Origin of the sequence: Micrococcus endophyticus (assembly GCF_014205115.1) — a bacterium.
Classification (GTDB): Bacteria; Actinomycetota; Actinomycetes; order Actinomycetales; family Micrococcaceae; genus Micrococcus; species Micrococcus endophyticus.
Window position 1 is genome coordinate 1,022,075 of record NZ_JACHMW010000001.1, and the last position, 57,530, is coordinate 1,079,604.

48 protein-coding genes and 1 tRNA gene (1 of these 49 cut by a window edge) are annotated in these 57,530 nt (G+C 75.7%); 12 read left to right on the plus strand and 37 right to left on the minus strand.

The window, feature by feature from the left end; genetic code table 11:
* Positions 1-587: 587 nt before the first annotated feature.
* From HDA33_RS04655 to HDA33_RS04680, 6 genes are all read right to left on the minus strand, one after another.
* A complete protein-coding gene (locus HDA33_RS04655) occupies positions 588-932 on the minus strand; it encodes an AzlD domain-containing protein (protein ID WP_184171423.1) in 345 nt (114 codons plus the stop codon).
* Entirely contained in the window at positions 929-1,750 is an 822-nt protein-coding gene (locus tag HDA33_RS04660; protein ID WP_184171424.1) for an AzlC family ABC transporter permease, read from the minus strand. Before HDA33_RS04660 ends, HDA33_RS04655 begins: the two co-directional genes overlap by 4 nt.
* 15 nt (positions 1,751-1,765) lie before the next feature.
* A complete protein-coding gene (locus tag HDA33_RS04665; RefSeq protein WP_184171425.1) occupies positions 1,766-2,401 on the minus strand; it encodes a class I SAM-dependent methyltransferase in 636 nt (211 codons plus the stop codon).
* A gap of 330 nt (positions 2,402-2,731) precedes the next feature.
* Positions 2,732-2,805: transfer RNA gene (locus HDA33_RS04670), tRNA-Val, on the minus strand.
* 15 nt (positions 2,806-2,820) lie between these two features.
* Entirely contained in the window at positions 2,821-3,333 is a 513-nt protein-coding gene (locus tag HDA33_RS04675; protein ID WP_338104251.1) for a redoxin domain-containing protein, read from the minus strand.
* A gap of 100 nt (positions 3,334-3,433) precedes the next feature.
* A complete protein-coding gene (locus HDA33_RS04680; RefSeq protein WP_184171427.1) occupies positions 3,434-3,865 on the minus strand; it encodes a DUF3052 domain-containing protein in 432 nt (143 codons plus the stop codon).
* 254 nt (positions 3,866-4,119) lie between these two features.
* Here HDA33_RS04680 and aceE point away from each other — a divergent pair, with 254 nt between their 5' ends.
* From aceE to fabF, 6 genes are all read left to right on the plus strand, one after another.
* Positions 4,120-6,870: a pyruvate dehydrogenase (acetyl-transferring), homodimeric type gene (aceE, locus tag HDA33_RS04685; RefSeq protein ID WP_184171429.1), complete on the plus strand. Its 2,751-nt coding sequence runs from the start codon at positions 4,120-4,122 to the stop codon at positions 6,868-6,870.
* A 182-nt stretch (positions 6,871-7,052) separates the two neighbouring features.
* Positions 7,053-8,255 (plus strand): PucR family transcriptional regulator, encoded by a 1,203-nt coding sequence (locus HDA33_RS12875; RefSeq protein ID WP_184171431.1) that lies wholly within the window; start codon positions 7,053-7,055, stop codon positions 8,253-8,255.
* A gap of 108 nt (positions 8,256-8,363) precedes the next feature.
* Positions 8,364-9,287 carry an ACP S-malonyltransferase gene (locus HDA33_RS04695; RefSeq protein WP_158494785.1) on the plus strand — a complete coding sequence of 308 codons (924 nt, stop codon included), beginning with the start codon at positions 8,364-8,366 and terminating at the stop codon, positions 9,285-9,287.
* Between the two features lie 32 nt (positions 9,288-9,319).
* Complete coding sequence (locus HDA33_RS04700) at positions 9,320-10,372, plus strand: beta-ketoacyl-ACP synthase III (protein WP_184171433.1); 1,053 nt, start codon at positions 9,320-9,322, stop codon at positions 10,370-10,372.
* A gap of 65 nt (positions 10,373-10,437) precedes the next feature.
* On the plus strand, positions 10,438-10,683 hold the full coding sequence (locus HDA33_RS04705; RefSeq protein WP_184171435.1) for an acyl carrier protein: 246 nt from the start codon (positions 10,438-10,440) through the stop codon (positions 10,681-10,683).
* A gap of 192 nt (positions 10,684-10,875) precedes the next feature.
* Positions 10,876-12,120 (plus strand): beta-ketoacyl-ACP synthase II, encoded by a 1,245-nt coding sequence (gene fabF, locus HDA33_RS04710; protein ID WP_184171437.1) that lies wholly within the window; start codon positions 10,876-10,878, stop codon positions 12,118-12,120.
* A gap of 120 nt (positions 12,121-12,240) precedes the next feature.
* Here the strand turns inward: fabF and HDA33_RS04715 are convergent, their stop codons facing one another.
* The 17 genes from HDA33_RS04715 to ftsY form a co-directional block, all read right to left on the minus strand.
* On the minus strand, positions 12,241-12,744 hold the full coding sequence (locus tag HDA33_RS04715) for a DUF3145 domain-containing protein (protein WP_184171440.1): 504 nt from the start codon (positions 12,742-12,744) through the stop codon (positions 12,241-12,243).
* A gap of 243 nt (positions 12,745-12,987) precedes the next feature.
* Positions 12,988-14,034, minus strand: coding sequence for a tyrosine recombinase XerC (locus HDA33_RS04720; RefSeq protein ID WP_184171443.1), 1,047 nt, complete (start codon positions 14,032-14,034; stop codon positions 12,988-12,990).
* An 85-nt stretch (positions 14,035-14,119) separates the two neighbouring features.
* Positions 14,120-15,463, minus strand: a complete 1,344-nt coding sequence (locus tag HDA33_RS04725; RefSeq protein WP_184171446.1) for a DNA-processing protein DprA — start codon at positions 15,461-15,463, stop codon at positions 14,120-14,122.
* Entirely contained in the window at positions 15,460-17,076 is a 1,617-nt protein-coding gene (locus HDA33_RS04730; RefSeq protein WP_184171449.1) for a YifB family Mg chelatase-like AAA ATPase, read from the minus strand. Before HDA33_RS04730 ends, HDA33_RS04725 begins: the two co-directional genes overlap by 4 nt.
* Positions 17,073-17,492: a YraN family protein gene (locus HDA33_RS04735; RefSeq protein ID WP_158492572.1), complete on the minus strand. Its 420-nt coding sequence runs from the start codon at positions 17,490-17,492 to the stop codon at positions 17,073-17,075. The genes HDA33_RS04730 and HDA33_RS04735 overlap by 4 nt, the downstream gene beginning before the upstream one ends.
* Before the next feature lie 172 nt (positions 17,493-17,664).
* Complete coding sequence (locus tag HDA33_RS04740; protein ID WP_184171453.1) at positions 17,665-17,988, minus strand: DUF2469 domain-containing protein; 324 nt, start codon at positions 17,986-17,988, stop codon at positions 17,665-17,667.
* Between the two features lie 139 nt (positions 17,989-18,127).
* Entirely contained in the window at positions 18,128-18,892 is a 765-nt protein-coding gene (locus tag HDA33_RS04745; protein ID WP_338104252.1) for a ribonuclease HII, read from the minus strand.
* Positions 18,889-19,650: a signal peptidase I gene (lepB, locus tag HDA33_RS04750; protein ID WP_338104253.1), complete on the minus strand. Its 762-nt coding sequence runs from the start codon at positions 19,648-19,650 to the stop codon at positions 18,889-18,891. The genes HDA33_RS04745 and lepB (HDA33_RS04750) overlap by 4 nt, the downstream gene beginning before the upstream one ends.
* A complete protein-coding gene (gene lepB / locus HDA33_RS04755; RefSeq protein ID WP_338104254.1) occupies positions 19,647-20,366 on the minus strand; it encodes a signal peptidase I in 720 nt (239 codons plus the stop codon). Before lepB (HDA33_RS04755) ends, lepB (HDA33_RS04750) begins: the two co-directional genes overlap by 4 nt.
* An 85-nt stretch (positions 20,367-20,451) precedes the next feature.
* Positions 20,452-20,805, minus strand: a complete 354-nt coding sequence (rplS, locus tag HDA33_RS04760; RefSeq protein WP_026107053.1) for a 50S ribosomal protein L19 — start codon at positions 20,803-20,805, stop codon at positions 20,452-20,454.
* Between the two features lie 289 nt (positions 20,806-21,094).
* A complete protein-coding gene (gene trmD / locus HDA33_RS04765; RefSeq protein ID WP_184171459.1) occupies positions 21,095-21,811 on the minus strand; it encodes a tRNA (guanosine(37)-N1)-methyltransferase TrmD in 717 nt (238 codons plus the stop codon).
* A 5-nt stretch (positions 21,812-21,816) separates the two neighbouring features.
* The gene (rimM, locus tag HDA33_RS04770; RefSeq protein WP_184171462.1) at positions 21,817-22,425 is read right to left on the minus strand and encodes a ribosome maturation factor RimM; all 609 of its coding nucleotides are present in this window, start codon (positions 22,423-22,425) and stop codon (positions 21,817-21,819) included.
* 114 nt (positions 22,426-22,539) lie between these two features.
* Positions 22,540-22,779 carry an RNA-binding protein gene (locus tag HDA33_RS04775; RefSeq protein WP_026106897.1) on the minus strand — a complete coding sequence of 80 codons (240 nt, stop codon included), beginning with the start codon at positions 22,777-22,779 and terminating at the stop codon, positions 22,540-22,542.
* Between the two features lie 2 nt (positions 22,780-22,781).
* A complete protein-coding gene (gene rpsP, locus HDA33_RS04780) occupies positions 22,782-23,228 on the minus strand; it encodes a 30S ribosomal protein S16 (RefSeq protein ID WP_184171464.1) in 447 nt (148 codons plus the stop codon).
* 211 nt (positions 23,229-23,439) lie between these two features.
* Positions 23,440-25,023, minus strand: a complete 1,584-nt coding sequence (ffh, locus tag HDA33_RS04785; protein ID WP_017488695.1) for a signal recognition particle protein — start codon at positions 25,021-25,023, stop codon at positions 23,440-23,442.
* 109 nt (positions 25,024-25,132) lie between these two features.
* Positions 25,133-26,422 (minus strand): ammonium transporter, encoded by a 1,290-nt coding sequence (locus HDA33_RS04790; RefSeq protein WP_184171467.1) that lies wholly within the window; start codon positions 26,420-26,422, stop codon positions 25,133-25,135.
* 234 nt (positions 26,423-26,656) lie between these two features.
* Positions 26,657-27,859, minus strand: coding sequence for a signal recognition particle-docking protein FtsY (ftsY, locus tag HDA33_RS04795; RefSeq protein WP_017488693.1), 1,203 nt, complete (start codon positions 27,857-27,859; stop codon positions 26,657-26,659).
* A gap of 99 nt (positions 27,860-27,958) precedes the next feature.
* On the opposite strand from ftsY, the gene HDA33_RS04800 reads away from it, so the two are divergent.
* Positions 27,959-29,263: an MFS transporter gene (locus tag HDA33_RS04800; protein WP_184171470.1), complete on the plus strand. Its 1,305-nt coding sequence runs from the start codon at positions 27,959-27,961 to the stop codon at positions 29,261-29,263.
* A 74-nt stretch (positions 29,264-29,337) separates the two neighbouring features.
* On the opposite strand, the gene wecB is transcribed toward HDA33_RS04800, so the two are convergent.
* Positions 29,338-30,492, minus strand: coding sequence for a non-hydrolyzing UDP-N-acetylglucosamine 2-epimerase (gene wecB / locus HDA33_RS04805; RefSeq protein WP_184171473.1), 1,155 nt, complete (start codon positions 30,490-30,492; stop codon positions 29,338-29,340).
* 195 nt (positions 30,493-30,687) lie between these two features.
* Here wecB and HDA33_RS04810 point away from each other — a divergent pair, with 195 nt between their 5' ends.
* Genes HDA33_RS04810 through HDA33_RS04825 form a run of 4 tightly spaced genes read left to right on the plus strand, consistent with a single transcriptional unit; the run spans position 30,688 to position 36,867 of the window.
* Positions 30,688-31,572 (plus strand): ABC transporter permease, encoded by an 885-nt coding sequence (locus HDA33_RS04810; RefSeq protein WP_184171476.1) that lies wholly within the window; start codon positions 30,688-30,690, stop codon positions 31,570-31,572.
* Positions 31,569-32,465: an ABC transporter ATP-binding protein gene (locus tag HDA33_RS04815; RefSeq protein WP_184171480.1), complete on the plus strand. Its 897-nt coding sequence runs from the start codon at positions 31,569-31,571 to the stop codon at positions 32,463-32,465. Before HDA33_RS04810 ends, HDA33_RS04815 begins: the two co-directional genes overlap by 4 nt.
* A complete protein-coding gene (locus HDA33_RS04820) occupies positions 32,462-34,273 on the plus strand; it encodes a glycosyltransferase family 4 protein (protein ID WP_184171483.1) in 1,812 nt (603 codons plus the stop codon). Before HDA33_RS04815 ends, HDA33_RS04820 begins: the two co-directional genes overlap by 4 nt.
* A 23-nt stretch (positions 34,274-34,296) precedes the next feature.
* The gene (locus tag HDA33_RS04825) at positions 34,297-36,867 is read left to right on the plus strand and encodes a glycosyltransferase family 4 protein (RefSeq protein WP_184171485.1); all 2,571 of its coding nucleotides are present in this window, start codon (positions 34,297-34,299) and stop codon (positions 36,865-36,867) included.
* 98 nt (positions 36,868-36,965) lie between these two features.
* On the opposite strand, the gene HDA33_RS04830 is transcribed toward HDA33_RS04825, so the two are convergent.
* From HDA33_RS04830 to HDA33_RS04870, 9 genes are all read right to left on the minus strand, one after another.
* Complete coding sequence (locus HDA33_RS04830; RefSeq protein ID WP_184171488.1) at positions 36,966-39,089, minus strand: glycosyltransferase family protein; 2,124 nt, start codon at positions 39,087-39,089, stop codon at positions 36,966-36,968.
* Positions 39,086-40,696 carry a glycosyltransferase family 4 protein gene (locus tag HDA33_RS04835; RefSeq protein WP_338104257.1) on the minus strand — a complete coding sequence of 537 codons (1,611 nt, stop codon included), beginning with the start codon at positions 40,694-40,696 and terminating at the stop codon, positions 39,086-39,088. The genes HDA33_RS04830 and HDA33_RS04835 overlap by 4 nt, the downstream gene beginning before the upstream one ends.
* Complete coding sequence (locus HDA33_RS04840; RefSeq protein WP_184171490.1) at positions 40,693-41,676, minus strand: Gfo/Idh/MocA family protein; 984 nt, start codon at positions 41,674-41,676, stop codon at positions 40,693-40,695. Before HDA33_RS04840 ends, HDA33_RS04835 begins: the two co-directional genes overlap by 4 nt.
* Complete coding sequence (locus HDA33_RS04845; RefSeq protein ID WP_184171493.1) at positions 41,673-42,776, minus strand: DegT/DnrJ/EryC1/StrS family aminotransferase; 1,104 nt, start codon at positions 42,774-42,776, stop codon at positions 41,673-41,675. The genes HDA33_RS04840 and HDA33_RS04845 overlap by 4 nt, the downstream gene beginning before the upstream one ends.
* The gene (locus HDA33_RS04850; RefSeq protein WP_184171496.1) at positions 42,769-43,392 is read right to left on the minus strand and encodes an acyltransferase; all 624 of its coding nucleotides are present in this window, start codon (positions 43,390-43,392) and stop codon (positions 42,769-42,771) included. Before HDA33_RS04850 ends, HDA33_RS04845 begins: the two co-directional genes overlap by 8 nt.
* An 11-nt stretch (positions 43,393-43,403) precedes the next feature.
* The gene (locus HDA33_RS04855; protein ID WP_184171498.1) at positions 43,404-44,711 is read right to left on the minus strand and encodes a nucleotide sugar dehydrogenase; all 1,308 of its coding nucleotides are present in this window, start codon (positions 44,709-44,711) and stop codon (positions 43,404-43,406) included.
* A gap of 118 nt (positions 44,712-44,829) precedes the next feature.
* Positions 44,830-46,590 (minus strand): glycosyltransferase family 4 protein, encoded by a 1,761-nt coding sequence (locus HDA33_RS04860; protein ID WP_184171500.1) that lies wholly within the window; start codon positions 46,588-46,590, stop codon positions 44,830-44,832.
* Positions 46,583-49,237 carry a glycosyltransferase family protein gene (locus tag HDA33_RS04865; protein ID WP_184171502.1) on the minus strand — a complete coding sequence of 885 codons (2,655 nt, stop codon included), beginning with the start codon at positions 49,235-49,237 and terminating at the stop codon, positions 46,583-46,585. The genes HDA33_RS04860 and HDA33_RS04865 overlap by 8 nt, the downstream gene beginning before the upstream one ends.
* Positions 49,234-50,031 carry a hypothetical protein gene (locus HDA33_RS04870; protein WP_184171504.1) on the minus strand — a complete coding sequence of 266 codons (798 nt, stop codon included), beginning with the start codon at positions 50,029-50,031 and terminating at the stop codon, positions 49,234-49,236. The genes HDA33_RS04865 and HDA33_RS04870 overlap by 4 nt, the downstream gene beginning before the upstream one ends.
* 166 nt (positions 50,032-50,197) lie before the next feature.
* Between HDA33_RS04870 and HDA33_RS04875 the strand changes: the two genes are divergently transcribed.
* Positions 50,198-52,234 carry a polysaccharide pyruvyl transferase family protein gene (locus HDA33_RS04875; RefSeq protein WP_184171506.1) on the plus strand — a complete coding sequence of 679 codons (2,037 nt, stop codon included), beginning with the start codon at positions 50,198-50,200 and terminating at the stop codon, positions 52,232-52,234.
* 71 nt (positions 52,235-52,305) lie between these two features.
* On the opposite strand, the gene wecC is transcribed toward HDA33_RS04875, so the two are convergent.
* From wecC to HDA33_RS04895, 4 genes are all read right to left on the minus strand, one after another.
* Positions 52,306-53,568, minus strand: a complete 1,263-nt coding sequence (gene wecC, locus HDA33_RS04880) for a UDP-N-acetyl-D-mannosamine dehydrogenase (protein ID WP_184171508.1) — start codon at positions 53,566-53,568, stop codon at positions 52,306-52,308.
* A 99-nt stretch (positions 53,569-53,667) separates the two neighbouring features.
* Positions 53,668-55,887, minus strand: coding sequence for a glycosyltransferase (locus HDA33_RS04885; RefSeq protein WP_184171510.1), 2,220 nt, complete (start codon positions 55,885-55,887; stop codon positions 53,668-53,670).
* Positions 55,884-56,657, minus strand: coding sequence for a hypothetical protein (locus HDA33_RS04890; RefSeq protein ID WP_184171512.1), 774 nt, complete (start codon positions 56,655-56,657; stop codon positions 55,884-55,886). Before HDA33_RS04890 ends, HDA33_RS04885 begins: the two co-directional genes overlap by 4 nt.
* Before the next feature lie 89 nt (positions 56,658-56,746).
* Positions 56,747-57,530, minus strand: partial view of a glycosyltransferase gene (locus HDA33_RS04895; protein WP_184171514.1) — the 3' portion only. Its footprint extends 389 nt past the window's final position; only the last 784 of its 1,173 coding nucleotides appear in the window; the start codon falls outside the window, past its right edge; its stop codon occupies positions 56,747-56,749.

A 57,530-nucleotide genomic window follows, 5' to 3' on the forward strand; every position in this document is an offset into this window, starting at 1 on the left:
GCATCCCCACGGTTAGGCCGGATTATCTTGACGTGATGCACAGTTACCTCTCGATGGGTGCACCCGATGCCCAGGAAAAGCGCCAGGTCGTTTTGTGCAACTCGCTCCGAGCTTGGCTCCCCGGGCTCCACCCAAACAGAGGGGCGCACCCACTCGTCCACCCATGATCTACTGAGCACAAGTGCTCCGGCGGCGAACTCTATATCAACGTTCGCTATCTCAAGGCGCAACGCTTCGTTCGTAGCTTCTACAGAATGCCGAGACAATCTTGCGGACTCCACCGCCGACTCGGCCATCGACTTGCTGACTCCCACAGACTTCCACGTAATCACGAGAAGAACAAGGGTCGCGGCCAATGAAGCAACAGACGTCAGCGCACTCCAGTCCATAGGGCCAAGAAACTCGAATACTCCCCGGCCTCTCAGCAAGTCGCCCCAACCTTCATGCGCGACATCCCATCTAAGCGCTGCGGCACAGCACATTGTGGCAATCGTGAGCCAAAGCGCTAAAATAAGCGGGCATGAAATGGGACTGCAAACACAAATACCCATAACCACTCCATTCAAATACAATCATTAGATTCTACATTAAGGGGTATTAATCAGGAGGACGTAGGCCAACGTGCCGGCGGCGATCGAGAGCAGCGTGCGGCGCCCGGCCAGCAGGTGGACCGCCACGGTCACCGCGGCGGCGACGAGCGCGTGCAGCACACGGGTGCCGTCCACGGGCGCGCCGGGGGCGAGGGCGGCGGCGTCGAGCAGCATCACGAGCGCGAGGATCGTGAGCACGCCGGCGGGCATCCACACGGCCAGGCGCGCCACGAGGGCCGACTCACGCAGCGGCCGCAGCAGGGCGAAGGGCAGGGCACGCAGGGCGAAGGTGACCAGGCCCGCGACCACGGCCGCGGCCACGAGGTAGGCGGCGCCGCTCATCGGGCCTCCTCCCCCGCGGCCGGCACGGGCTCGCCGCGGCCGGGGACCACGGGCACGGGGCCGGTGACGGGCGTCGGCTCCGGCAGGGGCAGGGACGCGCCGCGCGCGGCGAGCAGGTGGAGGGCGACGAGCGCCGCGGCGTCGAGGGCGAACGCCACCACGAGCAGACGCCCCGGGGCGATCAGCAGCGCCACCCCGACGGCGAGCGTGGCCACCAGCACCAGCGGCACCTGGCGGCGGGTGCGGGCCGCGTCCAGGGCCAGGACGATGAACAGGGCGACGAGCGCGAACTCGAGCCCCTCCACCGGGCCCGGCAGCAGCCAGGCCACCGCGACGCCCGCGAGCCCGCCGAGCACCCAGTAGGCGTGCAGCGCGACCTGCAGGGCGATCAGCCGCGGCGCGGTCCAGCCGCGCGGGTGGGAGGCGGCGATCGCGTAGGCCTCGTCGATCAGCGCGCCCATCGAGTACAGCCGGGCCAGCGGATGCCGGACCACGCGCAGCGGGAAGCTGAACGCGTAGAACACGTGCCGGAAGTTCACGAGGAACACCGTCACCGCGATCGTGAGCAGGGGCGTGGCGGCCACCGCGAGGGAGACGAGCAGCAGCTCCACGGAGCCGGCGAACACCACCACGGAGAACAGCGGCGCCACCCACGCGGGCAGGCCGGCCTGGACCACGAGCATCCCGAAGGCCACACCCAGCGGGAACAGGCCGAGCCCGGCGGCCAGGGACAGGCGGACGCCGGTGCGGACCTCCGCCCCGCGCGACGGCGGCGGGGCGGGGTGCGGCGAGGAGCGGGGCGCAGAGGGTGCGTTCATGACGGGGTCAGGGTCTCACACGGGCGAGTGGTCGGACGGTCGTCGCGGGGCGCGGGCGAGGACGGTGAACACGTGCCAGTGCTTCGGTCCGGAGAACGCGGGGCCGCGCTCGGACCGCTCGGTCAGCTCCACGACCTCCAGGCCTCGCAGGAGGTCCTCCACCTCGGGGCGGGTCAGGTAGGTCCCGGCGTCCGAGGACCAGTCGTCCTCCGCCCCGAAGAGGTCGACGGCGAGGACGCCGCCCGGCACCAGGGCGGCACGGATGCGGGACCACACGGCGTCGAAGGCGTGCCGCGGGACGAAGGGCAGGGCGGCGTTGGCGAGCACCAGGTCCGCGGCGGGCAGGGGGTCCCAGTCCTCGATGCGCCCCGTGCGATGGTCCAGGGCTCCCCCGGCGGCGAGGGCCGCCATGGCGGGGGCGATGCTCGGGTCTGCGTCGATGGTGCTCACGGTCAGGCCCAGGGCCAGCAGGTGGCGCGCCTCGACGCCGGCCCCGCACCCGAGCTCGACGGCGTGGCGGGCGCGGAGGTCGGCATCGGCGGCGAGGGCGTCGACGGCCCGGGCCGTGAGCGGCCGGATCCGGCCCCGGCCGGCCTGCGCGGCGTTGTACGCGGCCCAGTCGCTGCGGCTCGTCGGCGCGGGGGTCGTCATGTGCTGAGTCTGCCATCCGGGCTGGCCGGGAAGCCCCGCCCGTGACGAGCCGGCGACGCCGCCGCAGGGATGGGCGCTCGAGGGCCCGGGGACCGGTGCGGCTGCGCCGCTGTTTCCGGCGGATCGACGGAAACGGCCCGGATCGACGGCCGTTCCGTCGGTCTCGACCGATTCCGTCGATCCCACGGGTTCGAGGAGGGGGATCCGGCCGGGGTGGGGCCGGGGACGGACCGGCGGCAGGAATGACAGCGGCGGGGGCGGAACGAGCCCACAGGAAGGCCGTGAGCCGGACCGCCGCTTTCTCAGCGACGGCCCGGCTCAGGGCGGGGGTGGACCCAGACGGACTCGAACCGCCGACACCCGCGGTGTAAACGCGGTGCTCTGACCAACTGAGCTATGGGTCCCGGTGAGGGTCCAGGCTACCGGTCGCCGAGCAGGGCGCGCGTCGCCGCCTCGTGCTCCGTCCGCGAGCGCGGCCAGCCCGGGGCGGCCGTCACCCGAGCGGCCTCGACGCCGTCCGCGTCCAGCAGCACGGACACGCGGCGGGCGCGGCCGGACGCCGCGTCGAACGCGTCCAGCGCCGCGCAGGCCGCGCCGTGCGGCCAGAAGTCGGAGAGCAGGACCAGATCCTCGGGCAGTCCCAGCTCCTCGCGGACCCGACGCAGCACGGGGCCCGCGTCGCAGGCGAGGACCCGCACCGCCACGCCGTCGGCGGCGAGGTCCGTGGCCAGCTCCCCCAGCCAGCCCAGCTCGCCGGTGCACACCGGGGTGAACGCGCCGGGCAGGAGGACGAGCCACGTGGCCCACGGCGCGGCCGCGTCCTCGGGCCCGCGGGTCGGCGGCCAGGGCCAGTCCTGGCCACGGTCGTCCCGCAGGGCGGGGACGGCACCGGGCTCCTCGGCCACCGCGCTTCTGCGCGGGTCCTCAGCCACCGCGCTTCTGCGCGGGTCGTCAGCCACCGCGCTTCTGCGCGGGTCGTCAGCCACCGCGCTTCTGCGCGGGTCGTCAGCCACCGCGCTTCTGCACGGGTCGTCAGCCACCGCGCTTCTGCACGAGCCGCTGGGCCGCCCAGTCCTCGGAGACGCCCGCGCCGGTCGTGGCATGCAGGCCCGCGGTGCCGGCGGCCTCCTGCACGTCCGCCGGGTTCACGTGCCCGGCCCGGCCCTTGCGCGGGGTCATCAACCACACGGGGCCGGAGTCCAGGGAGCGCTGGGCGTCCACGAGCGCGTCCGCGAGGTCCGTGACGTCGCCGTCCTCGGCGCGCCACCAGTACAGGACGGCGTCCGCCGGCTCCTGGTCCTCCTCGGTCAGCAGCTCCTCGCCGAGGGCGTCCTCCAGGCCGTCGCGGAAGCTGAAGTCGACGTCGTCGTCGTACCCCCACTCCTGCACGAGGTCGCCCTGCGCGAGGGCGAGCTCCGCCAGGAGCGCGCTGTCCGTCGAGGTCGGCGTCGACCCTGCCTCCATAGTGTCCGGTCCTCCTTGATGGTGGGCGGGCACTGCGGCCCGCGCCGTCGAGCGGGTGATGGCCCCACCATACGCCGTGGGCGCCCGCGACCCGGGACGTCGTCTCGCGCGCGAGAGGCCCGCCCCGACTACTGTGGTCCCGAACAGACGCACTCCCCGGGCCACCGCCCGGCCCGGCGTCGCGGGGTCGGACCGGACCGTCTGCCCCGCAGCACACCGCGGAGCACCCCTCCGCACGACAGCCAGGAGGCACCGTGAGCGCAGCCGAAGAGAGTTCCCAGATCCTCAGCGGCCTGACCCATCAGTTCCCGGACAAGGATCCGCAGGAGACCGCCGAGTGGATCGAGTCGCTCGACGGGCTCATCGAAGAGCGGGGCACCGAGCGCGCGCAGTTCATCATGCGCTCGCTGCTCCAGCGCGCGGGGGCGAAGTCCGTGGGCGTGCCGATGGTCACCACCACGGACTACGTCAACACGATCCCCGCCGACCAGGAGCCCGAGTACCCCGGCGACGAGGAGCTCGAGCGCCGCTACCGCAACTACCTGCGCTGGAACGCCGCGGCCATCGTGCAGCGCGCCCAGAAGGAGGGCATCGGCGTCGGCGGCCACATCTCCTCGTACGCCGGCCAGGCGACCCTCTACGAGGTGGGCCTGAACCACTTCTTCCGCGGCCAGGACCACCCCGGCGGCGGCGACCACATCTTCTTCCAGGGCCACTCCTCCCCGGGCAACTACGCCCGCGCGTTCCTCGAGGGCCGCCTCACCGAGGAGGACCTGGACGGCTTCCGCCAGGAGAAGTCCCGCCAGGGCCACGCCCTGTCCTCCTACCCGCACCCGCGGATGATGCCGGACTTCTGGCAGTTCCCCACCGTGTCCATGGGCCTGGGCCCGATGAACGCGATCTTCCAGGCGCAGACCAACCGGTACCTGCACAACCACGGGATCAAGGACACCTCCGACCAGCACGTCTGGGCGTTCCTCGGCGACGGCGAGATGGACGAGCCCGAGTCGCGCGGCCAGCTGCACGTGGCGGCCAACGACAAGCTCGACAACCTGACCTTCGTCATCAACTGCAACCTGCAGCGCCTCGACGGCCCGGTGCGTGGCAACGGCAAGATCGTCCAGGAGCTGGAGTCCTACTTCCGCGGCGCCGGCTGGAACGTCATCAAGGTCCTGTGGGGCCGCGAGTGGGATCCGCTGCTCGAGGCCGACGACGAGGGCGAGCTCGTGCGCATCATGAACGAGACGCTCGACGGCGACTACCAGACCTACAAGGCCGAGTCCGGCGGCTTCGTCCGCGACCACTTCTTCGGCCGCTCCTCCGCCACCAAGGAGATGGTGGCGGACATGAGCGACGACGAGATCTGGGGCCTGAAGCGCGGCGGCCACGACTACCGCAAGGTCTACGCCGCCTACAAGTCCGCCATGGAGCACAAGGGCCAGCCCACCGTGATCCTCGCGCACACCATCAAGGGCTACGGCCTGGGCAAGTCCTTCGAGGGCCGCAACGCGACCCACCAGATGAAGAAGATGACGGTCGAGGACATCAAGGTGTTCCGCGACCGCCACCGCATCCCCGTCACGGACGAGCAGATCGAGCGCGACCCCTACGACATCCCGTACTACCACCCGGGCCAGGACGCCCCGGAGATCAAGTACCTGATGGAGCGGCGCAAGGAGCTCGGCGGCTTCGTCCCCGAGCGTCGGGCGAAGCACCACAGCATCCCGGTACCCCCGGAGGCCGCCTACAAGCAGGCGCGCAAGGGCTCGGGCAAGCAGCAGGCGGCCACCACCATGGCGTTCGTCCGGCTGCTCAAGGACCTGATGCGGGACAAGAACATGGGCTCGCGCATCGTGCCGATCATCCCGGACGAGGCCCGCACCTTCGGCATGGACTCGTTCTTCCCGACGGCGAAGATCTACAACCCCAAGGGCCAGAACTACCTGTCCGTGGACCGCGACCTCTTCCTGTCCTACAAGGAGTCGCCGCAGGGGAAGATCTACCACGTCGGCATCAACGAGGACGGCGCCACCGCCGCCTTCAACGCGGTGGGCACGGCGTACTCCACCCACGGCGAGCCGATGATCCCCGTCTACATCTTCTACTCGATGTTCGGGTTCCAGCGGACGGCCGACAACGTCTGGGCCGCCGGCGACCAGCTCGCGCGCGGCTTCATGATCGGCGCGACGGCGGGCCGCACCACGCTCGCGGGCGAGGGCACCCAGCACATGGACGGCCACTCCCCCGTGATCGCGGGCACCAACCCGGCCGTGAAGCACTACGACCCGGCGTACTCCTACGAGATCGCGCACATCGTGCGTCAGGGCTTCGAGGACATGTACGGCGAGCACGACCGCGGCGAGGACGTCCGCAACGTCATCTACTACCTCACGGTCTACAACGAGCCGATCCACCACATCGACGAGCCCGAGGACCTGGACGTGGAGGGCCTGCTCAAGGGCATCTACCGCCTCTCCGAGGGGCAGGGCGACGGCCCGAAGGTCCAGCTGATGGGCTCCGGCGTCTCGCTGCCGTGGGCCGTGGAGGCGCAGGGCATCCTCGCCGAGGAGTGGGGCGTGAACGCGTCCGTGTGGTCGGTGACCTCGTACAACGAGCTGTACCGCGACGCCGTCGCGGCGGAGAAGGACGCCCTCAAGGACCCGTCGGCCGCCCCGCGCGTGCCGTACGTGACCCAGAAGCTCGAGGGCGCCGAGGGCCCCGTGGTGGCCACCTCGGACTTCGCCACCTCGTGGACGAACCAGATCCGCCCGTTCATCCCGAACCGGTTCGCGGCCCTGGGCGCCGACGAGTTCGGCTTCGCCGACACCCGTTCGGCGGCGCGCCGGTACTTCCTCATCGACTCCCACTCGATGGTGGTCCGCGCCCTGCAGCTCCTCGAGGAGGAGGGCTCCGTGGAGAAGGGCACCGCCGCGAAGGCCCACGAGAAGTACCGCCTGGACGACGTGAACGCCGGCACCACCGGCAACGCGGGCGGCGACGCCTGACCCGTCCGTCCCGGGGGCGCTGAGTCGCTCCCCGGCCCGGCATCGGCCGGCCGCCTCCCCTGCGGAGGCGGCCGGCCGTCGTCGTCCCCGGGCCCCTCGCGGCCCCGCGGCAGGGCGCGCCGGGGGCCGGGCCCGACGGCGCCGCTGTAGGAACCCCACAACGCGGCCCTAGGATGGAGCGCATGCCCGAGCCCCGATCCGCCGCCCCGCGCCCCGTGAGCACCGAGGGGCGCGCCCGCCTGCGCAGCCACCTGGGCGCCCTCAACACGGCCGTGCTGCAGCGGCTCGACGCCACGCTGCCCTGGTACCGAGGGCTGACCCCGGACGAGCGCAGCGCCCTCGGTCTCGTGGCCCAGCGCGCCCTGCAGGGCTTCATCTCCTGGTTCGATCGCCCGACGACGGCAGGCCACGTCCTCCAGGACGTCTTCGGCCCGGCGCCGACCGACCTCACGCGCGCCATCTCCCTGAAGCGCGCGCTGCAGCTGATCCGCACGATGGTGGACGTCGTGGAGACCCGCGTGCCCGAGCTGCTGGCCGAGCGGGACCAGGCGCCCATCCGCGAGCACGTCCTGCACTACTCCCGGGAGGTCGCCTTCGCCCTGGCAGACGTCTACGCGCGCGCCGCGGAGATGCGCGGGGCGATGGACTCCCGGCTCGAGGCGGTGCTCCTGGACGCCGTACTGCGCGGCCAGGACCCGGACGAGATCCGCCACCGCGCCACGGCGCTGGGCTGGCGCGGGGACCACCGCGTCATGGTGATGGCGGGCCTGGCGCCGGGCCAGGACCAGCCGGCCTTCATCCCGGGGCTGCGCCGGGCGGCCGCGAAGCTGGACTGCGACCTGCTCGTGGGCGTGCAGGCGGAGCGGCTCGTGCTCGTGATCGGCTCGGTCACGGACGCGCAGGTGGTGGGCGAGGCCCTCACGCCCTGGTTCGCCCCGGGCCCGGTGATCCTCGGCCCCGTGGTGGACTCCCTCGTGGAGGCGCACGTCTCGGCCCGGCACACGCTCGCCGGGCTCGGCGCCGCCCCCGCGCACCCGCGCGCCGTGCGGCCCACGCCGGCCGAGGACCTGCTGCCGGAGCGGGCGCTGCTGGGCGACCCCACGGCCTGCGAGGCCCTCGTGGACGGCGTGTACGCGCCGCTGACGGACGCCGGCACCGCGCTGCTGGAGACGGTGGACGCGTACGGCGCGCTCGGCCACTCCCTCGAGGGCACGGCGCGGGAGCTCTTCGTCCACGCGAACACGGTGCGGTACCGCCTCAAGCGGGTGGCCGAGGTGACGGGCTGGGACCCCCTGGTCCCCCGGGACGCGTACGTGCTGCAGACGGCAGTGACCCTCGGGCGGCTCGCCGGGTCCCGGCCGGGCGTCGCCGAGGCCTCCGCCTGAGGCGGCCTCGCCGAGCGCCCGAAATTGTAGGAACCCTCCAAAACGGCTCGCCGGGGTTCGTGGCCCCGTCTCCCCGACTCCGGGCGTGAACCCTGACACCATGGAGGAATGCTTGCCATCGTGTGCCCCGGACAGGGCTCCCAGACGCCCGGCTTCCTCTCCCCCTGGCTGGAGCTGGACGGCACCCGCGCCCTGCTCGAGTCGCTCTCGGACGCCGCGGGCGTGGACCTCGTCCGCCACGGCACCGAGTCGGACGAGGAGACCATCAAGGACACGGCGGTCGCCCAGCCGCTGATCGTGGCCGCCGGCCTGGTGGCCGCCGCCGCCCTCGAGGCCGACGCCGCCGCCCCGGCGTCAACGCTCGTCGCCGGCCACTCCGTCGGCGAGATCACCGCCGCCGCCGTCACCGGCGTGCTCTCCCCCGCCGACGCGCTCGCCCTCGTGCGGGTGCGCGCCACCGGGATGGCCCGGGCCGCCGCCGCCACGCCCACCGGCATGGCCGCCGTCGTGGGCGGGGACCAGGACGAGGTCCTGGCCGCGATCGAGGCCGCAGACCTCGCCCCCGCGAACGTCAACGGCGCCGGCCAGATCGTGGCCGCCGGCACCGCGGAGGCCCTCGCCGCCCTCGGCGAGTCCGCCCCCGCCCGTGCCCGCGTCATCCCCCTCAAGGTGGCCGGAGCGTTCCACACGGAGCACATGCGCCCCGCCGTCGAGGAGCTCGCCGCCCACGTGGCCGGGCTCTCCCCCGCGGACCCCCGCCTCACCCTGCTCTCCAACCGCGACGGCCAGGCGGTGGACGCGGGCGCCGAGGTGCTCTCCCGGATCGTGGACCAGGTGACCCGCCCCGTGCGCTGGGACCTCTGCATGGAGGCCATGGCCGAGCGGGAGGTCACGGGGGTCCTCGAGCTCCTGCCCGGTGGCACACTGACCGGACTGGCCAAGCGCGGGCTCAAGGGCACCGCTCAGCTCGCCGTGAAGACCCCCGAGGACCTGGACGCCGCGCGGGCGTTCCTGGCCGAGCACACGGCCTGAACCCCGCGCTCCGTCCCCCAGAGAGAAGCAGCATGACCGTCACCCTGAAGCAGCACGAGCGCCCCGCGGCGAGCCGCATCGCCTCCGTCGGCGCCTACCGTCCGAAGAACCTCGTCCCCAACGAGGACCTCGTCGGCCCGATCGACTCCTCGGACGAGTGGATCCGCCAGCGCACCGGCATCGTCACCCGCCAGCGCGCGACCGCGGAGGAGACCGTCCCGGCCATGGCCGTCGCCGCCGGACGCGAGGCCCTCGAGCGGGCCGGCCTGACCGGCGCGGACCTCGACGCAGTGATCGTCTCCACCGTGACGTTCCCGCACGCCACCCCCTCCGCGGCCACCCTCGTGGCCCACGAGCTCGGCGCCACCCCCGCCCCCGCCTTCGACGTCTCGGCCGCCTGCGCCGGCTACTGCTACGGCGTGGCCCAGGCCGACGCCCTGGTGCGCGCCGGCGCCGCCAAGCACGTGCTCGTCGTCGGCGTGGAGCGCCTGTCCGACCACGTGGACCCCACCGACCGCTCCATCTCCTTCCTGCTGGGCGACGGCGCGGGCGCCGTGATCGTCTCCGCCGCGGACGAGCCGGGCATCTCCCCCTCCGTGTGGGGCTCGGACGGCGAGCGCTGGGAGGCCATCTCCATGACGCACTCCCAGCTCGAGCTGCGCGACGTCGTCGAGCAGGCCCGCACCAGCGGCGACGCCTCGGCGATCACCGGCTCCGAGGAGATGGTCTGGCCCACGCTGCGCCAGGACGGCCCCTCCGTGTTCCGCTGGGCCGTGTGGTCCATGGCAAAGGTGGCCCGCGAGGCCCTCGACGCCGCCGGCGTGGAGCCCGAGGACCTCGTGGCGTTCATCCCCCACCAGGCGAACATGCGGATCATCGACGAGTTCGCCAAGCAGCTGAAGCTGCCGGAGTCCGTGACCGTGGCCCGAGACATCGCGGACGCCGGCAATACCTCCGCGGCCTCCATCCCGCTGGCCATGCACCGCCTCCTGGAGGAGGACCCGTCGCTCTCCGGCGGCCTGGCCCTGCAGATCGGCTTCGGCGCCGGGCTCGTGTACGGCGCCCAGGTGGTGCGCCTCCCCTGAGGCCGCGCCGTCTGATTCACTGACCACGTACACCCGTACGACCCCCAACAAGAAGGAGACGCCCCATGGCTTCCAAGGAAGAGATCCTCGCCGGCCTCGCCGAGATCGTGAACGAGGAGACCGGCCTCGACGCCGCCGACGTCCAGCCGGAGAAGTCCTTCACGGACGACCTGGACATCGACTCGATCTCGATGATGACCATCGTGGTCAACGCCGAGGACAAGTTCGGGGTGAAGATCCCGGACGAGGAGGTCAAGAACCTCAAGACCGTCCAGGACGCCGTCGACTTCATCGACAACGCCCAGGCCTAATCGGCCCCCGACGGCGGCGGGCCCGGCCCGCCCCGTCCGCCCGTGCGGCGCCGGGGGCGCTCCAGCGCCCCCGGCCCCCGCGGCCCCACGACTTCCCGGCACGCGCCGCCGCGCACCCTCCACCGAGGCCCTGCGCCCCGTGCCGATGACCCCTCCGCCCGCCCCACCCGAGACCCCAGAGGCAACAGACCCATGACCCGCACCGCAGTGATCACCGGCCTCGGCGCCACCACGCCCATCGGCGGCGACGTGCCCACCTTCTGGTCCAACGCCCTCAAGGGCGTCTCCGGGGCGCGCACCATGGAGCACGAGTGGGTGGAGGAGCTGGGCCTGCCCGTCACCTTCGCCGCCGAGCTCGCGGTGCCCACCGCGGACGTGCTCTCCAAGGTGGAGCAGAAGCGCCAGGACCCCGGCACCCAGATGGCCACCGTGGCCGCCCGCGAGGCGTGGCGGGACGCGGGCCTCGAGGGCATGGAGCTCGACGGCGACCGCCTCGCCGTGGCCTTCGGCACCGGCATCGGCGGCGTGTGGACCCTCCTGGACGGCTGGGACACCCTGCGCGAGCGCGGCCCCCGCCGCGTCCTGCCGATGACCGTGCCCATGCTCATGCCCAACGGCGCCGCCGGCGCCCTCTCCCTCGAGTTCGGCGCCCGTGCCGGCGCCCGCACCGTGGTGTCCGCGTGCGCCGCGGGCACCGAGGCCCTCGAGACCGCGCTGCTGCTGATCCGTTCCGGCCAGGCCGACGTCGTGATCTGCGGCGCCTCCGAGGCCGCCGTGCACCCGTTGCCGATGGCCGCGTTCGCCGCCATGCAGGCGCTGTCCAAGCGCAACGACGACCCGCAGGCCGCCTCCCGCCCCTACGACGTGGACCGGGACGGCTTCGTGCTCGGCGAGGGCGCCGGGGTCATGGTGGTGGAGTCCGAGGAGCACGCCCGCGCCCGCGGCGCCCGCGTGTACGCCGAGCTCGCCGGCACCGGCGTCACCTCCGACTCGCACCACATCACCGCCCCGGAACCCGAGGGCCTGGGCGCCACCCGCGCGATGCGCGCCGCCCTCAAGGCCGCCGACCTCACCCCCGAGGACGTGTGCCACGTGAACGCGCACGCCACCTCCACCCCCAAGGGCGACGCCCCCGAGTACCTGGCCATGAAGGCCGTGTTCGGGGACCACCTGGACCAGGTGCAGGTCTCCGCCACCAAGTCCCAGACCGGCCATCTGCTGGGCGCCTCGGGCGCGATCGAGTCGATCCTCTCCGTGCTCGCCGTGCACCACGGCCAGGCGCCCGTGACGATCAACCTGGACAACCAGGACCCGGAGATCCCGCTCAACGTGGTCACCGGGTCCCCCGCGCAGCTGCCCGAGGGCCCGCGCGTCGCCGTGAAGAACTCCTTCGGCTTCGGCGGGCACAACGCCGTGGCGGTCTTCCGCAGCGTCTGAGGTCGCCCGCTCGGCGCCGACGCGCCGGGAGACGACAGGAGGCCGGTCCCGTGCGGGGCCGGCCTCCTGCGTCGTCGGCGGGGCCGGCGGGATGCCGGCCGCCGACGAGGGCGTCGTCGGTCAGCCGACCCGGTGCAGCCAGCGCACGTTGGCGTCCGCGGCCGCGAGGCGGAACGGCTCGAGCTCCTCGTCCCAGGCCTCGCCCAGGGCGAGGGAGAGCTCGTGGAGCAGGACGGCGGGGTCCCCCGCGCCGGCCTCGTAGGCGTAGCGGATCCGGTCCTCGGAGACCATGGTGTTCCCGGAGACGTCCGTGGTGGCGTGGAAGATGCCCAGGTCCGGGGTGTGGGACCAGCGCGAGCCGTCGACGCCGGCCGAGGGCTCCTCGGTGATCTCGAAGCGCAGGTGCGGCCAGCCGCGCAGCGCGGAGGCGAGCCGGGCGCCGGTGCCGGCGGGCGCGGTCCAGCGCAGCTCGGTGCGGTGCTGGCCGGGCGCGACCGGCTGGCCCTGCCACTCGACGGGGGTCTCGGGGCCGAGCACGGAGCTCAGCGCCCATTCCACGTGCGGGCACAGGGCGGTCGGCGCGGAGAGGATGTGGACCACGCCGCGGGTGGTGGTGCTGGTCATGGATTCCTCCGTCGGGGTGCGAGGCGGTGCGTCTTCCCCTACGACCACATGACGCCGGCGGCGGAACCTCTCGTCATTGTGCATCAGGGTCCCGGGCCCGGCAACGATGCCGGGCGAGGCGTCGGCGTGTCGCGCCCGTGACGCCGGCGGGAGCACGGGGGACGACGACGGCGCGGGGGACGACGACGGCGCCGGGTCTGTACCCCGACGTGGGCCGAGGGTCCTCGGGGGGGCGTGGGCCGCTCAGGCGCGGGGGTGGGCCTGCCGGTAGCCCTCGCGGAGCCGGTCGATGGACACGTGCGTGTAGACCTGGGTGGTGCGCAGGGATGAGTGCCCGAGCACCTCCTGGACGCTGCGCAGGTCCGCGCCGCCGTCGAGCAGGTGGGTGGCGGCGGTGTGCCGCAGGGCGTGCGGGCCGCGGGCGGCGGTGTCCCCCAGCCCCTCGAGGGCCCGGTCGACGACGGCGCGCACCTGCCGGACGCCGAGGCGGCCGCCGCGCACGCCGAGGAACAGGGCGGGCCCGGAGCCGTCCCGGGCCAGACGCGGCCGGCCGAGGCGCAGCCACGCCTCGAGGGCGCGGGCCGCGGGCGCGCCGTACGGGACGGTGCGCTGGCGGTCGCCCTTGCCCGTGAGCCGGGCGACGGCCCGGCCGGGCTCGAGGTCGTCCACGTCCAGGGCGGACAGCTCGGCCACGCGGGCGCCGGTGGCGTAGAGCAGCTCGAGCAGGGCGGCGTCCCGCAGGGCCAGCGCGTGGGCGGCGGGGTCGTCGCCGACCGCCGCCTCCTCGACGCGGGCCTGGGCGCCGCCGAGAAGCCGCTCGGCCTGCTGCTCCTGGAGCACGTGGGGCAGGGTGGCGGCGGGCCGCGGCGAGCGCAGCCGCAGCGCCGGGTCGTCCTCGCGCAGCCCCTCGCGGCGCAGCCAGCCGGTGAACGTGCGGACGGCGGCCACGCGGCGGGCGAGCGTGGTGCGGGCCAGGCCGGCGTCCGTCATCGCGGCCAGCCAGCCGCGCAGGTCCTCGACGTCGACCTCGGCGAAGACGTCGGGCGCCACGGCATCGGCCTCGACGGCGGCATCCGAGGCCGCGGTTCCGGGGTGGCCGCCCCTCGTCCCCGACGCCACGTGGGCGACGAGGTCGCGCAGGTCCGTGGCGTAGGCCCGCACGGTCTGGGGGCTGCGGTTGCGCTCGTGCCGCAGGTGCTCCTCGAAGGCCTCGAGCCACGCGGCGTCCCGGGGCGAGGGCGCGAACGCCCGCGCGGCGGCGGGACGGGCGGAGGAGGACGACGAGGCCATCCCCCCACTCTGCCACCCCGCGACCTCCGCCCTCGGCGCCGCTCCCCGGTAGACCCCGCTCCCCCGCACGCCCGACGTCGGCCGCTCAGGCCCGGCGCCACCGGTCCTCCACGCGCCGGGCCAGGCCCGCCCGCTGCAGACGGGACAGGGACGCCAGGACGGTCGGCAGGGCGAGGCCCGCGCTCACGGTGATCCGGTCCACGGGCACGGCCTGCCGCAGCGGCAGCGCCTCGTGGACGAGCGCCTCCTCCACGCTCAGCCCGTCCGTGACCCGCACGGGCGAGGCGGCGGAGGCGGGCGAGGAGGACGCCGTGTTCCCGGCCCCGCCCCCGGTGCCGCCCGGCCGCGGGGCGGGCGCGCCGCCGTCGAGCAGGGCCAGGGCCTCGGCCTCCGAGGTCACGAGACGCGCCGGGGTCTCCTGGAGCAGGCGGTGGCAGCCGGCCGAGCTCGGCGAGGTGACGGGTCCGGGCACCGCGCCGACCTCCCGGCCCAGGCCGAACGCGTGCCCGGCGGTGTTCTGCGCGCCCGAGCGCCAGCGGGCCTCCACGACCAGCACGGCACCCGCCAGCGCCGCGATCACACGGTTGCGCTGGAGGAACCGGTACCGCGTGGGGCTGGCCCCCGGCGGCATCTCCGAGACGAGGAGCCCGGCGGCCATGACCTCCCGGAGCAGGTCCTCGTGGCCCGCCGGATAGAACCGGTCCAGGCCGCCGGCCAGCACGGCCACCGTCGGCGGCACGCGGCCCGACGCCCCGTCGTGGGCGTCCGCGGCGTCCGGCCCGACGGGCGCCGCCAGGGCAGCCCGGTGCGCGACGCCGTCGATCCCGTAGGCCCCGCCGGAGACCACGCACACGCCCTGCTGGACGGCGTGCGCGGCCAGGCGCGTGGTGACGGCGCGCCCGTAGGCGGTGGCCTCCCGGCTCCCGACCACGGCGAGCGCCCGTGACGCCGGCGGCAGCGTCCCCGGTCCGCGGAACCAGAGGCCGAGCGGGGCGGCCTCCCCGAGGTCGTCCAGGGCGGCGGGCCAGGCCTCGTCCTCGGGGACGAGCAGGCCGCCGCCGAGGCGGTGCAGCGCGACGAGGTCCCGCACCGGGTCCAGGCGGGCGGCGCGGGGCGCCCAGCGGTCCAGCCCGGCGGACCAGCGGCGTGCCAAGGTGTCCGGCGCGCCGGCGTGCTCGGCGAGCAGGTCCCGCTCGGCGGGCTGGATGGCCTCCCGGCCGGTGAGCAGGACGAGGGCCCGCTCGGGGCCGAGCGCGGCCACCGCGTGGACCGCGAGCGCGTCCCCGGGCTCGACGAGGCGGGTGAGCGCGGCGCGGGCGATCCGGGCGGCGTCGGGCCGCTGCGTGTCAGGTCGGTGCGCGTCCGGCCGCTGTGTGTCCGGCCGCTGCGCGGCGGCCGCGGGATGGTCGTGGGCGGCGGTGGCGGTCATGTCTCGTCCTCCTCCTGGTGGCGCAGGGTCAGCGCGACGTCGGTGTCCTCGGGGGCGGGCGTCTCGGCGCCGCGCAGGTCGGCCAGGGTCCAGGCGAGCCGGAGCACGCGGGCGTGGCCGCGGGCGCTGAGCAGGCCATGGTCCACGGCCTCGTCCGCGGCCCGCCGGGCCGCCCGGGGCACGGCGTAGGGGCCGTGGCGCAGCACGCCGGCCGGGGCGTGGGCGTTGCGGCGCAGCCCGGGCGCCACGAGCCCCTCCTCGGCGGCGCGCGCCCACCGCTCGGCCTGGCGGCGGGCGGCCTCGGCCACCCGGGCGGCGACCTGCGCGGAGGTCTCCGCGGCGGGGGCGCCGGCGAGCTGGCGGGCCTGCACGGGGCGCACGGTCACCTGCAGGTCCACCCGGTCCAGCAGGGGGCCGGAGAGGCGCTGGCCGTAGCGGCGGCGCTCGGTCACGCTGCACCGGCACTCCACGCCGTTGCCGCCGCCCTTGCCGCACGGGCAGGGGTTGGCGGCGAGCACGAGCTGGAACCGGGCCGGGTAGGCCACGGTGCCGCGCGCCCGGTGCAGCAAGACCTCCCCGGACTCCAGGGGCTGGCGCAGGGACTCCAGTGCGCGCCGTTCGAACTCGGGGGCCTCGTCCAGGAAGAGGACGCCGCCGTGGGCGAGGGAGACGGCACCGGGGCGGGCCAGGTTGGCGCCGCCGCCCACCAGCGCGGCCATGGACGCCGAATGGTGGGGCGCCTCGAACGGCGGCGTGCGGTCCAGGTCGCCCGCCGCGCGGGTGCCCGCCGAGCCCTGCCCGACGCCGCGCCGGGCGAGGGCGTCCGCGCCGCGCAGGGAGCGCAGGGCCGCGCACTCGAGCGCGGTGCGCCGGTCCAGCGGCGGGAGGATCCCGGGCAGGCGCTCCGCGAGCATGGTCTTGCCCGCCCCGGGCGCCCCGCGCAGCAGCAGGTGGTGGGCGCCGGCGGCGGCCACCTCGAGGGCGAACCGGGCCTCGGCCTGGCCCGCGACCTCCGCCAGGTCCGGCGCGCCCGGCCCCGCACCGGGGGCGCCGTCGTCGTCGGCGGGACGGACGGGGCGCCGCTGCGGCGCCTCCCCCTCCGGCTCCCCGCCGAAGGCGAGGATGACGTCGTGCAGGTGGGCGAAGCCGCGGACCTCCGCCCCCGGCACCAGCCGGGCCTCGGCCTCCGCGTCCTCGGCGACCACCACCTCGGAGCACCCGGCGTCCACGGCCGCCATCACCATGGCCACGGTCTCGGGCGATCGGTGCAGGGCCCCGTCCAGGCCGAGCTCGGCCAGGAACACCGGCCCCTCGACGCCGCGGACGCGCCCGTCCGCGGCGTACGCCGCGAGGACGATCGCCAGATCATGCCCGGCGCCCCGCTTGTGCACCCCTGCCGGGAGCAGGTTGACGGTGAGGTGCCGCCGGGTCAGCGGCAGCCCGGCGTTGCGGGCGGCGGAGCGGATGCGGTCCCGGCTCTCCTGCAGCGCCTGGTCCGGCAGGCCCAGCAGGGTGAAGCCGGGCAGGGACTGGGCGATGTCCGCCTCCACGTGGACGACCTCGCCGCGCAGCCCAGAGAGGCTGATGGAGCGCGTGCGGCCGATCCCGCTCATGGCCGCACGTCCTGGAGCAGGTCGAAGCGGATCCCGCCCGTGCGCGGCACCAGGACGGCGACGGCGTCCACCCGCCATCGCTCCGCCCGGCGGCCCTCGCCGTGGGCCCGCACCCAGGCGGCGGTGAGGCGGTGCAGGCGCAGCAGCTTGCGCCGGTCGATCGACTCCAGCGGGTCCCCGAACGCCAGGCCGGAGCGGGTCTTCACCTCGACCCCCACCCACCAGCCGGCGTGGTGGGCCACCAGGTCCAGCTCGCCGGCCTCGCCCCGCCAGTTGCGGTCCGCGATCACGTAGCCGCGGTCGGCGAGCCAGCGCGCCGCCGCGTCCTCCCCAAACCGGCCCAGCGCCGTGTGCGCGCGGCTGCCCCGCCCTCCTCCGGGCGAGTCCGCCCCGACCTTCTCCGCGGTCCCCGTCATCTCGACCACCTCCTGGGCTCCAGGGTGGCCGGAGGGCTCCCGGCGGCGGGGCGGACGGGCCCGGATGTGAGGAGGCGGGCGCCTGTGCAGGAGTCGTCGTCGCACGGGCGGCGGCCCCCGCTTCAGGCGCCCGCATCAGGCCCCCGCCTCAGGCCCCCGCCTCAGGCGGCGCTCAGCCCGGCAGCTGCCCGTCCGGCGGGACCTGCAGCTCGTCCCGGGGCAGCTCCTCGATGTTCACGTCCTTGAAGGTGAGCACCTTGACGCGCTTGATGAAGCGCTGCGTGCGGTAGACGTCCCATACCCAGGCGTCCTCGAGGAGGATCTCGAAGAACACGTCCCCGTCCGACTGGCGGGGCGTCAGGCGCACGTCGTTGGCCAGGTAGAAGCGCCGCTCGGTCTCCACCACGTAGCGGAACAGGCCCACCACGTCCCGGTACTCCCGGTACAGCAGCAGCTCGGCCTCGGCCTCGAAGTCCTCGACGTCGTCCGCGCTCATGGCTTGCCTCCTCGGTGCTCGGGGCGCGCCGGCGAGGGGCCGGCACGCGCGCCCTCCATCCTCTCCCGTCCGGGGCCCGCGCGTCGAACGCGCGCCCCGCGCGTCCTCTCCCGGGCCACCCGGCGAGGCCCCGCCGGCCTCAGTCGAACAGCGTCGGCGGCTCGTCCGCGGGCGCGGCGGGCAGGCCCAGGCTCCAGCTGCGGCGGTGGTGCTCCCCCGCCCCGTGGTCGAGGATCGCGGCCCGGTGGGCGGCAGCCCCGTACCCCTTGTTCCCGGCCCAGCCGTAGGCCGGGTGGTCCGCGTGGAGGGCGATCATGGTGTCGTCCCGGGCCACCTTCGCGGCGATCGACGCCGCGGCCACGGTGGCGCACCGGTCCTCGGCCTTCACCAGCATGGTGGGCACGGGCGGCACCGGTCGTGGGGTCGGCGCCGGTCCGGCGTCCGGGTCGGAGCGGGTCAGCCAGTCGTCCCTGCCGTCCAGCACGAGGGCCACCGGCTCCTGGCCGGCCGCGGCGCACACCGCGGCCCACGCGCGTCGCCCGGCCAGTCCCAGGGCGGCCGAGATGCCCAGCGCGTCGATCTCGGCGGGGCTCGCCTCGCCCAGGGCCACGGCGGCCGCCCACGCCCGGATCTCGGGCACGAGCGCCCGGCGGCGGCGGTCCGTGAGCGCCTTGGAGTCGCGCACGGCGGGGATCTCGCCCTCGGCGGGCAGCCAGGCCGCGCAGACGCCGACGACGACGGGCCCGGCCAGCGCGCCGCGGCCCACCTCGTCCATGCCGGCCACCAGGACGCGGTCCGTCCCGCCCGCGGCCAGGAACGGCGCGGCGAGCCCGGCCTCGACGTCGAGGCCGGCGCGCACGGCGGTCTGCGCCCCGGCCCGGGGCGCGCGTTCCGCCCCGGTCACGAGCCCGCCCCCCGCGCGTCGGGCACGGCCTCGAACGCCTCCGGGGCGGCGCCGGCGCCGCCGATCCGGTCCAGCGGCCACACCACGAACCGGGCGCGGCCGACGACGTCGTCGAGGGACACGAAGCCGCCGCCGGGGCCGTCGCGGTGGGCCCGGGAGTCGGCGGAGGCGGAGCGGTGGTCGCCCAGCACCCACAGCCGTCCGGCGGGCACGGTCGCCTCGAAGGCGTCCTGCGCGGGCGCGTCCCCGGGGGCCAGGTAGGGCTCGGCGACGGGGACGCCGTTCACGCGCAGCGCCGCCTCGCCCGGCGTGAAGGAGACGGTGTCCCCCGGCAGCCCGACGACGCGCTTGATCACGTGCCCGCCGTCGGCGAGCCACCCCTTGGTGTCGTCGAAGACGACGACGTCCCCGCGGCGCACCGGGTACGGCTCCGGGGTCAGCAGCGTGGCCACCACGCGGTCCCCCGCGCGCAGGCCCGGCTCCATGGAGGACGACGGGATGGCGTACATGCGCGCCAGGAAGGCCCACGCCAGCACGCACGCCAGCACCGTCAGCACGACGACGGCCAGCACCGCCCGCAGCGGGCCGCGGCCGGGCTTGGCGGGCAGGGCGTGCGAGCCGGCTCCCGAGGGGACCGCGTGGCCGAGCAGGGCGCCGGTCGGCCCGGCCCGGCGAGCGGCGTCGTCGGCGGGAGCGGCGCCGGAGTCGTGGGCATGGCCCGCGGCGGGCGGCACCAGGCGGTGGTCCGGGCGGCTCACGGGGCGGCTCCGGGCGCCGCCTCCGGGGCGGAGGCGTCCACCGGGCCGCGCCGGTCCAGGGGCCACACGACCTCCGCGGCCCGGCCCTCGACGCGCTCGAGCGGGATGAGACCGCCGCCGGCGCCGCCGAGCAGGGCGCGCGAGTCCCGCGAGGCGGACCGGTTGTCCCCGAGGACCACCATGCGCCCCTCGGGCACCTCGAAGGTCCAGGAGCCGTCCGCGGCCGGGTCCTGCGCGGTCACGGGGCGGCCCAGGTAGGGCTCGTCCACCGGCGCGCCGTCGCGCAGCAGCCGCCCGTCGGGCGCGCAGCACTCCAGGCGGTCGCCGGGCAGGGCGAGCACCCGCTTGACGAACGCGTCCCCGGAGGCGCCGAGGCCCCACGACCGGGCCACGTCCTCGAGGCCGCGCTCGAGGGAGCCGGCTGAGCGGTACGGGGCCAGGCTGCCGGCGCCGTCGAACACCACCACGTCGCCGCGCCGCACCCCCTCCCCGCCGGCCGCCGACGCGTCCACGCGCACGCGATCCCCGGGGTGCAGGGTGGGCTCCATCGAGCCGGAGGGGATGAGGTACACGGGCCCGGTCAGGGCCCGCAACACCGCGGCCGCCACCACGGCGGCCGCGACGGTCAGGCCGATCCACGCCCACCAGGCCGTCCCGCCGGACCCGCGGGCCGGCGTCGCGCCCCGCCCGGTCCCGGATCCGCCGGATCCGGGCACGACGGAGCCCCGCGACCGACGGGGGTCACGGGGCTCCGGGTGCGACATGGCGATGCTCAGGCGGTGGGGACACCGCCCGTGCGGATCACTTGGCGTCGACGCGCTTCTCGCGGATGCGGGCGGCCTTGCCGTGGCGGTCGCGCATGTAGTAGAGCTTCGCGCGGCGCACGTCGCCCTTGGTGACGACCTCGATCTTGTCGATGACCGGGGAGTGCACCGGGAACACGCGCTCCACGCCCACGCCGAAGGACACCTTGCGGACGCGGAAGGTCTCGCGCACGCCGTAGCCGTTGCGGCCCATGACGTAGCCCTGGAAGACCTGCACGCGGGCGGTCTTGCCCTCGATGATGTTGACGTGCACCTTGACGGTGTCGCCGGGGGCGAACTCCGGGATGTCGGAGCGCAGCGTCTTGCTGTCGAGGGAGTCGAGAATGTGCATGTTCATCTCTCCTGACGGACGCCACAGGTCATCCGCGTGGTAGGCGGGCGCACGGTCCGCCCTCGTGGGGACGAGAGGTCGGGGCCGTGTCCCGAGCGTGGGGCCGGGCCGGCACGTGGGGTGCGGTCCCGGGGGTCCGATCCGTTGACGCGCGCCCCCTGTGGCAGGTCGGGCGTCCGGCGGACACGAGAGTCCATTATGCCACACCCGACGCCGGGCCTCGGCATCGGCGGCGGCCCGCGGCGGGGACTCCTTCGGCTGCCGCGAGGGCCCCGGTCCCGGCCGCGACTCAGCCGTCCCGGCCGAGCGCCTCCCACAGGTCCGGGCGCCGCGCCCGCGTGCGCTCCTCCTGCTGGGCCCGACGCCACGCCGCCACCTTGCCGTGGTCACCGGAGAGGAGCACGGGGGGCACCTCGCGGCCGCGCCAGTCCGCGGGCTTGGTGTAGACGGGGTACTCGAGGAGCCCGTCCTCGTGGGACTCCTCCACGAGGGAGGCGGGGTTGCCCACCACGCCGGGCACGAGGCGCCCCACGGCCTCGATCATGGCCAGCGCGGCCACCTCGCCGCCGTTGAGGACGTAGTCGCCGAGCGAGACGAGGCGCACCTCGAAGAGCTCCTCGGCCCAGCCGAACACGCGCTCGTCGATGCCCTCGTAGCGGCCGCACGCGATGGCCACGTGCTCGCGCTGCGCCAGCTCGCGGGCCAGCCCCTGGCTGAACCGCTCGCCGGAGGGCGTGGGCACGAGCAGCACCGGCCGCTCCCCCGCGTCCGCCGGCGCCTGCGCGAACACGTGCTCCAGGGCCAGGGCCCACGGCTCGGGCTTCATCACCATGCCGGCGCCGCCGCCGTACGGGGTGTCGTCCACGGTGCGGTGGCGGTCAAAGGTGAAGTCGCGCAGGTCGTGGACGTGCACGTCCACGAGGCCCTCGCGCCGGGCCCGGCCCAGCAAGGACACGTCGAGCACCGCGAGGTACTCGGGGAAGATCGTGACGACGTCGAAGCGCACGGCCCTCAGCCCTCCCGGCGCGCGTCGGCGTCCGCCTCGGCGTCGGAGGCCGCGGCGTCGTCGTCCTGGTCCGCCTCGCCGGAGGCTAGCTCGAGCAGGCCGGGCGGCGGGGTCAGCACGAGCACGCCGGCCTCGGGGTCGATCTCCGGGACGATCTCCTCGACGAAGGGCACGAGCGCCTCCTCGTCCACGCCGTCCAGGGCCACGTGCAGCAGATCCTGGACCGCGCCGGTCGTCAGGGCGGTCACGACGCCCACGCGGCGGCCGTCGACGCGCACCTCGAGGTCCACGAGGTCGTCCTCGTACCACTCGTCGGACTCCTCCGGCGCGGCCGGGGCGGCGAACAGCTGGGCGCCGCGCAGGGTCTCGGCGGTGTTGCGGTCCGGGGACTGCTCGAAGCCGACCACTAGGATCTGCTTGTTCCAGCGGGCCCGGGTCACCGTGAGCTCGGCGGGCAGCGACGGGCCGCCGTCCCGGACGGTCAGGGTCGCGCCGGGGGCGAAGCGGGCGTCGGGGTCGTCGGTGAAGACCTGCACGGTCACCTCGCCGCGGATGCCGTGCGGCTTGCCGATGCGGGCGACGCGGACGAGGCCGTCCTGGGGTGCGGGGCTCATGGGCTCTCCTGGGGTGGGGCGGGCGGGGGCGGGCGGCGCAGGCGGCGCAGCCGCAGACGACGACGGCCCGCCCGGTCCCGGTGAGGGGGCGGGCGGGCCGTGCGTCACGGTCCGTCAGCGACGGCGGTCGGTCTCCACCACGTCCACGCGGACGGGGTGGCCGGCCAGGCCGTCCAGCACGGTGCGCAGCGCGGTCGCGGTGCGACCCTGGCGGCCGATCACGCGACCCAGGTCCTCGGGGGCCACGCGGACCTCCAGCATGTCGCCGCGCCGCTGGGAGCGGGCGTCCACGCGGACCGCCTCGGGCGTGTCCACGATGCCGCGCACCAGGTGCTCGAGGGCCTCGGTGAGCATGGTCACTCGGACTTCTCGGCGGCCTCGGCCGGGGCCTCGGCGGCCTCCTCGGCCGGGGTCTCGGCCTCGGCGGACTCCTCAGCCTTGGGCTCCTCGGCCTTGGGCTCCTCCGGCAGGATGACCGAGCCCTTGTCGGGGGCCACGAAGGCCTCCTTCTCGGACTTGGACTTCAGGGTGCCCTCGGCGCCGGACTCGCCCTTGAACTTCTGCCAGTCGCCGGTGATCTTCAGCAGCGCGGCGACCTGCTCGGTGGGCTGGGCGCCCACGGAGAGCCAGTACTGCGCGCGCTCGGAGTCGACCTCGATGTACGAGGGCTCCTCGGTCGGGTGGTACTTGCCGATCTCCTCGATCGCACGGCCGTCACGGCGGGTGCGGGAGTCGGCGACGACGATGCGGTAGTACGGGGCGCGGATCTTGCCGAACCGCTTCAGGCGAATCTTGACAGCCACGGGTGTGGTCACTCCTCAGTAGAGATCAGGGGGGCCGGGGCACCGCCGCGTGGGGGCAGCTGGCGATGGGTCTCGGCCGAAACGGAACGGAGCGCGCGGAGGATAGAGGGTCGTCCGGGCTCACGCTCAGTACCGGGCCATTCTGCCAGATACCGGGCGCGGGCGCACACCCGGCGCGCCGGGCGGCGGCTCGGCCGCCGCCCGGGCCGGCTCAGCGGTCCTTGAGGTACTTCTCGAAGCCGGCCGGCAGGTTGAGGCTGGAGGGGTCGAAGCCGTCCATGCCCGCGCCGCCGTCGCGGCCGAACACGGCCCCGGCCTGCGCCTGGGCGGCCCGCGCCTGGCGCTCCTCGAGGGCCTTGCGCTCGGCGGCCGCCTTGGCGGGGTTGCCGGACTTCACCTTGTTGCGCTTGGCGTTCTTGCCCTTGGCCTTGCGGGAGACGCCGCCGGGGGCGCCGGGCATGCCGGGCATGCCGCCGCCGGCGGCCATGCGCTTCATCATCTTCTGGGCCTCCGCGAAGCGCTCCAGCAGGCCGTTGACCTCGGAGACGCTCACGCCGGAGCCCTTGGCGATGCGGGCGCGCCGCGAGCCGTTGATGATCTTGGGGGCCACGCGCTCGTGCGGGGTCATCGAGTGGATGACGGCCTCCACGCGGCCGATCGAGGACTCGTCGAACTGCTCCAGCTGCTGCCTCATGCCCTGGGCGCCCGGCATCATCATGAGCATCTTCTTCAGCGAGCCCATCTTCTTGAGCTGCTGCATCTGGTTCAGGAAGTCGTCGAGGGTGAAGTCCTCCTGGTCCGCGAACTTCTTGGCCATCTTCTCGGCCTCGGAGCGGTCCCAGTTCTGCTCGGCCTGCTCGATCAGGGAGAGCACGTCGCCCATGTCGAGGATGCGCGAGGCCATGCGGTCCGGGTGGAAGACCTCGAAGTCCTTCAGGCCCTCGCCCGTCGAGGCGAACATGATCGGCTTGCCCGTGACGTGGCGGACGGACAGCGCGGCGCCGCCGCGCGCGTCGCCGTCGAGCTTGGTGAGCACGACGCCCGTGAAGCCGACGCCCTCGTTGAACGCCTGGGCGGTGGCCACGGCGTCCTGGCCGATCATGGCGTCGATGACGAAGAGCACCTCGTCCGGCTCGACGGCGGCGCGCACGTCGGCGGCCTGCTGCATCAGCTCGGCGTCCACGCCGAGGCGGCCGGCGGTGTCGATGATGACCACGTCGTGGTACTTCGCGTTGGCCTCGGCGACGCCGTCGCGGGCCACCTGCACCGGGTCGCCCGTGGCGGCCTCGAACTCCGAGGAGACGCCGGGGTGCGGGGCGAACACCGGCACGCCGGCGCGTTCGCCGCCGACCTGGAGCTGCTTGACGGCGTTGGGGCGCTGCAGGTCGCAGGCCACGAGCAGCGGGGTGTGGCCCTGGGACTTGAGCAGGTGCGCGAGCTTGCCGGCGAGGGTCGTCTTGCCTGCGCCCTGCAGGCCCACGAGCATGATCACCGTGGTGCCGGTCTTGGCGTGGCGGATGCGCCGGGTCTCGCCGCCGAGGATCCCCACGAGCTCCTCGTTGACGATCTTCACGACCTGCTGGCCCGGGTTCAGGGCCTGGGCGACCTCCTCGCCGAGGGCGCGCTCCTTGATCTGGGCGATGAACTGACGGACCACGGGCACGGCCACGTCGGCGTCCAGGAGGGCGCGGCGGATCTCGCGTGCGGTGGCGTCGATGTCCGCCTCGGTCAGCCGTCCCTTGCCCTTGAGGCTGCGGAACGTGGCTGTGAGGCGGTCGGACAGGGAGTTGAACACGGCGGGTGTGATCCTTCGAAGCGGGGTCGACTGATCCGGACGCGGACGGTCGCGGGCGCCGCGGCTTCCACCGCGGCGCCCGCCAAGCCTAGCAACCCGGCTGGAGGGGTCAGTCGGCGGCGACGCCCCGATGGGCCTGCGCGTCGGCCGGGACCGGGACGCCGCCGAAGCCGACGTCGTAGTGGTAGGCCGACTCGTCGTGCAGGGTGAGGTCCACGCCGCGCTCCTCGTCCTCCTCGCTCACGCGCAGGCCCAGGGTGGCCTTGAGCACGAGCGCGATGAGGAAGGTGAGCACCGCGGTGAACACCACGGCCACGACGACGGCCACCGTCTGGGCCAGCAGCAGACGGCCGTCCCCGCCGTAGAACAGGCCCGCGGGGCCCTCGGAGGGCAGGGCGAAGAAGCCGATGAGCACGGTGCCCAGGATGCCGGCGGTCAGGTGCACGCCCACCACGTCGAGGGAGTCGTCGAAGCCGAGGCGGTACTTGAGGTTCACGGCCAGGGCGCTGGCCGCGCCGGAGACCACGCCGATCACCAGGGCGCCGAGCGGGCTGACGAAGGCGCACGCCGGGGTGATGCCGACGAGGCCGGCCACGATGCCGGAGGCGGTGCCGATCGAGGTCGGGCGGCCGCGGCGCACCCACTCCACCACGACCCAGCCGAGCATGCCGGCCGCGGCGGCGGCCAGGGTGTTGATCCAGATCAGGCCGAGCTGGCCCGTGTCGCCGGCGGCGCCGCCGTTGAAGCCGAACCAGCCGAACCACAGCAGGGCGGCGCCCAGCATGGTGAAGGGCACGTTGTGCGGCTTGTGGCCGGGGTCCACGCCGAAGCCCTTGCGCTTGCCCATCATCAGGGCCAGGACGAGCGCCGCCACGCCGGCGCTGATGTGCACCACGAGGCCGCCGGCGAAGTCCAGGGCCTCGCCGAGGCGCGAGCCGATGGCGCCCTCCTCGGCGAGCAGGCCGCCGCCCCACACCATGTAGGCCAGCGGCGCGTAGACCAGGGTCACCCACACCGGCACGAACACGCACCAGGTGAGGAAGCGGGCGCGGTCCGCGACCGCGCCCGAGATCAGGGCCACCGTGATGATGGCGAAGGTGGCGCCGAAGCCGGCGGCGATCAGACCGCCCTCCTCCATCGCGGTGGTGAGGCCGGGGTCGGCCAGCGGGCTGCCGACGAGGCCGAGCCAGCCCTCGCCGCCGGTCATCCCGGAGACCCAGAGGATCCACACGACGCCGACCAGGCCCATCGAGACGAAGGACATCATCATCATGTTCAGCGCGGACTTCGAGCGGGTCATCCCGCCGTAGAACAGGGCGAGCCCCGGTGTCATCAAAAGGACGAGGCCTGCGCTCACCACCATCCACACGGTTCCGGCGTCCAGGGTCATCTCGTTCATGGGCGTCTCCTCGGTCTGAGCCGGACGCCCGCCGCGTCGACGCCGTTCGTCCGGCGTCGTCGCCCGGTCCAGGATCGGACCGTTGCTCAAGGAGCGTAGCGGAGCGTGAGGCGCGGCACGGGGGCGCGCACGGAATCGGACGCAATGTGACGCGCGGCGCCGCCGGGGATGACCGGGGACGCAGCGGGCCCCTCCCGACGACGGCGGAAGGGGCCCGGTGCGCGGCGCGGCGGGTCAGTCGGCCAGCAGCGCGTCCACGAAGCCCTCGGCGGTGAAGGGGGCGAGGTCGTCCGCGCCCTCGCCGAGGCCGATCAGCTTGACCGGCACGCCCAGCTGGCGCTGGATGGCGACGACGATGCCGCCCTTGGCGGTGCCGTCCAGCTTGGTGAGCACGATGCCGGTGACGTCCACGACCTCGGCGAACACCTTGGCCTGGGTCAGGCCGTTCTGGCCCGTGGTGGCGTCGAGGACGAGCAGGACCTCGTCCACCTCCGCCTGCTTCTCGATGACGCGCTTGATCTTGCCGAGCTCGTCCATGAGGTTCGACTTGTTCTGCAGGCGGCCGGCGGTGTCCACGAGCACGACGTCGGCCTCGAGGCGGATGCCCTCGGCCACGGCCTCGTAGGCGACGGAGGCGGGGTCCGCGCCCTCCTTCTCGGAGCGGACGGTGGGCACGCCCACGCGGGCGCCCCAGGTGGCCAGCTGCTCGGCGGCGGCGGCGCGGAAGGTGTCCGCGGCGCCCAGGACCACGTCGCGGTCCTCGGCCACAAGCACGCGGGCGAGCTTGCCCACGGTGGTGGTCTTGCCGACGCCGTTGACGCCCACGACCAGGGTCACGGCCGGGCGGCCGTCCCGGCGGGAGGCGGCGAGGCGGCGGTCCATGGACGGGTCCACCATGGCCACGAGCTCCTCGCGCAGCAGCTCGCGGACCTGCTCCGGCTCGCGGGTGCCCTCCACGGTGACGCGGGACTTGAGGCGGTCGACCAGCTCCATGGTGGGCTCGGTGCCGAGGTCCGCCATGAGGAGCGTCTCCTCGATCTCGTCCCACGTGTCCTCGTCGATCCGGTCGCGCGAGAGCAGGGCCAGCAGGCCCTTGCCGAACACGTTGTTGGACTTGAGCAGGCGGGCGCGCAGGCGGGCCAGCCGGGAGCCGGCGGCCTCCGGGCGCTCGAGCTCGGGCGCGGCGGGCTCGGCCTCGACCTCCTCGACGACCTCCGGCTCGACGAGGTCGACCGGCGCCTCCTCGGCCTCGGGGCGCTCGAGGACGGCGGTGGAGCCGCCGGGGGCGGCGTGCCGGGGCGCGGGACGGGGGTCGTCCGCGTCGCGCACCCCCTGGTAGGAGCCCTTCGGCGGGGCGGGTCGGCGGTCGAGCAGGCCGACGATGAGACCGCCCACCAGCAGGGCGAGGACGACTGAGATGATGAGCACGATTTCCACGTGCCCAGTCTGGCACACGGGTCCCGGCCGGGCCCGGGGCGGGGAGCGGCCGGCGGGAGGCCCGCCCCGGGGCGGGTCCGACGTGGGAGGATGGCGGCCATGCCGTCGTCCTCGTCCCGCACCGCGCGGGCCCCCCTGCCCCGTGAGATCAAGGTCCTCGTGGCCGCCGCGTTCATCATCGCGATCGGCTTCGGCATCATCGCGCCGCTGCTGCCCCAGTACGCGGCCTCGTTCAACGCCTCGGCGACCGCGGTGGCCGCCGTCGTCTCCGTCTTCGGCCTCACCCGCCTGCTCTTCGCGCCCCTCTCCGGCCGGCTGACCAACCGCCTCGGCGAGACGCCCGTGTACATGACGGGCGTGCTGATCGTGGCGGCGTCCATGTTCCTCATCGCTTTCGCGCAGACGTTCGCGCAGCTCCTGGCGTTCCGGGCGATCGGCGGCGTCGGCTCGACCCTGTTCACCGTCTCGGCGATGGCGTTCCTGGCCCGCAAGGCCCCGCCGTCCATGCGCGGCCGGGTCTCGGGCGCCTACGCGTCCGCCTTCCTCATCGGCAACATCGTGGGGCCCATCGTCGGCTCCGCCCTCGCCGTGTTCGGCTACCGCGCCCCGTTCCTCATCTACGGCACCTCGCTGGTCATCGCCGCGGCACTCGTGTTCTTCATGCTCAAGGACACCCGCCTGGCGGACCGCGCGGCCCGGGACGCCCGCCCCGCCATGCCCGTGAAGGAGGCGCTCGAGAACCCGTCCTACCGCGCGGCGCTCGTGTCCTTCTTCGCCAACGGCTGGGCCACGTTCGGCGTGCGCAACTCCGTGATGCCGCTCTTCGCCGCGAGCGCGTTCGCCGGAAGCGGCCTGCTGGGCTGGCAGGTGGACGGGGCCCTGATGGCCGGCCTCGCCCTGTCCGTGTTCGCACTCGGCAACGTGGTGGCCGTGACCTTCAGCTCCCGACTCTCCGACATGCACGGCCGCAAGCCGCTGATCCTCACCGGCCTGCTCGTGATGGCCGTGACCACCGGCGTGCTCGGCTGGATGCAGTCCCCCCTGCTCTTCCTGCTCGCCTGCCTCGTCTCCGGCGCCGGCACGGGCGTGCTCAACGCCCCGCAGCAGGCAGCGATCGCCGACGTCGTGGGCCAGGGCCGGCGCTCCGGCGCGGTGATGTCCTCGGCCCAGATGTCCGCGGACCTCGGCGCGATCATCGGCCCGCTGCTGGCGGGCCTCGTGGTCGACGCCGCCGGCTACGGCTGGGCGTTCGTGCTCACCGGCGGCGTCATCCTCCTCGGCGCGCTCGCGTGGTGGCGGGCGCCGGAGACCAACCTGCCGGTGGTCCCGGGCGGGCCGCGCACCGGCGCCCTGCCGAAGATCGAGCCGGAGGACGTGCGCCCGCCGCACCGCGAGGACGGCTGAGCGGGCCCGTCCGCGGAACGCACGAGGCCGCCCTCCCGACGGGGAGGGCGGCCTCGTGCGTGCGGGGGCGTAAATCAGCCGCGCGCCTCCGGGTCGAACTCGGGCAGACGCTCCCCCACGCCCAGCAGCTGGGCGATGCCCGAGACGGTGCGCTCGGCGGCCCGGCCGTCGCCGTAGGGGTTCACCGCGGCGGCCATCGCCTCGTAGGCCTCGGGCTCCTCGAGCAGGCGGGTCACCTCGGCGACGACGACCTCCTCGTCCGTGCCGATCAGGCGGACCGTGCCCGCGGTGACGGCCTCGGGACGCTCGGTGTTCTCGCGCATCACGAGCACGGGCTTGCCGAGGGACGGGGCCTCCTCCTGCACGCCACCGGAGTCGGTGAGCACCACGGTGGCCACGGAGAGCAGGTGGGTGAACTCGCCGTAGGCCAGCGGCTCGGTGACCAGCACGTTCTCGCGGCCCTCGATCTCGGGCAGGATCGCCTCGCGCACCACCGGGTTGCGGTGGGCGGGCAGCACGAACGTGGCGTCCGGGTGGGCGGCGGCCAGGCGCGCCAGGGCCCGGCCCACGCCGCGCATGGCGTCGCCCTGGTTCTCGCGGCGGTGGGTGGTCACCAGCACCACGCGCCGGCCGGAGGCCTGCAGGGCGGCGAGCCGCTCGTCCTCGAAGGGCACCTGATGCTCGACGGCCTCCAGGAGGGCGTCGATCACGGTGTTGCCGGTGACGTACACGTCCTCGGCGGCCACGCCCTCGCGCAGCAGGTTGTCCCGGCTCACCGACGTCGGCGGCAGGTGCAGCGCCGCGATCTGGCTGGTGATCTTGCGGTTCGCCTCCTCCGGGAACGGGGAGTGGATGTCGAAGCTGCGCAGCCCCGCCTCGGCGTGGACCACGGCGATGCCACGGTTGAAGGCGGCGACGGCGGCCGCCGTCGAGGTGGTGGTGTCCCCCTGCACGACCACGGCGTCCGGGCGCTCCTGCTCGAGCACGGCGTCGAGCCCCTCGAGGGTGCGGGCGAAGACGCCGTTGAGGGTCTGCCGGGGACGGATGATGTTGAGGTCGTGGTCCGGGACGATCCCGAACAGCTCGTTCACCTGGTCCAGCATCTCGCGGTGCTGGCCCGTCACCGCGACCACGCACTCGAAGCGGTCGTCCGCCTGCAGCGCCTTCACGATCGGCGCGACCTTGATCGCCTCGGGACGGGTTCCGTAGACGGGCATGACCTTGGGCACGAGGGCTCCTTGAGTTGCGTGGACGCTGGGGGCGCGGACGGGGGCGGTCCGCGGCGGCGGGGCGCGGGGGCACGCCTCGCCCTGAGGCGCAGTCTACTGACCGGGACCGTCTGGGCGGGCTTGCTAGAGTGTCCAGTCGCGACGGACCGTCCCCGGCCCGTGGCTCCCACTGGCTCGAGAGAGGGTGCCCCCGGCATGGCAGACACCGGCGAATCGCGTGCGGAGGCCGCCGCCGTGGTGACCGTGGACGGCGCACGGCTGCGCCGCGTGGGCGCCCGACCGGGCCTGGGGCAGTACATCCGCTCCCTGTGGGACTACCGCTCGTTCATCCTCTTCGACTCCCGCTCGCGCATCGCTGGGGCCAACTCGGTGAACGCGCTCGGCCGGGTCTGGATGGTGCTCAACCCCATCCTCGACGGCGCCGCGTACTTCCTCGTCTTCGGCCTGCTGCTCGGTACCGGCCGCGGCATCGAGAACTTCCTGGGCTACCTCGTCATCGGCGTGTTCCTGTTCCGGTACACCTCCGGCGCCATCACCGCCGGCTCGCGGTCCATCTCCGGGAACCTCTCGATCGTGCGGGCGTTCCGCTTCCCCCGGGCCACACTCGTGATCGCCACGAACATGCGCGAGCTGCTGCTCTTCGTGCCCACGCTCATCACCATGGTCGTGCTCGTCCTCACCATTCCGCCGGCGGAGGACATCACGTGGCGCTGGCTGCTGCTGATCCCGCTGCTGGCGCTGCAGACCCTGTTCAACATCGGCGCCTCCCTGCTGCTCTCCCGGTTCGTGGCGCACTGGGCGGACCTGTCCAACCTCATCGCCTTCGGCACCCGCATCTGGCTGTACCTCTCGGCGGTCTTCTTCAGCATCGAGCGGTTCGAGCACGTCCCGGCGCTCGTGACCGCCATGCACCTGAACCCGATGTACTGCGTGCTGGACATCGCCCGGCAGTCGCTGCTCTACGCGGAGGCCGCCGACCCGATGCGCTGGATCGTCCTCGGCGCCTGGACCGCCGTCCTGCTCGTGGTGGGCATCCTGGTGTTCTGGAGCGCCGAGGAGACCTACGGGGAGGACCGATGAGCGAGCAGAACGAGACCGGCTCCGCGCAGGTCCACCGTCCCTCGGTGGTGGTGGACCAGGCGTCGATGACCTATCGCGTCCGCTCGGCGGACGCGATGCACTCGAGCGGCGGGCTGCGCGGACGGCTCCGGGCCGCCCGCGGCGTGCGCACCACCGAGGTCCAGGCGCTGCAACCCCTGTCCTTCATGGTGGAGCGCGGCGAGTCGGTGGGCGTGATCGGAACCAACGGCTCCGGCAAGTCCACCCTGATGAAGCTCATCACTGGCCAGATGCACCCCACCTCCGGCCGCGTCTACGCCACCACCACGCCGGTGATGCTCGGCGTCAACGCGGCGCTCGTGCGCCAGGTCTCCGGCGAGGACAATATCCGCCTGGGTTGCCTGGCCATGGGCATGACCACCGCGGAGGCGGAGGCCAAGCGCGACGCCGTCGTCGCCCTGTCCGGTCTCGACGAGCGCGCCCTGCAGCTGCCCCTGAAAGCCTACTCCTCCGGCATGGCCTCGCGCCTGCAGTTCGCGATCGCCACGTCCGTGGACCCGGACATCCTGGTCATCGACGAGGCGCTGAACACCGGTGACGCCCAGTTCCGCGAGCGCACCCGTCGCCGCCTGGACGAGCTGCGCGAGCAGGCGGGCTGTGTGTTCCTCGTCAGCCACTCCCTGAGCACCATCCAGGAGATGTGCCAGCGCGTGATCTGGATCGAGCAGGGCGTGCTGACCATGGACGGCCGCCCCGAGACCGTCACCCGCGGCTACAACCTCTACGTCCGCGCCATGTCCCACGGCCGCGAGGAGGAGGGGCGCGAGATCCTCGCCCGCAAGCAGGCGGAGATCGTGCCCCAGCGCATCGACTGGGCGGGCGGCGTCCCGCCCCAGGGCACCACGAACGGATGAGCGGCGACGGCGGCGGGGCCCGGTCGGCGGCACGGCGCTGGGCCGCACGGGGCCGCACGGTCGGCGCCCGCGCCGCGGCCCGCGCCGGCGACGTCGGGGCGCGCACCGCGCGCACGCTGCGCGCAACTGCCGGGGTGCGCACGCTGCCCGAGCGCACCTGGCGCGCCGCGGACGTCGAGTGGACCGGGCCCGGGCCGATGCCCCTGCCGGCGGCCGCCTCCCTGACCCGGGCGCTCACCGGCGCCCGTGTCCCCTCGCTCGACGCCTGGCGGCCCCTGGGGCCCCGCCCCGCCGACGCGCCGGCGGTGCTCTTGCTGCCGGTCGGCGGCCTCGACGCGGGGGCCTGGACCGTGGCCGAGGCCGCGGACCGCGCCGACGAGCACGGCCGTGCCGCCGGACCGGCCGGCGCGCCCGCCCTGCGCACGGTGCTGGTGTGCGACCCGGCCTCCCGGACCGCCCTGCTGGGGGCGCTCCGCTCTCGAGCGGGGCGGCGCCCCTGCGGCGCCCTCGTGGTCGCCTCCGCGGCGCCCGCCACACCGGCCGGCGCGGCCCGGCTCCTGGCCGCCCTCGGCCTCGTCGACGCCGTGCTCGCCCGCGAGCCGGCGGTCCTCTCCCCCGCGCTGACCCGGCTCGCCGCGCTGGCCGGCCGCGCGGTCGTGGACGCCGAGGGCGCCGAGGAGGGCGGCGAGGCGCTCGCCGCCGCCGGTCGGGCCGCCCGCCTGGCCGCGCTCGCCGCCGCTCCCGCCGCGCCGGCCCCGGGCCCCGCGCCGCAGCCGGACCGGGTGCGCGTGGGCGTCGAGCCGCGCCGCGTCGTCGTCGCCGGACACGACCTGAAGTTCGCCGGCGCGCTCGTGGGGCACCTGCGCGAGCAGGGCCACGAGGTGCGCATCGACGAATGGCGCGGCCACGCCCGCCACGACGCCGAGCGCAGCCGCGCGCTGGCCGACTGGGCCGACGTCGTGCACTGCGAATGGAGCCTGGGCAACCTGGCCTGGTACTCCCGGCACCTCGACGCCCCGGACCGGACCGTCCGGCTGACGAGCCGGCTCCACCTGCAGGAGGCCGGCACGCCGTTCCCCCGCCGCGTGCGCCAGGACGCCCTGGACGCGTGGCTCTTCGTGGCCGAGCACGTGCGGGCCCAGGTGCTGCGGGACACCCGGTTCCCCGCCGAGCGCAGCCACTGGGTGCCCAACGCCGTCGCGGTGTCCGACGCCCTCCCCGAGGGCGGGGGCGACCGCCGCTTCGTGCTGGGCCTGGTCGGCGTGCTGCCTGAGCGCAAGGGCCTGCACCGGGCGCTGGACCTGCTCGCCGCGCTGCGCCGCGACGAGCCGCGGTTCACCCTGCGGATCCGCGGCCACCGCCCGGACGCGGTGGGCTGGATGGCCGACCGGCCCGCGGCCGCCGCGTACTACGGCGAGCAGCTGCGCCGGCTCCGTGAGGACCCGCTGCTGGCCGAGGCCGTGCGCTGGGACCCGCACGGCCCGGACATGGGCGCCTGGTACGCCGGGGTGGGGGTCGCGCTCTCGGTCTCCGACTTCGAGTCCTTCCACTTCACTCTCCCGGACGGCGCGGTGCACGGCTGCCTGCCCCGGTCCCTCGCGTGGGCGGGCGCGGACCTGCTCTACCCCCGCGACTGGCTGCACCCGGACGTCGACGCGCTGGCCCGCTCGATCCGGTCGGCCACCGCCGACGCGCGGGTCTGGCGCGCGGCCGCCGCCGAGGCCCGGGACGTCGTCGCGGCGACCTATGCTGAAGATCACGTCATCCCCCGGCTGGCCCGCCGGATCCTCGGGGTCACCGCGCCCTGACCACCCTGCCGAGAAGGAGCACCATGCCCCAGGACACCCGCGCCGCCCGCCGCCCCCACATGGCCATGCTCGTGGGCAACCACGTGGTGGGGGACTCGCGAGTGGAGAAGGCCGCGGTCTCCGCGATCCGGGCCGGCTACCGGGTCACGGTCGTGGGCGTGGGCCACCGGTCCGTGTTCAACCTGGGCCGCTACGGCACGGTCCCGATCCTGCGCGTCCCCGTGCCCTTCCGCCGCTACGCCGCCTGGCTCACCCTGCACGGGGGCGGGCCGGAGGCCGCCACGGACTGGTCGGCCGTGCTGGACCCGGAGGAGGCCGGCCGGATGACCGCCTGGGACCGCGCGCACGCGGGCGGGAGCGGACTGCCCCAGGCGCTCGTGCGCGGCCTGTCCCCGCACTCCCTCCCCGACCGCGTCCGCGGCCGGCTCGGCCGCGCCGCCCGGACGCTCGACGCGCGAGGCCCCGGGCGCACCCTGCGCCTGCCGGCCGCCGGGCGACGCCGGCGCGCCGTGGCCAACTTCGAGGCCGCGCGGACGGGCCACTGGCGCGAGGTGTGGCCGATGATCGCCGACTACGAGGACGCCTTCCTGCGGGCCCTGATCGACCTGGACCCGGACGTGGTGCACGTGCACGACCGGCACCCGCTGCCGGCGGCCGCGGCCTACGACAGGTACCGCGCCGCCCACGGTCTGGACCCCGTCCCGTGGGTCTACGACGCCCACGAGTGGGTGCCGGGCCAGATGATGGCCGGGCCGGTGGACCACCGGATCGCGTGGAAGGCCGCCGAGGCCGAGCTCATCCACGAGGCGGACGCCGTGCTGGCGGTCACCGACGAGCTCAGCGGGCGGATGCAGGACTACCACGCGCTGCCCGAGCGCCCCACCACCGTGGTCAACGGCCCGTGGGGCACGCAGGTCCCGATGGCCCCCGAGGAGCGGCTGCCCCTGCGCACCGAGCTCGGGCTCGCCGAGGACGTCCCCCTGCTCGTCTACGTGGGCCGGCTGGCGGCCCAGCGCGGGATCTTCACGATCGTCGAGGCCCTGCCGCACCTGCCGGGGGTCCACGTCGCCTTCGTCGGCTCGCCGGACCTCGCGCCCCGGGCCGCCCTGCGGGACCTGGCCGCACGGCTGGGCGTCGCGGACCGGATCCACATCGTGGACTACGTGCCCTCGGCGTCGGTGACCTGGTACGTCGCCTCCGCGACCGCGGGGCTGAGCCCCCTGCTGCCCACCCCGGCGCACGAGAGCGCGGTGCCCACGAAGCTGCGCGAGTATCTGCTGGCCGGCCTGCCCTCCGTGGTCTCCGACCTGCGCGAGCAGGCCCGCTTCGTGCGGGACCAGGGCATCGGCACGGTCGCCGCCCCCGACGACGGCGAGGACCTCGCCCGCGCCGTGCGCGAGCTGCTGGAGGGGATCGAGGGGTTCCGGGCGGCCGCCGCCGATCCCGCGCTCCTGGACCGCCACCGGTGGGAGGCCTCCGAGCGCGCCCTGCACGAGGTCTGGGGGCGTCTGGCCCCCACCTCGGCGGAGCCGATGCCCGTGGAGATCGCCCCGGACCCGGCCACCGAGGCCCCGCGTGCGGGCCTGCTGGTGATCGGCGATGACGACGCGGCCGGGCCCCTGGTGCGCGCGTGGCCGGCCGATTCGGGCCCCGCGGTGGTTCGCGCCCCCCGTCCGGCGCCGGAGGGACGGGGGATCGTCGAGGGCGGGCCCGCCGCCCTGTGGGACGCCCTGGCCGAGTGGGTCGCGGACGACCTCGCCTTCGAGGCGTTCCTGTCCACCGGGCAGGGGCCCGCGACCGGCCGGGCGGAGGCCCTGCCCCTGCACGAGCTGATCTCGCTGCGCGCCCGCGGGCGCCGCGCGGGCATGCTGGCCGGGGACCGCCTCCTCGCGGACGTGCACACCCGCCTGCTGGCCGTCCCCGGCCACCCGTGGGCGGAGCTCGACTCCGACGCCCGGGCCGCCCTGGACCGGCGGATCCGCCGCGGGGCGCGGCCGTTCCGGGAGGCCCTCGAGGCCGGTGTGCCGGTCCTGAGCCACCGACGCCTCGAGGCCGTGGCCGTGCCGGGCGTGCAGTGGCTGCCGCTGCCGCTGGTCCCGGGCCCGGAGCCCGCCGGCGTCGCCGCGCCGCGCTCCGTCCTGGTGCTGCCCGGGGACCGGACGGCCGCCGAGCGCGCGGCGGTCGAGGAGCTCCTGGACGCGCTGCGCTCCCGGGGCGTGGCCGTGGAGGCGCCGTCGGGGCCCCGTCACCGGCGCCGCCCCGACGCCTTCCGCGGCGACGTCGTGCTGGCCCCGCTCCACACGGGCGAGCCGGAGGCGGCCGCCCTGCGGGCGCTCGCCGCCGGCAGCGCCGTGGTGGCGGGCCCGCCGGCCCCCGCGACCCTCACGGACCTCCCGGCCGCTCCGTGCACGGTGGCCGAGGACGCGACCCTGGTGGACACCGTCCTGGGGCTGCTGGAGGAGGACCCGGCGGCGGGCCGTGAGCGGCGCGCGCTCGCCCGGGAGCACCTGGACCGCGTGCACTCCCCTCAGGCCGTGGCCGCGCGCCTGCTGGCACTCCTCGACCCGGCCCCGCCGCAGCGGCCCCAGGGCTGAGCACCCGGGGGCCGCGCCCGCCGACGGCGCCGCACTCCCGCCCGGGACGCCGACGGCCCCCGCACCCGAGCTGCGGGGGCCGTCGGCGACGGGACCGGTCAGCCGGCGTCCGGCCTCCGGGCCGCCGCCACGCGGGCGTCCCACGACTGGGCCCGGCGTGCCGCGGCCATCCCCGGTGCGCCCGCGCGGGCCAGGGCTCGCAGCCCGGCGCGGACGGCCTCCGGCGTACGGGCCACGCCCAGCCCGACGCCGTTCTCCTCCAGGAAGGGCGCGATCCCCATGTCCTCGAAGCACAGCACGGGGTAGCCCCGCTCGAGGAGGGACATCGTCTTGTACGGGAAGCTGAACCGGGCGTACTCGCCGCCCAGCAGCACCACGCCCACGACGTCCCGCGTGGCGGGCACGTGCCACTCCAGGGGCACCGTGGTCACCCGCAGCCCCGGCCGCCCGGCCAGGCCGTGCTCCTCGAGCAGGGCGTCGAGCAGCCCGCGCTCGGCCGGACGCACCACGAAGTCCAGGTGCACGTCCGCCTCCAGGCCGGCGACGGCCGAGAGGTAGAGGCCCAGGCCGTAGATGCCGCCCACTCCCCCGGCGTAGAGCAGGGTGAGGCCCTCGCCGCCGATCGCGGGCGCGTGCGCGGGCATCGTGTTGGCCTCGGCCACGGCGGGCGGCAGGGGCAGCCAGTCCACGCCCGGGCGGCCGTGCCGGGCCAGCAGGGAGTCGAACCCCTCCCCGGAGGCCGCCGACGGGGCGGCCAGCCGGTCCGCCGCCGCCTGCAGGGCGTCCAGCTCGGCCAGGCCGCGCTCCTGCACGTCCCGCCGCGCGTCGGCGTCCTCGAGGTATCCCTCGATCTCGTCCAGCCAGTGCAGGTCGCGCACGAACCACACGCTCCTGCCCCCTGCCGCGGAGAAGCGGCGCATCAGGTCCGCCAGCTCCGCGGTGACGCGGGGATCCGGGATGGGCGAGGTGGAGTTCTCGCCGTAGAACAGCCCCAGCGGCCGCCCGGCCTCGACGGCCTCGGCCACCACGCGGGCGCGGCGGTCGAACACGCCGGGCACGGAGGACAGCCGCACGGCGGCCGCGGGCCGCGACAGGGCGTCGTTCATGTTGCGCACGCGCTGGGGACGGGCCCCGTCCGTGCGGTCCTCGAGGGGCGAGGTGGAGAAGAAGACGTCCAGCGGGCTGTCGTGGCGCAGCGCCTCGAGGTCCTCGAAGCGCCGGTCCACGCGCGAGGCCATCGCGCCGCGCAGGGCGGCCAGGACGTCGCCATCGGGCCCGTCCGGACGGGCCGGCGCGGGCATGCCGTCGGCGAGCACGGCGGCCAGCTCGGAGACCAGCCGCAGGCCCCGGCCGGTGCGCACGCCCGGCCGCCCGGCGGCCCAGGCGCCCATGCCGATCGTCTCCTCGACCACGAGCCGGGCGGCGAAGCCGGTGCCCACGAGCAGGTCCCCGACGGCGGCGTGGTCCCGGGAGGATCCGACCAGGACCGCGTGGGTGGCGCCGTCGAGCCGGGTGGCGGCGACGGCGTCGAAGGCGCGGCCGGCGGCCAGGTCCCGGGTGCGGAACAGGGCCGAGGCCGAGAGGCTGCGCAGCTGCGCCCCGGGGACGGCGTCCACGGCGGCCTGCAGCGCCTGCATCTGGGCCGCGAGCCGGTCCCGGTCCACCTGCTCGGGGTGCAGGACCACGACGCGCGGGGCGTCCGCGTCCGCGGCCAGCGCGGGCAGGGCGTCCGGGCCGGGCACGATGCGCGGCACGCGCAGGTGGGCGCTGTTCGACCCCTTGGACAGGGCCTTGTCGAACTCCCACTCGTCCTCGAGGAACAGCCGGTCCACGGCCCGCGTGAGCGCGGCGAAGTTCTGCGTGGAGTGCACGCGCGCGGACGAGAAGTCCAGGTCGCCGCGGCGCAGCAGGGGGATGAACTCCTCCTCCACGTGCCGCGCGGCGAAGCCGGCCGCGCCCAGGCCCGCCGCCACGACGACGTCGTAGCCGCCGGCGGCGGTGACCCGGCGCATCTCGCGGGCGATCTGGGAGCCCGCCTCGCGCAGGGCGTGGGCGCCCGTCCACGGGTAGAGCGGGGCGGGCGGCAGGTCCGGACGACGGCGCAGCCAGGCGTGGGAGGCCACGTCCAGCACGTCCGCCGTGTGGCCGGCGTCGCGCAGGTCCTGGAGCAGCAGGCCCTCGGCCGGGCCGATGCCCGTGGTCAGCAGCAGCACGGTGCTCATGCGGTCCCCTCCGTCCGGTCGGTGCGGGCCGGGACGAGGCCCATCAGCGCCATCTCGCGCTCCACCGTGTGCTCCGGGGAGGTCTGGGCGCGGACCCGGCGGGCCGCGGCCTCGGACATGCGCAGGAACAGCTCCGGGTCCTCCATCAGCCGGCGCACTCCGTCCGCCAGCCCGGCCACGTCCTCGAACCCGGCGAGCACGGCGCAGTCGGCGTCCACGAACTCGCGCACCGCGGCGGCGTCGTTGGTGACGGGCACGAGGCCAGAGGACATCGCCTCGTCGCGCGAGACGCCCTGGGAGTCCAGGCGGGTGGGCACGAGGAAGATCCCGTGCTCGCGGTGCAGGGCGGCGATCTCCTCCTGCACGGCGTAGCGGCGCTCCACGGTGACGTTCGCGTCCTCCGCGAAGGCCTGCTCGAACAGGCCGAAGTGCTTCCCGTCGCCGATCACGGTGACGGTCATGCGCTCCCACAGGGGCGTGTCCCGCAGCCGCTGCAGCGCCTTGACCGCGAGGTCGGGGCCGTAGTTGAGGTTGGCGGCCGAGCGCACCCACAGCACGCGGAAGCGCTGCTCCGGGTCCTTGGGGACGTGCCGGAAGAGGTCGGTGTCGATCACGTTGTGGACGATCGCGCTGCGCTGGCCCGGGAACACCAGCTCCATGTCCTCCTGGGCGGCGCGCCGCCACCAGCGGGAGACGAACACGAAGCGCTCGGGGCAGTTCGGGTGGGCCAGCACCTCGCGCCAGAAGCGCTGGCGCACGAGGGTGTCCTCGATCGCGTCGTCGATCTGCCCCTGGGTGCGGTGGTTGCGCACCGTGCGGATCCACCGCCGGGACTCGTAGCCGTGCATGAAGGCGAAGAAGCGGTGCCCCGCGAGGGCGTCCTTGACGGGCTCCCACAGGGTCCGGCCCAGGAAGTGCGCGCCGACCGAGGCGTAGGCCCGGGTGCGCAGCAGCTCGGCCGCCTCGGGGCCGCGGCCCACGAGGACGGTGACGCCGTCGTACTCGTACACGTGGGGCTCGGCCGCAGGGTCCACGACGGCCACGTGCACCCGCACGCCGGCCGCCTGGAAGTACTTCACGCGGCGGTGCACGAACCCGTTGCCGTACGGGTTCTCGAGGGTGGGGTACACGCCGACCAGCACGAGGTGGGCGGGGGCGCCGTCCTCCCCGGCGGCGTCCGCGCGCCGCAGGTACGCGGCCACGCGCTCCGCGGCGGCGGCCTCGTCCTCGGCCTCGTGGCCGGTGGGCGGCAGCGGCGGCAGCGGCTCGGCGAACAGGTGCCGCTTGAGCACCGCGCTCTCCAGCTGCAGCAGCGTCGCGGCCTCGCGGGGCGAGTAGGTCTCGCCCACGTCCGCCAGGTGCAGGTAGCCGCCGTAGGAGCCGGACGCCGTCGGGCGAGCCGAGGGCGCGGGACGTGCGGCGTGCGCGGGGCGGCGGGGCGGCGGGGCGGCGACCGCCCGCATCCGCCGGACCGCCTCGACGTCCTGGGGCAGGGCGGAGAGCACCGACCTCAGGAGCCGGGGCGCGGGCTCTGGCAGGGACCGGGCGCGGCGGGCGGCCGCCTGGACGGCGCGCCGGGCGCGCCGCCGCCAGGGGCGGGCGCTCACAGCCGGATCCTCTCCCCCGTCCGGGAGGACTCGATCAGCGCCTCAGCCACGCGCAGCGTGTCCAGGCCCTCGGCCATGGACACGTGGTCCTGCCGCTCGCCGAGGATCGCGTCACGGAAGGCCTCGTGCTCGGTGCGCAGCGGCTCCGGCTTCTCGATGGCCAGCCGCGTCACGTCCCCTTCGGAGACGCCCCGGAACGCGGAGACCGCGTCCCACCGGGTGGCCACGGAGCCGTTGGCCTGGAAGACCAGGTCGGCACTGACGGTGTCCGCCACGAAGGCGCCCAGCTCGCCGGTCACCACGGTCTTGCGGACCTTCACGGGCGAGAGCCAGTTGACCACGTGGTCCGTGATCACGCCGGAGGCCAGGCGCCCGGTGGCCACGACCATGTCCTCGTGCTCACGGCCCGAGTTCGTCACGGTCTCGGCCGCAACCCGTTCGTACGGGCTGTCGGCGAGCCAGGCGGTGAGGTCGATGTCGTGCGTGCCCAGGTCCTTCACCACGCCCACGTCGGCGATGCGGGCCGGGAACCCGCCCTGGCGCAGGGTGGCGATCTGCAGCACGCGGCCGAGCTCGCCGGCGCGGATGCGCCGGCGCATCTCCTGCAGGGCCGGGTTGAACCGCTCGATGTGGCCCACCGCGCCCACGAGGCCGGCTTCCTCGAAGGCCGCCACGAGGCGGGCGCCCGCCTCGGTGCTGTGGGCGATCGGCTTCTCCACCATCACGTGCACCCCGGCCTCGGCCAGCGCCAGGCCGACCTCCTCGTGCAGGCCGGTGGGCACGGCGCACACCACGGCGTCCACGCCGTGGTCGATCAGCCCCTGCACGGAGTCGTAGAGGGGCAGGTCCCCCGCCGCGCCGTGCGGGTCGCCCATCGCGTCCGCCACGGCCACCAGCTCGGTGCCCTTGATCGAGCGCATCACGCGGGCGTGGTGGCGGCCCATCATGCCCAGGCCGATCAGTCCGGTGCGCAGGCTCATGCCGCGGCCTCCTCGACGACGGTGTTCACGGCCTCGATCACCCGGGTCACGTCCTCGTCGGTGAGCGAGGGGTGCACCGGCAGGGAGAACACGGTGGCGGCGGCGGTCCGGGTGTTCGGCAGGTCCGCCTCGATGCGGAAGGAGGGCAGCTCGTTGGTGGGCACCGGGTAGTACACGCCCGTGCCCACGCCGAACTCGTCCTTGAGCCGGTCGCGGATCGCGTCTCGCGCCACGGCCAGGGACTCGGGCAGGCGCACGGTGTACTGGTGGTACACGTGCTCGGCGCCCTCGGCCACCACGGGCACGGCCACCCCGCGCAGCTCGGCGTCGAAGCGGGCGGCGATCTGCCGGCGTCGCTCGGTCCAGTCCAGGACCTTGGTCAGCTGCACCCGGCCGATGGCCGCGTGGATGTCCGTCATGCGGTTGTTCAGGCCGACCAGCTCGTTCTGGTACTGCACCTCCATGCCCTGGTTGCGCAGCATGCGCATGCGGCGGGCCAGCTCCGGGTCCCTGACCGAGACCATGCCGCCCTCGCCGGAGGTCATGTTCTTGGTCGGGTAGAGGCTGAACATGGCCCACGCCCCGAAGGTGCCCACGCGGCGGCCGTGCAGCCGCGCGCCGTGCGCCTGGGCGGCGTCCTCGTAGAGCTCCAGTCCGTGCTCGTCGGCGATCTCCTGCAGCCGGTCCATCGGCGCCGGGTGCCCGTAGAGGTGCACGGGCATGATGCCGCGGGTCCGCTCGGTGACCTTGGCTCGCACGTCGTCGGGGTCCAGGGTGTAGGTGTCCAGGTCGATGTCGGCGAACACGGGGGTCGCCCCGGTGAGGGCGACGGCGTTGCCGGTGGCGGCGAAGGTGAAGGCGGGCACGATCACCTCGTCGCCGGGGCCGACGCCCGAGGCGAGCAGGCCGAGGTGCTGGCCGGAGGTGCCGGAGTTGACGGCGACGCAGTCCCAGCCCTCCACGAGGACCTCGCCGAACTCCTCCTCGAAGGCCTTGACCTCCGGTCCCTGGGCGACCATGCCCGAGCGGAGCACGCGGTCGACGGCGGCGCGCTCCTCGTCTCCGATGATGGGCTTGGCGGGCGGGATGAACTCAGCCACGGGTCTCCTCCTGGTCCTCGACCGGGCGCAGCACGCCGTCGGCCTCCACGAACGTCTCGGACGTGTCCGGGCAGACCCAGACCCCGTCCCTCTCCTCGAGCCGACGGCCGGTGCGGCCCACCCACCCGATCCGACGCGCGGGCACCCCGGCCACGAGGCCGAAGTCCGGCACGTCACGGGTCACCACGGACCCGGCCGCCACGAGTGCCCACGCGCCGATGCGCACGGGGGCCACGCACACGGAGCGGGCGCCGATCGCGGCCCCGTCCCCGATGTCCACGCCCACGGCCACCCAGTCCGAGGCGGACTTCTGGGACAGGTCCGGGTTCACGGCGCGGGGGTAGGTGTCATTGGTGAGCACCACGGCGGGGCCGATGAACACGCCCCGGCCCAGCGTGGCCGGCTCGTACACGAGCGCGAGGTTCTGGACCTTGCAGTCGTCGCCCATGCGCACGCCCGTGCCGATGTAGGCGGAGCGGCCCACGATGGTCCGCTCCCCCAGCTGCGCGTCCTCGCGCACCTGCGCGAGGTGCCAGATCTTCGAGCCGGCGCCGATCCGGGCGGCGTCGGAGACGTCCGCGCCGGGGGCGACGAACACGTCCTGCTGCTGCGTCATGCCGTCCTCCCTCAGGCCTGGGGGGCCTGGTGCGGCAGGCCGATGACACGGCGGGTCACACCGTCCCAGGTCTGCGCGTCGGTGATGTTGCGCCCGTCCACGAGGGTGCGCACGCCCGGCAGGTCCGCCGGGGAGAGCGTGCGGTACTCGGCGTGGTCGGTCTGGATGATCGCCGCGTCCGTCTCCGTGCCCAGGGCATAGGGGGCGAAGCCCAGCTTCGCCAGCTCGGCGTCCTCGTACATGGGGTCGTGGACGGCGACGTCGGCGCCCGCCTCGGTCAGGGCCTGCACCGTGGCGAACACGCCGGAGAACGCGGTCTCCTTCACGCCGCCGCGGTAGGCCGCGCCCAGGACCACGACGCGCTGGCCCGCCAGGTCCCCGTGGGACTCGGCCAGCAGCTGCACGGCGTAGGAGGGCATGGACGCGTTCACGGCGCGGGCGGTGCGCACGATGTCCGCGGCCGGGTCATTCCACAGGTACAGCCGCGGGTAGACCGGGATGCAGTGGCCGCCCACCGCGATGCCCGGGCGGTGGATGTGGCTGTACGGCTGCGAGTTGGAGGCCTCGATCACCTGGTAGATGTCGATCCCGGCCGAGCCGGCGTAGCGGGCGAACTCGTTGGCCAGGCCGATGTTCACGTCGCGGTAGGTGGTCTCGGCGAGCTTGGCCATCTCGGAGGCCTCGGCCGAGCCGAGGTCCCACACGCCGTTGGCGCGCTGCAGGTCCGGGCGCTCGTCGAAGTCCAGCACGGCCTCGTAGAACTCGCGGGCGCGCTCGGCGCCGGCCGTGGACAGGCCGCCGATCAGCTTCGGGTAGCGGCGCAGGTCCTCGAACACGCGGCCGGTGAGCACGCGCTCCGGGGAGAACACGAGGTGGAAGTCCTCGCCCTCGGTCAGGCCGGAGCCCTCCTCGAGCATCGGCTTCCAGCGGGTGCGGGTGGTGCCCACGGGCAGGGTGGTCTCGTAGGACACGAGCGTGCCGGGGGTCAGGTGCTTCGCCAGCTCGGCGGTGGCCCCGTCCATCCACCCGAAGTCGGGGCGCGCCTCCTCGTCCACGAACAGCGGCACCACGAGGACCACGGCGTCCGCGCCGGGGATCGCGTCCCCGTACTCGGTGGTGGCGCGCAGCCGGCCGGCGGAGACGGCCTCGGAGAGCTTCTCCTGCAGGTGGGCCTCGCCGGGGAACGGCTCGGTGCCCGCGTTCACGAGGTCCACGACGGCGGCGTTGACATCGACGCCGACCACCTCGTGTCCCTTGCTCGCGAACTGCACGGCCAGCGGCAGGCCGATCTTGCCCAGGGCGACGACGGCGATCTTCATGCGGGTCCAGTCTTCCTTCCGTGCGCGGGCCCCGCGCGGGCACGCGACGGGGGCGGGCGCCGAACGGGCCACCGTGCACGGCGTAGTGCGAGGGAGGCCCGGCGCCGTCGTCACTGTATCAGCGCGGGCTCACGCCCAGCCGGGCGTACAGGTCCCGGTAGCGCCGGGCGTTCCCCCCCCAGGTCCGGGTGGCCAGCGCCCACTGCCGGCCCGCCGCCCCGAGCCGCTCCCGCTCGGCGGGGTCGGCCGCGAGCCGCTCGAGCGCCTCCGCCAGCGCCGCGGGGTCCTCGGCCGGCACGAGCAGGCCGGTCCGGCCGTCCTCGACGAGCTCGGCGAGCGCGGGCAGGTCCGAGGCCACGACGGGCCGGCCCACGGCGGAGGCCTCCACGGTCTTCATGGGGGTCACGGAGCGGGTGACGGGCAGGTCGCGCCGCGGCACCACGAAGACGTCGAGCGCGGCCTGGTGCAGGATCGCCTCGGAGCGCGCCACGCGGCCCGGGAAGGAGCACCGGTCCTCGATGCCCAGCCGCCGCGCCAGCGCCTCCAGTCCGGGGCGGGCCACGCCGTCGCCGGCGATGTGCACGCGCAGCTCCGGCCGGCGCGGGGCCACCAGCGCGGCCGCGCGCAGCAGCGTGTCGAGGCCCTCGTAGTCCACGAGGCTGGAGACGGTGCCCACCACGAAGGCGTCCGCGGGGTGGGGCCAGTCCAGCGCGGCGCGGGCGGCCTCGCGGGTGGGCGGCTCGGCGACGAACGTCTCCCCCACCGCGTTCGGGCACAGGACGACCGCCTCGGGGTCCACCCCGGCGGCCACGAGCCGCTCCCGCATGCCCTCGCCGAGGGTCACGACGCCGTCGGCGCCGCGGGCCGCCTGCGTCTCGCGTTCCTGGAAGAGGCGGTAGCGCTCGGAGGCGAGCGCCTCCGGGCCGCGCACGGCCGCCCACGTGTCCGCCAGCTGTCCGCGCACCTCGTAGACCCACGGGATGCCGAAGGCGCGGGCGACGGCCTCGACCGCCACGGCGTTGACGAAGTGGGTGGTCGTGTGGAGCAGGGCGGGCCGGGTGGCCCTCACGTGCTCGGCCAGCAGCTCGGCGTGCTGCTGGAGCCGGGCGGCCTGGCCCTGGGCCAGGCGCGCCGGCAGCAGCCGGTGGTAGTCGATCCCGTCCACCGTGTCGCGCCCGGCTGCCCAGGGCACACCGATCTGTACGGGGTAGCCGGGGCGGGTGACCGCCGCGACGTCGAAGCCCTCCGCGCGCAGCGAGGCCAGGATCGAGTGGCTGCGCTGGGCGTAGCCCGAGCCGGTGTGCGGCAGGGAGTTCGTGAGCACGTGGAGCACCCGGCCCGGCTCGGGGGCGTAGCCGGCCTCCCGCGGCAGGACGGGGGCGACGCCCCGGAAGGCGTCCCGCTCCCCCGCCATGCGCCGGGCCAGGTGCCGGTTGCGCGGGTGCCGGGCCGCCAGCTCGGCCGCGCCCTCGAGGTCGCCGCGGTGCGCGGCCAGGCGCGCCGCGGCCGCGGTCCAGGCGGCGCCGCGCTCCGGCGGGGCGACGGTCTCGAGCAGCTCCGCGGCCCGGTCCGGCCGGCCGAGGCCGAGGGCGGCGTCGGCCCGGTGCACCGCCGAACCCCCGTCCGCGTCCAGGGCGGCGAGCGCGGCCTCGTGCTCGCCGCGCATCTCGTGGCCCAGGGCCCGCACCACCCCGCCACCGGCGGCGCGGGTGAGCACGGCGGCCGCCCGCTCGGACACGGCGCGCGGCAGCCGCCGCGAGACCTGCATCGCCAGCAGGACCGGGTCGTCGGCCAGGTGCTCGCGCACCGTCTGGGCGGTGAGCGCCAGGCTGCGGGCCAGCGGTCGGCGGGCGCGGGGCGCGCGCTCCTGATCAGGCATGGGGCGGGGTCCTCTCGGCGGGTCCGGCGGCGGGTCCGGCGGCGGGGTGCGGGGCGGGCAGCACGGCGGCCGTGCACGGCCCGGCGGGGCCCGCGTCGGCGCGCCGCGCGGCCTCGCCGATCCGGGCGCGCACCCGGACGCGGGCGATCGCGCGCAGGCGGTGCCCGGCCGTGCCCACGAGCTCCAGGGCGGGCGGCGCGGACGGGGCGCCCGTGAGCACCACGTCCACCGCCCCCAGGCCCTCGGGGCCCGCGGCGGCCTCGCCGATGAGCTCCTCGCCGGCCCACACGCGCACGCCCGCCACCAGGCCGGCGTCGGCCAGGGACAGGCGCAGCACCCGCGCCCGGGCCGGAGGCCACGCGGCGGCCTCGGCCGCGAGCGGCCAGCGGCGGTCCAGCGGCACGAGCGCGTCCGTCCCGTCGGCCAGCGGCGCCGGGACGTCGTCCGGCGTCCGCCGTCCCTCGGCCTCGCCGGCGGGGTCGGCGGCGCGCGCCTCGTGCCGCTCGCGCGCCCGGCGCAGCCAGTCGGAGACCTGGGCCGCCGCGTCGAAGCGACGCCGGTGCTCGGCCGGGCCCAGCGGCGCGGCGGGCCCCAGGGCGTCCGGCTCGGCGGCGTCCTGCGCGGCGCGCCGGTCCGCGGCCCGGCGGCTCAGCTTGAGGCGGGCTTCCTGGGCGGTGGCCGCCTTGAGCATCGCGTCCCCCCACGCGTCCTCGTCCCGGAAGCGCCGGTGGCGCGTGGTGAGCACGTGCTCCGCGGCGCACAGGGCGAGGGGGGTGATCGGCGGATGGGCCTGGAGGCGGCCGTGGGTCTCCGGGGCGAGGTGGAGCACGCTGCGCCGCAGCGCGTCGGCGAGGGCCGCGTGCCCCAACCGCGCCAGCGCCTCGGGCGACTGCCCCTCGACGGCGGCCGGCGCGTCGGCGCGCCCGCCCGCCGCGGGGTGGTCCGCCAGCGACTCGAGGATCGAGAGCCCGGCGGCGTCCGGGGCCGAGCCCTCGGGCGCGCCCACGTGCAGGAGGCCGGGGCGGGCCGGGCGCGCCTCGAGCGCGGCCAGCAGGGCCGACTCGACGAGCCCGGGGCTCAGCACGGCGTTGGGCAGGCCGCGGAGCAGACCGGCGTGGTCCGCGGGCGCCGGGCCGACCTGCACCGCGAGGTCGAAGCGGGCCAGGGCGCTGGGCTCGGGCCGCTCGTCGGTGAGCAGGCCGACGGTGGCCACGCCTGCCGCCCGGAGCGCGTCGGCGTCCTCGGCGGTGAGGCGGGCCCCGCCGGCGAGGACCACGACGCGCGCGCCCGTGCCGGCCAGCGCGTCGGCCAGGCCGGCGCCGTCCACGCGGACCGCGGACGGATCCTCCGCCGTCGGATCGGCGGCGAGGAGCCCGGCGTCGGGGTGGTCCGGCCCGAGGGCGAGTGCCAGCCGGCCGGCCGCGGCGAGCTCGCGCAGGAGCACGTCGAGCGGGTCGAACCGTCGCGCGGGCCGGGCGTGGACCACGGCGACGTCCGCACGGACGGCGATGCGCTCCGCCGGGGCGGAGGCGTCCGCCTCCCGCCGGTCCCCCTCCGCCGGGCCCGCGGCGGCTGCCGCGGCGGGGCGGCGCGGCCGGCGGCCGTCGAAGCGCAGGAACCACACGGCGCGCTCGTCGGCGTCGAGGCGCCGCCAGTCGTCGTCCTGCAGGAGGGACTCGAGGGCGAGCACCCGGGCGTCCGCGCTGAAGGAGCGGTCGAACCGGTCCACGGCGGCGGCGGAGAGGGCCTCCAGCTCGCCCGAGCCCAGCGCGTGCGCGATCCACCGGTCCGCGTCCTGCACCGTGTCCACCACGGGCATCTCCGGGAACGCCGGCGTCGGGGCCCCGCCGGGGACGACGCTCACCGTGGGCAGGCCCATGGCCGCGTACTGGATCACGCGGCTGGGCAGCTCGAACGCGCCGAGCGCGTCCAGGCCGGGGAACCACGTGGGCTGGCCCCGGTGGTCGGCGAACACCTGGGGGATGTTGAGCGCCACGCGGGCCCGGGCGCCGGCCTGGACCACCTCGTGCTCGGCGTCGAGGAAGCCGCCTCCCAGGCCTGCCGGGTCCTCGCCCACCTGGCCGAACACGGTCACCTCGTGCTCCATGGCCGCGAGCGCGTCGTAGCGCCAGCGGCGGACGGGGCCGACCATGTTGCCCAGGAAGAGGACGTCCGTCTCCGCGGGGCGGGCGCCGTGGACCACGGGGAAGGCGGTGTGGTCCGTCCAGAAGGGCAGGTTGACGCCGGTGGGACGGCCGAAGCGCTCCTCGTAGAAGCGGAGCACCGGGGCGCCGCCGCAGTGCAGGACGAGGTCGTAGAGGTCGACGACGGGCCCGTAGGAGTGCTCGAAGAGCACGGGGTCGTCGGAGAACCATGCCACGAGCGCGGCGCCGGTGGCGCGCAGGGCCTGCAGCACCGGCCAGGGCGCGGAGGCCGGGCGGAAGACGAGGACGACGTCGGGGCGCAGCTCCGCGATCCTCTCCAGGTGGGGGGCGACCACGGGGAGCAGGTCGTCCGTGTCCCGGAAGACGTAGCCGGCGCCGAACCGCCCGGTGTGGTGGACCTCGTGGCCGGCCGCGGTGAGGGCCCGGGCCAGCGACTCGGCGACGTGTGTCTCCTGGATGCCGTCGAACAGGACGATCCTCACGCCGTCACCTCCGCCGGCCGGCCCGCCGTGCGGAACGGCTCCGGTGCGGGGACGTCGGCCAGGGCCCCGGGGGCCAGGCCCGGGCGGAAGCGGACGAGGCCGTGCTCGTCGGGCGCGCCGGGCAGCAGGGCGCCGTGCACCGCGCGGCTGAGGGCGGCGGCGCGGGACGCCGCGGCGGCCGGCACCCGGGTGCAGCCCGCCACGGGCGTCTCGGGACGCAGCCACCCGGCCCAGGCGGCCAGGGCGGCGGGGCCCGCCTCGGCCCAGCGGTCCAGGTCCAGCAGCACGAGTCCCGCGCTGTGCGCGGGCGGCAGCGGGGCACGCCCGGGCGCGGGCGCGTCCAGGTCCACCACGACGACGGCGCCGGGCTCGGTCCGGGCTCCCCGCACGGCCGCGGCGTCCGCGGCGCCGAGGACCAGGCAGACCGGTCCCTCGCGGCGGTCTGAGGACACCGCGTGCCAGGCGTGGACGGCGGGGCCGGCGGTCCGGCGTCGCTCGGCGTCGGCCGCCTCGCGCAGCACCGTTGCCTCGGCCCGGAGGCCGGCCAGCTCGGCCGCCACGGCCTGGAGGTCGGCGGGCACGGAGCCCAGCCGGTCCACGCCCTCGCGGACGGGGCCCACGGCGTCGGCGAGCCGGGTGCCGGCCCGGCGCTCCGCTGCGGCCTGCAGCGCCGCCGGGTCCTGGGTGAGGGCCCGCCGGGCGGCGACCTCGACGGCCCGGACGGCGCGTCGGCCCCGACGCGCCGCGCCCCGCAGGGACCTCACCGGATGCCGTGCCGCACGCGTCAGCCTCACGTCCGCCTCCTCCTCACACCGGCCCGCGGCCGCAGTGGCGGCCCGGATCGTGGGCCACTCTACCGGGGGGTGCCGGGCTGATAGCTTGGCCGCGAGGCCGCCCCGGCCCGCCCCGTCCCCACCCCGCGCCCGCCGCTCCGGCGCGGCTCACGACCCCGGAGGCCCCATGCAGCCCGCCGACCTGCGCGCCGCGCGCGACCGCCTGCGCCTCAGGCCCGTCCCCGCCCTGCCCGCCCGGCGGGTGCTGCTCGTGCGCCGCACGGGGTCCCCCGCCGACGCCCGGGACCGTGCGCTCGTCGTCGAGCTGCGCCGCCTGGGCCAGGCGGTGGTGGACCTCGACGTCGCCCGGCACCGGGCCGTCCTCGTCCCCGCCGCGGACGGCGGCCCCGCCCGGCTGGACCTGGAGCCGGCGGCGGCCCTGCTGCGCCGCCACGCGCCCCACCTCGTGCTCGTCGCCGGTGACGCCTGGTCCCTGACCCCCGCCGCCGCGGACACCGTGCGCGAGGGCGGGGCCGTCGTCGTGCGCCTGGCCCCGCCCGGCCACCCGGGCGCGGCGGCGGACGGAGGCGACGGCCTGCACGTGCTGCCCCCCGCCGTCTCGCGCAGCGAGCTGCTGCTGGACCCACCGCCCTCCCCCGCCCGCGTGGCCGAAGTGCTGGGCGCCGCCGCCGACGGCGACGCGGAGGCCGTCGACCGGCTGGCCGAGGCCGGACTCCTCGAGACCGGCCTCGCCGAGCTGCTGCGCTCCCTCCCCGCCCCGGGCCGGGCCGCGGACGGCCCCGTGCGCACCGTCCTGCTCTCGGGCTACTACGGAGCCGGCAACCGCGGCGACGAGCTGCTCCTCGCCGTCCTCCTGGACCATCTGCAGGCCCGCGTGCCCGGGTTCCAGCCCGTGGTGGCGGCGTCCAACGCCGCGGCGGTGGAGGCCGAGCACGGCGCCCAGGCGTTCTCCCGGGCGGACCTCGACGAGTCCGAGCGCTACGCCGCCCTCGCCACCGGCATGATCCTCGGCCCCGGCGGGCACTGGCACGACCACTCCATCCAGCTGGCCGGCGGCGCCGCGGGGCTCGTGCGCGGCGCCCGCGTCTCCCCCGGGCACATGGCCCAGCTGCCCCTGCTCGTGGCGGCCCACGGAGGCCAGGTGCACGCCGCCGGCCTGGGCGTGGGCCCCCTGAGCGACCCGTCCGCCCGCGCCGCCGTCCGGCTCACCGGGCGGATCGCGGCCTCGGTGAGCGTCCGCGACGCCGAGTCCGCCGCCCTGCTCGAGCCGATGCCGACGGAGTGGGACGCGCCGGTGCGGCTCGCCCCCGACCTCGTCTACGGCCTGCCCCTGCCCGCCCCCGAGGGCGGCGACCGCCCCCCGTTCCTGGCCGTGAACCTGCGTCCCTGGACCGACGCGCCCGCGCACCGGCGCACCCTGGTGGACACGGTGGCGGCGGTGGCACGCGAGCACGGGCTCGGGATCGTGGGGGTGCCGATGCAGCGCACGGACGTCGCGCCGCTCCAGGAGCTCGTGGACGCCGCCGGCGACGACGTGCCCGTCGAGGTGCTGCCGGCGGACCTGCCCCTGGCCGAGCTGCTCGGCGTCCTCGGGCAGGCACGGGTCCTCGTGGCCATGCGGCTGCACGCCTCCCTGCTGCGCCACCGCCTGCGGGGTCCCGCCGTGGGCCTCGTCTACGACCCCAAGGTCGGATCCCACTTCGCCCAGCTCGGGCGCGCCCACGCCGCCCTGCCGCTGGACGCCGAGCCGGCCGCGCTGCGCGCCGCCCTCGAGGCCGCGCTCGCCGAGGAGTCCCTGCCGGCGGCCGTGACACGCAGGCTCGCCGAGCTCGAGGACGGGGCGCGGGCCGAGCTCGACCGCCTCGCCGACGCCCTCGCCGTGGCCCCCGCCCGCCGCCTCGATCCGGGGTGGGCCGACCATCCGGCCCCGCCGCCCCCGGCGTCGCGCACCCCTCCGGCCCCGACTCCGGCCCCGTCGACGGCGGCATCACCCGCCGCGCCCGCCGCACCCGAGGCCCCCGCGACGCCGCCGGCGCCGGCCGAGCCGCCCGCCGATCGGCCCGCCGTCGCGGACCCCGCGCCCGCACCCCCCGGCCTCAGAGGGCTCCGGGCGCGCGCCGAGGCCGGGCGGGCGCGGGTGCGCGCGGCCGTGCGCTGGCGCGTCCGCCGGGCCCGCCGCGCCTGGGACGCCCGCGGCCGCTGACGCGGACGGGCCCGCCGATCCGGAGGGATCGGCGGGCCCGTGCATGCGGGGGCGCGGTGTCGCGCTGACGGTCAGGCGGAGGCGCCGGCCTCGGCGCGCCACTGGCCGCGCGTGTCGATCACGCGCTTGCCCGCCGCTTTCTCGCCGAGGTCAGCGAAGGCGTCGTGGTCCACGAGCAGCAGGACGATGTCCGCGGCCTCCACGGCCTCGTCGGCTCCGACCAGGCGAACGTTGGCCTTGCCCTGCAGCTTCGCCGGCAGCTCCTCCACGTTGGGCTCGACGACGAGGACCTCGGAGCCGGAGAACTGGTCCGCCAGGTCGGCGGCGATGTTCAGGGCCGGGGACTCGCGCAGGTCGTCGATGTTCGGCTTGAACGCCAGGCCGAGGGCGGCGACGACGGGCGTGCGGCCGGTCTCCTGCTGGACGTCGAACGCGGCCGCCTTGACCTGGTCGATGACCCACTGCGGCTTGCCGTCGTTGATCTCGCGGGCGGCGCGGATGATGCGGGCCGTCTGCGGGGCGGCGTCGACGATGAACCACGGGTCCACGGCGATGCAGTGCCCGCCCACGCCCGGGCCGGGCTGCAGGATGTTCACGCGCGGGTGGTGGTTCGCCAGCTCGATGAGCTCCCACACGTCGATGCCCTGCTCGGCGCAGATCACGGACAGCTCGTTGGCGAACGCGATGTTCACGTCGCGGAAGGAGTTCTCCACCAGCTTGGCCATCTCGGCGGTGCGGGTGTCCGTCAGGAGGATCTCGCCCTCGCAGAACGTCTCGTAGAGCTCCTTGGCGCGCTGGGCGGCGCGCCGGGTGGAGCCGCCGACGATGCGGTCGTTGGTGACCAGCTCGACCATCACGCGGCCGGGGAGGACGCGCTCGGGGCAGTGGGCGAAGTCCAGCTCGGCCTCGCGCAGCTCTGGGCGCGCGGCGTAGATGACCTCGGCCATGTGCTCGGTGGCGCCGGGGGGCGAGGTGGACTCCAGGATCACGAGCTCGTCGCCGGTGAGCTGCGGGGCCAGGCCGCGAGCGGCCGCCTCGATGTAGCCCAGGTCCGGCGAGTGGCCGTCCTTGAACGGGGTCGGCACGGCCACGATGTAGGCGTCCGCGGCGGGGGTCTCCTTCGAGGCGGAGAGCAGGCCCTTCTCCACGGCTCGCGCCACGAAGTCCGCCAGGTCGGGCTCCACGAAGGGCACGGTGCCGGCGTTGACGGCGTCCACGGTGCGGTCGGACACGTCCACGCCGAGGACCTTCACGCCGTTCTCGGCGAGGATGGCGGCGGTCGGCAGGCCGATGTAGCCCAATCCGATGACGGCGACGGTCTCGATCTTCTTCACGTGGACTCCCTGCTGGCGGTGGTACGGTGCATGCCGCCCCGCCGGAGGCACGGGACAGTCTCTGCCTCTCACCCTACCGCCGCCCCGCCCCGCGCGGCCTCAGCCCAGGCCGAGCGCCTCGCGCCACAGGCCGGCCACGGCGCGCTCGTCGTACGGGCGCACCCGCTCCCGGGCTTGGGCGGAGAGCGCCTCCCACCGCGCGTCGTCCGCCACGGCCTCGAGCACCCGCCGCGCCGCGGCGTCGGTGTCGGCCACCACGAGGTCCTCGCCGAACACGCCGACGGCGCCCGGCCGGTCCCAGACGAGCGGGACGGCCCCCGAGACCATGCCCTCGGCGGGCGCGAGATGGAAGCTCTCCGTGGTGGACGGGGACAGCACCCAGCCGATCTTCGTCAGCCACGAGCCCATGTCCGCGCCGAAGGGCTCGAACGCCACCGCCTCGCGCAGCGGGCCCGCCCCGATCCGGGAGAACAGGTCCAGGTACGCCTCGCGCTGCACCGGCTTGCGCCACTCGTGCGGGTATTCCCACGGCATGCGGCCGCGCACGTGCAGGGTGAACCGGTCGTCGTGCTCGCGCAGCGCCTCGAGCAGGTCCACCGCGCGGTCGAGCCGCTTGCGCAGCGGGACCACGCCCACGATGCCCAGGCGGTGCCGGCGCCCGTCGGCGGCGGGCCGGTCCAGGTCCGCCAGGGAGACGGCATTGGGGATCACGGTGACGCGCTCAGGGTCGATGGCCAGGTGCTCGCGCGTGAGGTCCCGGTAGAGGTCGGAGACCGTGACGAGCCGGTCCACGGCGCCGGCCTCCAGCGCGGAGAGCCAGCCGCCGCGCAGCTCGAACATGTGCAGGCGCACCACGAGGCGCTGGCCGGGGCGCTTGTGGCGGGCGTACCAGACCGCGTTCGGCCCGGCCCACTCGCAGACCACGACGTCGGCCCACTCCACGAGGCGCCGCGAGGCGGCCTCGTCGTGGCGGTGCAGGCCCTCCCAGCGGTCCAGGCGCAGCTCGACCGTGGGGTCGTCGCGCAGCAGGTCGACGAGCTCGCCGGCGAACTTGAGGTCGTGGCCGGCGAGGACGACCCGTGTGCGGGGCGCGGTGCGCGCCGGCACCTGCTCCGTGGTCCGGGGCGTCTCCAGCAGTCCGAGACGGCGGAGATAGCCGACCACGACCCGGGCACGCGCGGTCATGCGGTACGGCTCGGCCGCCTCGACGACGCGGCGGGACAGCGCCGAAAGCTCGTGGCGCACCGCCGCGATCCGCGCGGCGATGTCCTGCGCCGAGTCCGTCAGCGCCTCGACGAACAGCGGGTAGTCCGCGCCCAGCAGCTCCTCGTGGGCCACGGTGCGGTTGACGAGCGGCGGGACGCCCACCGCGCAGCTCTCGAGCACCTTGGTGGAGATCTCGAGGGAGAGGTCGAGCGCGGGCGTGCGCCAGCCGAGGGAGATGTCCGCCTCGGCGGTGCGCGCCAGGGCCTCCTCGCGCGGGATCGCCCCGGTCCACTCGAAGCCCGGCATGTCGGACTCGAGGCGGGCGCGCATGGCGGCCGCCCAGTCGCGGTGCTCGGGCTCCCGGTGGACCTTGTCCCCCACCATCGTCAGCGTCGCCGGGACGCCGGCCTCCTGGAGGGCGGCCAGGATGTCCGGCATGAGGTCGGTGCGCCAGTCGTAGGCGAACTTGCCGGCGTACACGAGGCGGACCGGCCCCGTGCCGTGGTCGTCGGGGCGCACGGCCGGGACGAGCGAGTCCGGCACCATGGGCGAGAGCAGCACGGTGCGTCCGGCGGCCGCGGGGACGAGGGCCTCCAGGACGGCGCGCGCCTGCGGCGTCTGGGCCAGCATGAGCCGGCTCGCGTCGGCCACGCGGGAGATCTCCTCGACCCGCTCCGGAGGGAAGTCCTCCCCGACATAGCCGTACTCGGTGACGTAGGACCAGAGCCGGCCCTCGAACGCCTTGCGGTCCGCGAGCTCCACGCACGCGTGGATGCCGCGCACCAGGACGACGTCGTACGGGTCCGCCGCGTCCAGCTCCTGGAGGACGTCCGCGGCGCGGGCCGGGGACATGGCGTGCTGCCCGGCCGGGGGCCGGGCGGCGAGCACGCGCACGCCGTCCAGGCGGCGCAGGGGCGCGGTGAGCAGGTCGCGGCGCTCCTCGGCCTTGAGCTGCACGTCCACGGCGGCTCCGGTGCGGGCGAGGGTCTCGGCCATGGACGGCAGCCAGGTCGCGGACCCGTCCATCACGTTGAGGTCCACGTCGCCGTAGAGCAGGACGCGGAGGCCGGAGGCGTCCGTCAGCCGGGCGGGGGTCGGGTGGTCCGGGCTCATGCGGCCTCCTGGGGGCAGTGGAGGAGGACGTCGACGATGCCCTGGGGGGCGTCGCCCGGATCCTCGGTGAAGTGCAGCGGCACGCGGGCCGACCCGGCCTCGACCACGATCACGTCCTCGGCCTGCAGCAGGGCGAGGGCGCCGAGCCGGTGCCGGTGGCGGCCGCGGGAGAGCACCCAGACGCTCACGCCACGGTCGGCGGCCGCGTCGAGGGCGGAGCGCAGCTCCAGGAAGAGGGCGGCGCCGGAGGCGTCGAGCGCCCCCGCCCACAGGCCCTGCACGCCGTCCAGGTCCACGACGACCGCCTCCACGCGCTCGGCCACCGCGGCCGCGGTGCCCGGCAGCAGCGGGACCACCCGGTGCCCGGCGGCCTCCAGGGCGGCGCGCACGTCCGGGGCGACGACGGCGCCGACGGCGCGCCCGCCCTGTGCGGTGCGGGAGGTGTCGGCGAGGCCGAGGACACGCTCGAGGCGGGCCGCGGCGTCGGGGTCGGCGCCGACGGCGGCCGCGCCGCGGCCGGTGGCGGCGGCGGAGCCGGGGCGGGTGCGGGAGGACCCGCCCGTGAGGCCGAGGGGGTCGGCGGGGCGACGGTCGGCTCGGCTCTGGGCGCCCCAGCGGACGCCGAAGACGCCGCGGACCTCCTCCGCCACGCTCGGGGGCAGGCGCCGCAGCAGGGCGCCGCCCGCGCCGCGGACGCGGCGGCGCTGTTCGGGGGGCAGGGCCCGCACGCCGGAGCGCGCGATCCGCCGGATGGACTTCCCTGCTGACATCTCGACCCGTCCCTCGGTCTCGCGGTGGTGGTGACGCCGCCCGGGCACGCGGGCGGCGCGTCCACCTTAGCAACCGGGCCGGTCGGTCCTCAGCGTCCGGCGACGCGGCGCAGGAGGAGCTCGTAGCGGCGGGCCACGGCGGGCAGGTCGGCGTGGCGGCGCACCCAGTCGCGGCCGCCCTCGCCCACCGCGGTGCGCGCCGGATCGTCCGCGAGCGCCGTCAGGTGCGCCGTGAGGTCCTCGGCCTCCGGACCCACGACGTCGGCGCCGCCGGCCTCCTCGAGGGTGCGGGCGGCCTCGCCCTGGACCATGCCGGTGACGTGCCGGCCCACCGCGAGGACCTCGTAGGTCTTGGACGGCACGGTGTGCCGGAAGCTCGGCCAGTCCGGGCGCAGGGCCACCACGAGCGTGTCCGCCCACGCGTACTGCCGCGCCACGTCCTCCCCGTGCACGGGGCCGAGGATCTCCGCCGGGTGGCCGAGCTCGGCGTTGCGCGCCTCGAGGGCCGCACGGCGCGTGCCCTCGCCCACGAGGCGCACGCGCACCCCGGGGCGGTCGCGCCGCAGGGCGGCGGCCGCGTCCACGACCCGCTCCAGCCCCTGGCTCTCCCCCATGTTCCCCAGGTAGAGCACGTGCAGCTCGCCGGCGTCGCGCGCCCTCGGCGGGGCGACGGCCAGCCGGACGAGGTCCACGCCGTTGCCCAGGGTGCGCACCACCCGGATGCCGCGCCCGCGCAGGGTCTCGGCGAAGCCGTCCGTCACGGTGACCACCAGCCGTGCGGCCCGCTGGCCGCCCGTCACGATCCGCTCCATGGCCGCGCCCAGCACCCCCTGCTGCACCCCGGCCTCGTGCCCGAGGTCCGGCCACGCGTCC

Excerpts from the sequence above, each read along its gene's own strand:
- fabF (WP_184171437.1), top strand. The coding sequence starts at position 10,876 with ATGACCCGCACCGCAGTGATCACCGGCCTCGGCGCCACCACGCCCATC.
- HDA33_RS04855 (WP_184171498.1), bottom strand. The coding sequence starts at position 44,711 with ATGAAGATCGCCGTCGTCGCCCTGGGCAAGATCGGCCTGCCGCTGGCC.
- HDA33_RS04740 (WP_184171453.1), bottom strand. The coding sequence starts at position 17,988 with ATGAGCGCGGACGACGTCGAGGACTTCGAGGCCGAGGCCGAGCTGCTG.
- HDA33_RS04720 (WP_184171443.1), bottom strand. The coding sequence starts at position 14,034 with ATGGCCTCGTCGTCCTCCTCCGCCCGTCCCGCCGCCGCGCGGGCGTTC.
- HDA33_RS04695 (WP_158494785.1), top strand. The coding sequence starts at position 8,364 with ATGCTTGCCATCGTGTGCCCCGGACAGGGCTCCCAGACGCCCGGCTTC.
- HDA33_RS04680 (WP_184171427.1), bottom strand. The coding sequence starts at position 3,865 with ATGGAGGCAGGGTCGACGCCGACCTCGACGGACAGCGCGCTCCTGGCG.
- HDA33_RS04790 (WP_184171467.1), bottom strand. The coding sequence starts at position 26,422 with ATGAACGAGATGACCCTGGACGCCGGAACCGTGTGGATGGTGGTGAGC.
- HDA33_RS04665 (WP_184171425.1), bottom strand. The coding sequence starts at position 2,401 with ATGACGACCCCCGCGCCGACGAGCCGCAGCGACTGGGCCGCGTACAAC.
- HDA33_RS04850 (WP_184171496.1), bottom strand. The coding sequence starts at position 43,392 with ATGACGCAGCAGCAGGACGTGTTCGTCGCCCCCGGCGCGGACGTCTCC.
- HDA33_RS12875 (WP_184171431.1), top strand. The coding sequence starts at position 7,053 with ATGCCCGAGCCCCGATCCGCCGCCCCGCGCCCCGTGAGCACCGAGGGG.
- HDA33_RS04830 (WP_184171488.1), bottom strand. The coding sequence starts at position 39,089 with ATGAGCACCGTGCTGCTGCTGACCACGGGCATCGGCCCGGCCGAGGGC.
- HDA33_RS04810 (WP_184171476.1), top strand. The coding sequence starts at position 30,688 with ATGGCAGACACCGGCGAATCGCGTGCGGAGGCCGCCGCCGTGGTGACC.
- HDA33_RS04885 (WP_184171510.1), bottom strand. The coding sequence starts at position 55,887 with ATGAGCCCGGACCACCCGACCCCCGCCCGGCTGACGGACGCCTCCGGC.
- rimM (WP_184171462.1), bottom strand. The coding sequence starts at position 22,425 with ATGAGCCCCGCACCCCAGGACGGCCTCGTCCGCGTCGCCCGCATCGGC.
- HDA33_RS04655 (WP_184171423.1), bottom strand. The coding sequence starts at position 932 with ATGAGCGGCGCCGCCTACCTCGTGGCCGCGGCCGTGGTCGCGGGCCTG.
- HDA33_RS04715 (WP_184171440.1), bottom strand. The coding sequence starts at position 12,744 with ATGACCAGCACCACCACCCGCGGCGTGGTCCACATCCTCTCCGCGCCG.
- HDA33_RS04840 (WP_184171490.1), bottom strand. The coding sequence starts at position 41,676 with ATGAGCCTGCGCACCGGACTGATCGGCCTGGGCATGATGGGCCGCCAC.
- HDA33_RS04875 (WP_184171506.1), top strand. The coding sequence starts at position 50,198 with ATGCAGCCCGCCGACCTGCGCGCCGCGCGCGACCGCCTGCGCCTCAGG.
- HDA33_RS04815 (WP_184171480.1), top strand. The coding sequence starts at position 31,569 with ATGAGCGAGCAGAACGAGACCGGCTCCGCGCAGGTCCACCGTCCCTCG.
- HDA33_RS04735 (WP_158492572.1), bottom strand. The coding sequence starts at position 17,492 with ATGACGGGGACCGCGGAGAAGGTCGGGGCGGACTCGCCCGGAGGAGGG.
- HDA33_RS04700 (WP_184171433.1), top strand. The coding sequence starts at position 9,320 with ATGACCGTCACCCTGAAGCAGCACGAGCGCCCCGCGGCGAGCCGCATC.
- rplS (WP_026107053.1), bottom strand. The coding sequence starts at position 20,805 with ATGCACATTCTCGACTCCCTCGACAGCAAGACGCTGCGCTCCGACATC.
- HDA33_RS04730 (WP_184171449.1), bottom strand. The coding sequence starts at position 17,076 with ATGAGCGGGATCGGCCGCACGCGCTCCATCAGCCTCTCTGGGCTGCGC.
- HDA33_RS04705 (WP_184171435.1), top strand. The coding sequence starts at position 10,438 with ATGGCTTCCAAGGAAGAGATCCTCGCCGGCCTCGCCGAGATCGTGAAC.
- HDA33_RS04860 (WP_184171500.1), bottom strand. The coding sequence starts at position 46,590 with ATGCCTGATCAGGAGCGCGCGCCCCGCGCCCGCCGACCGCTGGCCCGC.
- HDA33_RS04660 (WP_184171424.1), bottom strand. The coding sequence starts at position 1,750 with ATGAACGCACCCTCTGCGCCCCGCTCCTCGCCGCACCCCGCCCCGCCG.
- HDA33_RS04800 (WP_184171470.1), top strand. The coding sequence starts at position 27,959 with ATGCCGTCGTCCTCGTCCCGCACCGCGCGGGCCCCCCTGCCCCGTGAG.
- HDA33_RS04825 (WP_184171485.1), top strand. The coding sequence starts at position 34,297 with ATGCCCCAGGACACCCGCGCCGCCCGCCGCCCCCACATGGCCATGCTC.
- HDA33_RS04775 (WP_026106897.1), bottom strand. The coding sequence starts at position 22,779 with ATGCTCACCGAGGCCCTCGAGCACCTGGTGCGCGGCATCGTGGACACG.
- HDA33_RS04725 (WP_184171446.1), bottom strand. The coding sequence starts at position 15,463 with ATGACCGCCACCGCCGCCCACGACCATCCCGCGGCCGCCGCGCAGCGG.
- HDA33_RS04820 (WP_184171483.1), top strand. The coding sequence starts at position 32,462 with ATGAGCGGCGACGGCGGCGGGGCCCGGTCGGCGGCACGGCGCTGGGCC.
- HDA33_RS04890 (WP_184171512.1), bottom strand. The coding sequence starts at position 56,657 with ATGTCAGCAGGGAAGTCCATCCGGCGGATCGCGCGCTCCGGCGTGCGG.